The organism is Acetobacter sp. JWB, from assembly GCF_003323795.1.
In the GTDB taxonomy this organism is placed as follows: Bacteria; Pseudomonadota; Alphaproteobacteria; order Acetobacterales; family Acetobacteraceae; genus Acetobacter; species Acetobacter oryzifermentans.
Map to the genome: position 1 here is coordinate 57,672 of NZ_CP030872.1, position 57,386 is coordinate 115,057.

Below are 57,386 nucleotides of genomic sequence, written 5' to 3' on the forward strand. Positions count from 1 at the left end.
CAATTGATTTTGGCATGATTGTTGATGGCTCATTGGTAGTTATTGAGCATATTCTTTCAAGGCGGGAGGAGGAGCCGGAAGCCGCGTTTATGCCGCTGGTTGTCTCATCCGTTCAGCAGGTCATGCGGCCTGTGGGCTTCGCCATACTGGTCATTATTATGGTCTATCTGCCTATTCTGACCCTGCAGGGCATTGAAGGGCATATGTTCCGGCCTATGGCGCAAACGGTTATCATGGCGCTTCTAGCTTCGCTGGCTTACTGCTTCATCTGTATTCCCGTAATTGCGGCTCTGGCTTTGGCACGTGTGCGGCCAAAAGGAGATACATGGCTGATTGCTCGCCTGCGTGCTCCATATGTACATCTGACAGAGTGGGGAGAAGCACATCCGCAGCTTCTGTTTGGGGGCACGCTGGTTGTTCTAGTGTTATCGGCAGGTCTTGCAACACGTCTGGGTGGGGAGTTCATTCCCCAGCTTGATGAAGGGGCTTTGGCTGTTACCACCACACGTCTGCCCTCAGCATCTCTGGAGACTGTACTTGCATCGGTGACAAGACAGGAACAGATTCTGCGGGGTTTTCCTGAAGTCAAAACGGTTGTCAGCAATACAGGCACATCCGCCATTCCCACAGACCCGATGGGTGTGAATGAGACTGACAGCTTCATTCTTCTCAATCCGCCATCAACATGGAAAACCGCGCGCACGCAGGCCGGACTGGTGGCTGCAATGGATGAGACACTGCGGCGAGAATTGCCAGATGCGCTGTATTCCTGGAGCCAGCCGGTGCAGATGCGCATGGATGATCTGCTCTCTGGCGTAAGAACACAGATTGCGGTTTCGATTTTTGGTGATGATCTGGCAACACTCGCTGCTCTGGGAGACAAGGTTGTAGCTGCTATTGCAAGTGTAAAGGGTGCCGCAGATGTGGCAGCGGCGGGTGATGGCAGTGTGCCGCTGGTTGTGGTGGACATTGATCGCGCACAGGCTGCCAGCCGCAACGTGGCAGTACAGGATATTCTGGATACGGTGGAAGCCATAGGCGGACATATTGGTGCGCGGCCTGTTATTGTTGGCAATGCCATTATCAGCACGCAGGTGCGCCTGAACGGCCGCCATGTGGCTTCAGCAGCAGCTATTGCTGCTTTGCCTGTTCGGCGTATGGATGGGCAGGGGAATGTCATGCTTTCACAAGTGGCGCATGTACATGAAGTTGATGGTACACCACGTATCAGTCGTGATGGCGTACGCCGCCGCATGGTGGTGCAGGCCAATGTGCGAGGGCGGGATCTTGCCTCCTTTGTGGCTGAAGCGCAGCAGCGTGTGGCGCATGATGTGCATCTGCCATCGGGCTACACCATGCAATGGGATGGGCAGTTCCGTAACCTGCACTCAGCTGTGCAACGTCTGGAAATTGTTCTGCCTGTTGCTCTTGGTCTGATATTTGCATTGCTGGTTGTAACCTTTGGCGCAATCCGGCCCGCACTCTTGGTTTTTATCAATCTGCCTGTGGCTGCAACCGGCGGCATTATTATGCTGACATTACGTGGAATGCCCTTCAGTATTTCAGCAGGTATTGGATTTATTGCCCTGTTTGGGGTGGCTATTCTGAATGGCGTTGTGCTGGTGAGCGAAATAGCCGCATTGCGCGCGCGAGGTATGGCCGTGGCGCAGGCAGCTTTTGCGGGCGCAAAAGCCCGCTTCAGGCCGGTTATGGCAACAGCATTGGTAGCAAGCCTTGGCTTTTTTCCCATGGCGTTTTCTGAAAGTGCAGGCGCAGAGGTGGAGCGGCCTTTGGCCAGCGTGGTGATTGGTGGGTTGGTGACATCCACGCTGCTCACTTTGCTGGTGCTGCCATCCCTGTATGCCCGTGTCATGCGAGAGGAGGTTCAGGACTGATGCGTATCCTCATTGTGGAAGACGAGCATGATCTTGGGGCCGCCGTGCAGGAGCGTGTGCGGCAGGATGGACATGCCGTGGACTGGTTCATGACATTGGAAGATGCACGTGCAGCCGTAGCAACCGTGGATTACGACTTCATGCTGCTGGATCTTGGGCTGCCAGATGGCAATGGGCGCGATCTGCTGCGTGAGATCCGCCGTACGTCCTTTGATACCGCCATTCTGATCACAACGGCAGAAGACCAGATCAGTGACAGGATTGCAGGTTTGTCCGATGGAGCGGATGATTACATTGTCAAACCCTATGACCTGAATGAACTTGTTGCCCGGATTGCAGCTGTCGCGCGCCGGTACGTCACGCCACGCAGGCAGGCCTGCTACCAGATAGGCGAGATTGTTATTGACCGGGAAAATCGTTCCGTAATGCGTAATGAGATGGAACTTGAGTTAACAGCACGGGAATGGGCGATTATGGAACTGCTGTCTCGCAGGCCCGGACGCATTTATTCTCGCCATCAGATTGATACAGCCTTGTATGCGCTGGATCAGGATGTTGGCAGCAATACAGTTGAGGTTTTTATTAGCCGCCTGCGTAAAAAGGTTGGCAATACGGTTATCAAAACTGTTCGTGGCCGGGGCTATTGCCTGGCCGATAGAGCAGACGCATGAAAAACTGGAGCCTTGCGACCCGGATTGTCAGTGGTGTTCTGTGTGTGGTCACGCTGAGCCTTCTTGCCCTCAGTATCGCCGTTGCTGGTTTTACGCGTTACGAAATCACAGAACGTCTGGACAATTCCTTGCAGGAAGTATCCGAACGTTTGCAGACTATCATCACCATACAGCCGCATAGAGCCCAGTCAGACAACGTGGCATGGGTGCCTGATGTGGGGCCACGAACACTCGCGTATCAGGTTGTTGACCAATCTGGCCATGTTGTTCTGCGTTCTCAAAATGCACCGGTTGAACCTTTTGTGTCTGATATTCATACAGGTTTTGCCAATACCCCTTTGTTCAGGGTTTATATTGCGGCACCTACGGCCACGGCTTATCGCGTGCTTGTTGGTGAGCCCACGTTGCATCGGCGAGGGGCCACATGGCGTGCTACGGCCATAGCGGTCTTGCCGATACTGATTTTTCTGCCCGTAATTTGGGTGCTGGTGCGCCTGATCGTGCGTCGTGCCTTGCGACCTTTGAACCGTTTGCATGATGAAATGCAATCTCGTGGCAGTGGCAATTTAAGCCCTATTTCATCACTTGATTTGCCGGTTGAACTGGTTTCCATCCAGCATGCCGTAAACACGCTTCTATCCCGCCTGAAAACAGCACTTTCTACTGAACGCGCTTTTGCAGCAAGTGCAGCGCATGAATTGCGTAACCCACTTGGGGCCCTTCTTGCGCAGGTGCAGATGCTGGGGCGTATGCTGCCTGAAGGATCTTCGGCTAATAAGCGGGTGGAAATTATAGCAGATCGTACCCAGAGATTGGCCCGAACGGTTGAAAAACTTCTACAGTTTTCACGTGCATCTTCTGGCGTTGCTTTTCGGCGAGATCGTTTTGATCTGCTGGCCGTATTATATGTGCTGGTTGATGATCTGGGGCATCTACCACGTGATGGCCGGAGTATTGATTTAAAAGCCAAGGGTATTGGACATATTTTTGTTTATGGAGATATGGACGCAACCGGTATTCTGTTGCGCAATCTGCTTGAAAATGCCCTCTTGCATGGCACTTCCGATATGCCAGTAAAGGTTGAGGTAAAACCTGAGGGCTGTATTGACGTTATTAATGATTGTCCTGCCTTGGCCCCGGATACATTGGCCCAACTGACAAGCCCATTTGTGCGTGGCGGCAGTTCCAGCAATGGCAGCGGCCTTGGTTTAGCAATCGCCAGTAATATTGCCAGGCAGATGGATGCGCGCTTGCAATTACAATCACCTCTTACTGGTTCTGCGCGGGGATTAAGTGTTTCCCTATGTTTCCCTAACCCAGAAATCATATTGCTGTCTGAAGAAACCTGACAGTAACGCGTTCAGGTTTGCGTCATGTTGGTGGTGTATTGTGTTCTTGATGAAATATGGAAAATAATATCTTGAACAGCCAGAAAGAAACTCATGCAACATCCCGTTTGGGATGGCTTCGGGCTGCTGTGTTGGGCGCGAATGATGGTATTCTGTCAACATCCAGCCTTATTATGGGTGTTGCCAGCGCACATGCTAGTCGGGAAAATATTTTGCTGGCTGGAATATCAAGCCTGGTGGCCGGAGCCATGTCTATGGCTGCAGGAGAGTATGTTTCTGTCAGTTCGCAGGCAGATTCAGAAAAAGCTGATCTTGCTCGTGAAAAGCAGGAGCTCGGTAGCAGTTGGGATACCGAAGTTGGCGAACTGGCTGATATATATCGCCAGCGTGGGCTGGATGATGCTCTGGCCTGCACGGTTGCACAGCAGCTCATGCAACATGACGCATTGGGGGCACATGCCCGTGATGAATTGGGTATTTCCGATGCAACATCTGCACGACCAATACAAGCGGCCTGTGCATCGGCTGGGGCATTTTCGTCTGGTGCAATACTCCCGGTGTTGGCTGCATTACTCTCATCTTCATCTATTGTATCATGGGCTGTGTCTGCAGTCTCACTCATAAGCTTGGCGTTACTTGGAGTTGTGGGAGCCCGTGCAGGTGGTGCTGCACCTTTGCGGCCTACCTTGCGTGTCATATTTTGGGGTATTGTCGCTATGGTGGGAACAACTTTTGTTGGGAAAATATTTGGTGGTTCGTAAATAAATTATCATTTGCCCGTTCAGAGATGACATGATGATAAATATATCTTGTAAAGTGGACATAAATATCTCAGTTCCTTGGATTTTATTTTAGATGATAGTGAGCGCGATTGAACCGCGAACGTCTAAAGTCATCGGTATGACTGACGTTCTTTCCCGTCCATTCCTGCCGCCTAAGAGATGGCAGGAGTTCGAAAGTCTCACCTTCGATCTCTTCAGCCGCATCAAGAAGTGATTATGCCACGTTGCTTCAAAAGCAGGCTTCATAAAGAGATGGAGCATGCTGTTAAAATGTTTTGACATCGTATCGTTGTATGTGCGAATGAAAGGAAGCACATTTCTCATTACTTCGTTTGCCAATGGCGGTGAATGATAGGGAAATGACGGCATCGGTCACGACGATACCCGGACGGCCAACGACGGTCTCCGTGCCTGAAAAAGGCGTTTCCGTTCATGTTAATGACGGAGACTGGATGCGATGACGTGGACAAAGGATTTCTTAAAGCAGGTAATCCGCGCACTTTGCTTGCGGCCTTTCTTTACTTCGATGTCTCCTTCATAGTGTGGGTTCTTCTGGGACCGCTGGGTATTTCGATCGCACATGATCTGCATCTGAATGCTGGCCAAAAAGGACTGCTGGTGGCCACGCCTGTTTTGGCTGGTGCCTTATTACGTGTGGTTGCTGGTGCGCTGGTTGATCATTTTGGGCCGCGCCGTGTGGCAATTGGTGCACAGATATTTGTTATCGCGGGGCTGTTTGTTACATGGCTTGTAGCTCCACACAGCTACGCAGCGCTGTTTGGTGTAGCGCTGGTGCTAGGCGTGGCAGGTGCATCATTTGCTGTTGCTCTTCCCCTTGCTTCTGCCTGGTATCCACCACAATATCAGGGAACTGCGCTAGGGATTGCCGGAGCTGGTAATTCTGGCACTGCGCTTGCTTCCTTGTTTGCTCCCGGCCTGGCTGCACTTTACGGCTGGGTTAATGTTCTGGGGTTGGCAACTCTGCCATTGATGGCTGTGTTGATTGTCTTTTGCTTTTTAGCCAGTGAACCACCAGAACGTCGGGTTGGTGGCGGATTGACAACGTGGCTGCCTGTTTTGCGCAATGCCGATTGTTGGGCGCTTATGTTCTTCTACGGTGTTACGTTCGGTGGCTTTGTCGGGCTGGCTTCATTTCTGACAATTTATTTTAACGATCAATATGGTCTGTCTCCCGCTATTGCGGGTACTTGCACAGCTTTGGTTGTGTTTGTTGGTTCATTCGTGCGCCCCTTGGGAGGGGCCATGGCAGACCGTATTGGCGGTGAACGCGCGCTGAGCATTTTATATACGCTTGCTGCGGGCATTTTTGCCGTGATCGGGGTCGGGCTTCCTACAATCTGGCTTGCTTTTCCGGCCTTTTTTCTTGGCATGCTTGTGCTGGGTTTGGGAAACGGCGCCGTGTTCCAGCTTGTGCCTACGCGTTTTCCAACGCGTGTAGGCATTCTTACCGGTCTGGTGGGTATGAGCGGTGGTGTTGGTGGGTTCTATCTTGCGTCATCCCTTGGCGCAGCCCGGCAGATGACGGGCTCTTATGGCCCAGGGTTTTTGTGCTTTGCTGTTATTGCGCTGGCTGCACTTGCATGTGTCAGTTTTTGCCGTCGGCGCTGGATGGCCAAAAGCAACGGAATTCCGACGGGAGCAAATGCTCCTGGTGCCCTGTAATCCTTCCCTTCCTACCAGAGCCGGAATACTGCTGTGACCCGTATTTTCTTTTCGTCCCATTCGGCCTCTTTTTCTACCGCATCGGTGGCTATGCTGGCAGGATTGTGCCTGCACCAGACAGCTTGGGCAGATAATGCTCAGCCTGCAAACAAGCAGACAACGAATGCGCAGGTTCTTGCCAAAAGCACCATCATGCCTGCGCTCAAACAGAAAGCGCCTTATTCCAATTCAACACCACATAGTCCAGATTGGGGAGTATTTAATACAGGTAAAGGTGTAGCCTCCGGTTTTGGCATCATAGGGGGGCCTGGGCAGCCCCGTTGGGCGGAAGACTGGAGTGACTTGGCAACCATGTCCCCAGCAAAAAGGCGTGCAGACTGGTTTAACCGTCTGAAATACATTCCGCTGACAGATAATGGTGATATCTGGCTATCGATCAACGGAGAAGAACGCTTACGCTATATTTTTGAAAACCAGCCCATGATGGGCACTGCCGGCAAAACCAATGCAAACCGTGTTCTACTCCGTAACCAGTATGGTGCAGATCTGCATATTGGTGAACATATTCGTGCATATGCCGAATTTCTTTGGGGCGTGGCTGGTGGTTCCAATTATTACGGCTATCAAACTGGTGTTCAGCGCGAACGGTTGGATCTTCAACAAGGCATTTTGGAAGTTAAAGGCAACCTGCTGGGCGCAAAAATGGGAGCAATAGGGGGCAGGCAAGTTTTTCTTGATGCTCCTTTGTCCATGCAGTCGTCACGAGATCTGACGAATGCCCAGCAAACATGGGATGGATTTCGTGGATATGCGGTTTGGAAATCATTCCGCATGGATCTGTTTGATTTCATGCAAACAAACAAGTTGCCTCGTAACGTTTTTGCGAATGGTACAAATTATAATGCCCGCATGTATGGCATTTATACATCCACAGCACTGCCCAACTTTACCGTTATGGGGCAAAAAAGCCAGATTTTTGCAGATGTTTTTTTCATAGGGTATCTATTTAACGGTACACCTGCGGCTATTTCCACAACAACGGGCACACAAAGTGGTTCAACCCGGCGCGATAATGTTGGTTCACGTATCTGGGGCAATGTTGGGCCATTTAATGTGAGCCTGACAGGGGTGTTTCAGGGGGGAGAGTTTCGCCCGGCAGCCAGTCTCAGGGGGCAACACGTGCAGTTCGTGCCTGTGCGGTTAATGGTGTATTTGGTTGGACAGCAAAAAATCTGAAATCTGCACCGTCTTTTTCATTGCAGGCAGACATGTTTTCTGGCGGGTCCTATCATAGCAAGGATGGTGCTGTTGGAACATTTGCGACCCCATATTTTCCTTTCCCTTATTATAATGATGTCACGCTTGCCCTGACATCTCAGAACCTGATTGGTGTCGGGCCGGTCATTACGGCCACGCCTGTTCCTCATCTGCTTCTCAAATTGCATGTGCCGGTCTTCTGGCGGGAAAGTACGCAGGATGCTGTTTATGGAACTGGCAAAATATACTCATGGCGCAACAATCTTTCTGGTGGGTTTATTGGGGCCACACCACAAACACAGATTGCATGGAACTTTGCGCCACATTGGACCTGGACACATGATATCGCCGGATTTGTGGCCTCGAATGGCATGAGACAAGCCGGGGCAAAAGATGGCGCTTTTTATATGCAAACCATGGAATTCAAATTCTGATGCCAAGCCTTACAATAGGAGAGACGGTCATGATCACTACAGAAAACATTGTCATTATCGGTAACGGCATGGTGGGGCATTACTGTGCTGAACAGCTTGTTACGCATGGTTTGCATAAAACACACGCTATCCATATTTTTGGTGATGAACTTCACGATGCCTATGATCGTGTGCATCTCACTGATTATATGAGTGGGCAAGATGCATTGGCATTGCGCCTGCATAAAGACGACTTTCATACACATCATGGCCTGACACTCCATCGTGGTGTGAGGGTGGAACATATTGATCGTGATGCCAAAACGGTTGAAAGCATCGAGGGCGTTCTACCTTATGGCACGCTTATTCTTGCCACCGGCTCTACGCCATTTGTGCCGCCCATACCCGGTAACACCGGTACAGCCGGGCTGGTTTATCGGACACTTGATGATCTTGACATGATCCGGGCAGCAGCCAATGGCGCTACACATGGTGTGGTTATTGGCGGCGGCCTGCTTGGGCTGGAAGCCGCAAATGCATTGGCTGGGCTAGGTTTGTCCACCGCTGTGGTGGAGTTTGCACCACGCCTTATGCCGGTGCAACTTGATGAAGATGGCGGACAGGCATTGAAACAGCGGATTGAAGCCCTTGGGATCAATGTCCTCACCGCACATGCCACGCAGGAAATTGTTGCAGGAGAAAACTACAGGCATAGGCTTGTTTTTGCCGATGGAACGTTTCTGGAAACGGATCTGGTCGTTTTTTCTGCCGGCATTCGTCCTCAGGACCGTTTGGCACGTGAATGTGGGCTGGCTATCGGGTCACGTGGCGGGGTTGTAATTGATGATACATGCCGTACTTCTGACGCAGCCATTTTTGCTATTGGGGAATGTGCCTGCTGGAATGGGCAGGTTTTTGGGCTGGTTGCCCCAGGTTATACAATGGCCCGTACGGTGGCATCCATACTGGCAGGGGAGCAGGTGGCCTTTGCCGGAGCGGATATGTCCACAAAGCTCAAGCTTCTGGGGGTTGATGTTGGCTCTCTTGGAGATGCACACGGTCGTACACCGGGGTGCCGCAGTTACAGATTTATTGGAGAAATAGACGGTTCCTATCGCCGCCTTGTGTTGTCTGAAGATGGGCATCATGTGCTTGGTGCCGTGCTTGTGGGAGACAATGCCTATTATGATACCATTCTCCAATGTGTACAGAATGATATTAAACCCCCGGCAGATCCAGCGGCACTCATCCTGCCGCGGGGGGAAGGAGCTGATCTGCTAGGAGCAGATGCGCTGCCTGATACAGCCATGATCTGTTCGTGCCATAATGTGACGAAAGGAGCGATCTGCGCATCCATTGAGAACGGCTGTACGGACTTGGCAGGGCTGAAACAATCCACCAAAGCCAGTACGGGCTGCGGCGGATGTTCAGCTTTGCTTAAAAATGTATTTGAAACGGAGCTGGAAGCACGCGGCATTACCGTTGATCATAGCCTATGCGAACATTTTTCCTATACACGCCAAGATCTTTACGCGCTTGTCCGTGTGCATGGGATTCAGACGTTTGAGGATCTTATGGCGCAATATGGCAATGGCGGTTTGGGTTGCGATATCTGCAAACCTGCGGTTGGTTCAATCCTTGCTTCGGCCTGGAATAAACCTATTACAGACCCTCTCTATATTCCGCTGCAGGACACGAATGATACATTCATGGCCAATATGCAAAAAAACGGAACATATTCGGTGGTACCCCGTATTGCAGGTGGAGAAATAACACCGGAAAAGCTGATTGTTCTGGGGCAGGTGGCCAAAAAATACGGCCTTTATACCAAGATTACCGGTGGCCAGCGTATAGATCTGTTTGGTGCGCAACTGGACAAACTCCCCGATATCTGGAGCGAATTGATGGATGCCGGGTTTGAGACCGGGCAAGCCTATGGCAAATCCACCCGAACGGTGAAGTCCTGCGTGGGCAGCACGTGGTGCCGTTATGGTGTGCAGGATAGCGTGGGTAAGGCGCTGGACCTGGAAAATCGCTACAAAGGCTTGCGTGCGCCGCATAAACTGAAATTTGCCGTTTCTGGATGCACCCGTGAATGTGCTGAAGCTCAAAGCAAGGATGTCGGTGTTATTGCCACAGAAAATGGCTGGAACCTTTATGTTTGCGGTAATGGCGGTATGCGCCCCCGCCATGCGGAACTTTTCGCAACAGATCTGGATTCTGAAACACTTGTGAAATATATTGATCGTTTCCTGATGTTTTATATCCGTACGGCAGATAAGCTCCAGCGTACCTCTGTATGGCGGGAAAACCTGGAAGGCGGGCTGGATTATCTTCGTGAAGTTATTATCGCTGACAGTTTGGGTATTTGTACGGAACTAGAGAAACAGATGCAGATGGTAGTTGATAACTACCACTGTGAATGGCGCGATGCGCTGACAGATCGCGAAAAACTCAAGAGGTTCCGTACCTTCGTTAATGATCGGCGGCCGGATCCGAATATTCGTACCGTTGCCGAGCGTGATCAGGTTCGTCCGGCAGACAATTTGCCAGAAACCACATCATCAGCAGGCCCAACGGAATGGACAGAATTGTGCCAAAGTCATGATCTGGTCGTAAAATCTGGTGTTGTGGCATGGTATGATGGAAATCAGATAGCTCTGTTTTACTTGCCAGAAACAGAAGTTACACCTGCGCAGGTGTATGCAATTGACAACCATGATCCATTTTCGAACGCCAATGTTATTGGCCGCGGCATTATGGGGGATCTGAAAGGGCAACTGGTTGTGGCATCTCCCCTTTATAAGCAGCACTTCCGTTTGGAGGATGGGCAGTGCCTGGAAGACCCGGCTATCCGTTTACGGACATGGGATGCCCGTTTGGAAAATGGGAAAGTGATGATCCGGGCAAAAATAAACGAATATACGCCGGAAACTCTCTTGGCCTGACCTAATTATGGCGCGGGAAGAAGTCCGTACGGTTTGCCCTTATTGTGGGGTAGGATGCGGGATTATACTGGAAGTGGAGAATGACCGTATTGCAAAGGTGCGGGGAGATACAGCACATCCTGCAAATGGCGGCCGTCTTTGCACCAAAGGAAGTTCCTGTGACAAACCTCTTCTTTCCGATCAGCGCCTGCATCAGGCGCTGATCCGCCCTCAACGTGGAGAAAAAGCAGTTCCTGTAGCAATGCAACAGGCTATTAAGGACACTGCGGCAAGATTGCGGACAATCCTGAATACACACGGGCCTGATGCAATTGCTTTTTACGTGTCCGGGCAGATGTCGCTAGAGGCACAGTATCTTATTAACAAACTGGCCAAGGGATTTGTTCGTAGCCAGCATATTGAATCTAATTCCCGCCTCTGCATGGCCGCAGCCGGAACAGGATACAAACTTTCCCTTGGGGCGGATGCCCCCCCTGGCAGTTATGAAGATTTCGATTGCACAGATCTGTTTTTTGTTATCGGTGCCAATATGGCCGATTGCCATCCTATCCTGTTTTTGCGTTTGATGGATCGCAAGCGGGCCGGGGCTAGGGCCTGTTAGATCTTGAATTTCTTCCCATATTGTAGGGATGGAAGAAGGAGACAGAACAGGCACCTTTACGGACGAGACATGGGCGATCTGGGAACCTCTGATTGAGGAGGTTCGCCCGAGGGGCAAGACGCCGCCACATGATCTGCGGCGGACGATAGCAGCGATTTTCTGGCGTCATGAGAATGGCGCGAAATGGCGGAGTATCCCCGCTGAACTGGGTCCGTGGTGGCGGGCTGCGCAGCTTTTCATCCGCTGGGCGAAGCTCGGCGTATGGGAGCGGCTGCTCGCACTGGTTCAGGAACAACAGGGAGTGGCATTCGGAATGACTTTTCTGGATGGCACAAACATCAGGGCTCACCACAAAGCGGCGGGAGCCCAAAAAAAGGGGCCTCTTTCGAAGAGCGAGACCATCGTGAAGCACTTGGCCGCTCTCGCGGTGGCTATGGCACAAAAGTCTGCGTGATCGCTGATGGACATGGAAAAGCCTTCGGTTTTGCGCTGGCCCCTGGACAGGCTCATGAACTGCCTCTGGCACCAGCCATGCTCGACAGCCTTCCCGCCACTCCCCTGTGGGTAGTAGCGGACAAGGGCTACGCGTCGAACGCCATGCGTGAACGGATATGGGACATGGGAGCACGGCCAGCCATTCCTGCGAAACGACGCGATGGCCCGGTCGCCTGCCCCAAATGGGCCTATCGGTGTCGGCATCTCGTTGAGAACCTCTGGGCTCGCCTCAAGGAGTGGCGCGCTGTCGCAACCAGATATGAAAAAACAGCAACGTCGTTCCTCGCGGTCATCCACATCGCTGCCGCAGCAGACTGGATCAAGCTCTAACAGGCCCTAGAGCGGAACTGATATCACCTTACCTCTTTATAAACTTCTTATAAATAAAGAACCCCACGGCATTCCCGACGTTAGATATTTTTTGGATCAGAAAAACAAAAGCACAACCTCCAAAAGTCAATGTTTCGGTTTGGGAATGATGGTGGCACCGTAAGGTCATACCTGACGCCTGCTGTCTGGTTAGATTATGTCTCTTCAGAAAGGGGTTCTTCCATGACCTTTTCAATCGTGGCGCGCTGCCCACAAAGTGGACAATTCGCGGTGGCTGTATCTTCATCCTCTCCTTCTGTTGCTGCGCGTTGTGGGTTTGCACGAGCAGGAGTGGGAGCTGTTACAACGCAAAATGTAACGGATCCTCGCCTTGGGCCATGGGCACTGGATCTACTAGAGGCAGGAGCGTCGGCTACAGAAGCGCGCGATATCATTGTACGCAACTGCACTTTTCCTCATTACCGACAAATGAGCTTAATTGACCGTGAAGGTCGCACAGCGGTGTATACCGGAAGCAAAGCGCTGGGGCTGAGCACTGATCTGTGTGGTGTGAACATTGCATCTACCGGAAATCTTCTCGCCTCCAAATGCGTAGTGGAAGCCATTGTTCGCAGCTTTGAACAATCGGAAAAAAGCAAAGAACTGGGAGCCCGCGTTATTGTGGCCATGAAGGCCGGACTTGCCGCAGGAGGAGAGGCTGGCCCCGTTCGTTCTGCCGGGTTGCAGGTGGTGGCCCAAGAAGCTTGGCCCTTAGCCGATCTGCGTGTGGACTGGGACGAAGCTCCGATAACAAAGCTGGAAGAATTGTGGACTATTTGGCAGCCCCAAATGCATGACTATGTCACACGCTGCCTTAACCCAGAAGTTGCGCCATCTTATGGCGTTCCTGGTGATGAGTAAAAAATAAGATTCTTGATTTCTTTAAAAATTATCTATTTTTTTTGGAAGAAGACACCAATATGACCATCGAGAAAACAGAAGTTCTTGTAGTTGGGGCTGGTCAGGCTGGCATTGCCATGAGCGAACATTTGCGCGGCTATGGCATTGAACATGTAGTGCTTGAACGTAACCGCGTGGCAGAACGGTGGCGCAGTTGCCGGTGGGACTCTCTCGTGGCCAATGGTCCAGCATGGCATGATCGCTTTCCGCATTTGGAATTTCAGCATGATGGCCCGGATGATTTTGTTCCTAAAGAGCGTGTTGCTGATTATCTTGCTGCATATGCCCAAAAAATCGATGCTCCCATTCGTTGTGGGGTAGAGGTAAAAGAAGTGCGGCGTAACGCTGGGCGTCTTGGCTTTACTGTGCAAACATCGGAAGGTGTTATTGAAGCCAAGGCTGTTGTTGCTGCTACAGGGCCTTTCCAAATACCTGTTATTCCTCCTATAGTTCCAGAAGCTTCCGGTATTGCCCAAATTCATTCAGCATCTTACCGCAATCCAGAACAACTGCCTGAAGGTGCTGTTTTGGTTGTAGGGGCAGGATCTTCTGGCGCACAAATAGCTGAGGAGCTGATGCGGAGTGGACGGAAGGTTTATTTGTCTGTCGGCCCGCATGATCGTCCCCCTCGGCATTATCGTGGGCGTGATTTCGTATGGTGGCTAGGTGTTCTCAATAAATGGGATGCAGAAGCAACGCCGGGGGTAGAGCACACAACAATTGCCGTAAGTGGCGCAAATGGTGGGCATACGCTTGATTTCCGGCGTCTTGCATCTGAGGGCATGACACTTCTTGGGCGTACCGAGACATTTCATGATGGCGTGTTAACGTTTGCCCCAGATCTGGCCGAAAATATTGCCAAAGGGGATGCAAACTACCTTTCCTTGCTAGGGGAGGCAGATACATACGTTACGCGTAATGGTCTTGATCTGCCAGAAGAACCTACAGCTCGTGATATGCTGCCAGATCCAGAATGCATGAAGCATCCTGTTTTGGAGCTGGATCTGCAAAACGCTGGTATTAACACCATTATATGGGCAACTGGTTTTGGAGTAGATTATAGCTGGTTAAAGGTGGAAGCGTTGGATGAGCAGGGGCGTCCACACCACCAGCGTGGCGTTTCTGCTGAACCTGGGATCTATTTTCTTGGTCTGCCGTGGCAGACACGCCGTGGCTCGTCCTTCATATGGGGGGTGTGGCATGATGCAAAATATGTAGCAGATCACATTGCCAAACAGCGTGGTTATATGGCCTACAAGCCATCGCGCGAGGAGGGATAATGAAAAGCCTATCCTATTATACACAGCGCGCCGATGCTCTGAAATTTCGTAATAATTGCTGGATTGATGGGAAATTTGTACCCGCCAGATCTGGAAAGTGGTTTGAAGATGTAAATCCAGCAACGTCATCTATTCTGACACAGGTAGCACGAGGAGGCGCAGAGGATATTGATAGGGCTGTAAAATCAGCCCGTCGGGCGTTTGAAGATGGGCGGTGGTCTCGTCTTACTCCTGGCGCTCGTAAGGAAACACTCCTACGTCTTGCTGTGCTGATACGTGAACATCTTGATGAATTTGCGCTTCTTGATACGCTGGATATGGGGAAGCCAATTTCCGAGACCACGAATGTGGATGTGCCTGGGGCGGCGCAATGCCTACAATGGCATGCAGAGGCTATAGACAAGCTATACGATGAGGTGGCTCCAACGGGGGGGCGTGATGTTGCGATGATCCGGCGCATACCTCTGGGGGTAGTTGGGGCTGTGGTGCCTTGGAATTTTCCGCTGGACATTGCTATCTGGAAATTAGCTCCAGCCCTTGTAACGGGTAATTCCGTAGTTCTTAAACCAGCAGAACAATCTCCACTTTCTGCTTTGCGTCTGGCGGAGCTTGCAGCCGAAGCCGGTCTACCCGATGGCGTTCTGAATGTGGTGCCAGGTCTGGGGGAAGAAGCAGGGCAGGCGCTAGGCTTGCATGATGATGTAGATTGTCTGGTTTTTACGGGCTCCACCACAGTGGGTAAGTTGTTCATGCGCTATGCAGGCGAGAGCAACATGAAGCAGGTGTGGCTAGAAACAGGCGGGAAAAGCCCCAACATTATTTTCCCGGATGCAAATCTTGATGTTGCGGCAGATCAAGCTGCCTTTGGAATTTTTTTCAATCAGGGGGAAGTCTGTTCTGCAAACTCACGCCTGTTGGTGCATGAGTCTATTGTAGATGAAATGATTGAGCGTATGCGGCTGCGGGCTGAAGCAATTATCCCGGGAAATCCGCTAGACCCAGATACAAAAATGGGCGCTATGGTGGATAATCGCCATGCAGCACGTGTTGCAGAGTTTTTAAACTCTGGTCGGGAAAGTAGCCGTCTTGTTGCGGGGGGAAATCGTATTACGGTTGGTGCGTCAGACGCCTTTATTCAGCCAACAGTTTTTGCAGATGTGCCTCGGAATACTTTGATCGCACGTGAAGAAATTTTTGGGCCGGTCCTGGCTATTCAAACATTTCGCGATGAAGAAGATGCTCTTCAGCTAGCGCATGATACGCCTTACGGTTTGGCTGCTTCTGTCTGGACACGAGATATTGGACGGGCGCTTGATCTTTCGGAACGACTGCAGGTTGGCACGGTTTCTGTGAATACCGTAGATGCTCTTTCTCCCATGACACCTTTTGGTGGTGTTAAGCAATCAGGTTTTGGGCGGGATTTATCACTGCATAGCTTTGATAAATACACCGCGCTGAAAACAGTTTGGATTCAGTACTAACATCAGGAATTCAGAAGTAGAGGGTCAGAAATAATTTCTTTTTCTGATACCTCAAAACATTCCACAATCGCAATGTGATCGTTTGATACGTGCTGGGTCGCCGTATCGAAACAGTTCATACAGGAGACACATAGATTATGGCTCATACTCGTCTTCGTCCCTTCAATACGAAGGACACTTATCCCGAGCAGGAACTTGATAACGATCTTTGTCAGGCCGTTATTACGCAAAATACAATCTATCTGCGCGGGCAGGTGCCTCAGGATCTTGATACACGTGAAAATGTAGGGGTTGGAGACCCGGTGGCTCAAGCCGAAAAGGTAATAGATAATATTGAACTTTTGCTATCTGAAGCAGGCGCAAAGCTAACAGATATCTGCAAAGTTACAGTATACCTCACAGATATTCGCTACCGTGAAGCCACTTATCGTGTATTGGGGCGCCGCCTGAAGGGCGTATTCCCTGTATTTACAGGGTTGGTTGTTGTGGCTCTTGCCCGCCCAGAATGGCTGATTGAGGTAGATGTTATCGCTGAGCGTGAATGATTGCGAACACCCCGCTGCGCTTTGGCGGGGGTTTTTTATGTCTTGATAATGTTACGATTCCAATATGATATCCTGCATACAAACAGTAATTGCTGTTGAATGCCAGAGGAAGGAACCGTCCGATGACTGACACCACGACGGCACGAGGGCCAGAAGCTCATACCATTTATCAAATCCCACTTGATCAGCGGCATGGTCGTCCGCGTGATTTGTTTACGGTGTGGTTTGGCTCAAACATCATGATGCTGACCATTATCACAGGCGCGCTTGCAACAACTGTGTTTGGTCTGCCTTTCTGGCCCGCCATGCTTTCGGCTGTCTTGGGTAACATGATTGGTGGTCTGTTCATGGCGCTGCACGCAGCACAGGGGCCACAACTTGGTGTGCCGCAAATGGTGCAAACACGCGGGCAGTTTGGTTCAGTAGGGGCCATGGCTGTTATCTGCCTGGTGGTGATAATGTATGTTGGCTTCTTTGCTTCCAATCTCGTTTTGGGCGGAGAATCTCTGCACACTGTTGCAACATTTTTGCCTGAAAAAACATGCGTTATATTGCTCGGCCTCGTCAGCTTGATTGCTACTATTTATGGGCATGATCTAATCCATGCCTATACGCGGTTTATGACGGTTGTATCCGGCATTGCATTGGTTTTGTGTTTCGTATGGATACTGTGCATTAACGGTGTTTCATCTGCCACGCTGGCCCACGGCACATTTACCCTCTCTGGCTTTCTTGGCGGTTTGTCTACTGCTGCTTTGTGGCAAATTGCTTACGCGCCTTATGTTTCAGACTATTCGCGTTACCTGCCTCCGGGCACCGGTAACCGTCAGGCATTTATGGCAAGCTATTGGGGATGTGTGCTGGGCTCGCTATTCCCCATGATTCTCGGTGCACTTCTGGGTGTCATTGCGGGTGGGGGCGATGTGGTCGCTACACTTACAAAAGAAGTTGGTCCACTTGCACTTTTTATTATTCCCGTTCTGTCATTGGGTATTGCTTCTACAAACGCCATGAATCTTTATTGTGGTGCGTTGTCGGCCATTACAGTTATTCAGACCATCTTTCCTTCATGGAAAGCCACGCATGTCGGGCGCGCAGGTACGGCTGTTGTTCTGTCTGGCCTTTCTCTTCTTATCGCTCTCGGCACAGAAGCAAACTTTATGGAGGAATACACAAACTTTATTCTTCTACTGCTTTACGTCATGGTACCATGGACTGCGATCAACCTTGCTGATTTCTATCTGATCCGACATGGCGAATATGATGTTGCCTCTTTTTTTCGGGCTGATGGAGGCATTTATGGCCGTTACTGCTGGCCCGCGTTGAGTGCCTATGTGTTTGGTATCCTTATCCAGATCCCGTTTGTTTCAAACGGTCTTTATACCGGTCCGATAGCTACCATGCTTGGTGGCGCAGACATTTCGTGGATTGTAGGGTTGATCTTTGTGACTGTGTTTTACGTCTGGCTGATGCGGCATGAGCGGCATACGCAGCCTGTTGCAGGAAGTGCAGAATAATGAGTGGCCAGAACGATTTTCCGACAGAATTTGATTTCATTATCGTAGGCGCTGGTGCTGCTGGCTGTGTGCTTGCCAATCGTTTGAGTGCGCGAAGCAATTTGCGTGTAGCGCTTCTGGAAGCAGGGCAAGCAGACAATACACCGCGTATTCATGTTCCAGCCGGCACAATCTCACTTTATAAAAGCCGTAAATATACCTATCAGTATTATTCCACACCGCAGAAATATTTGGATAATAGACGCATCCATGTGCCACGGGGCCGCATGTTAGGTGGATCTTCCTCCATGAACAGCATGATCTACATTCGTGGTGCGCGTTCGGATTACGATGGTTGGGAGGCCATGGGCTGCACTGGTTGGGGGTATGACGCAGTACTAAAATACTTCATGCGGGAAGAAGATAATCATCTGCACCAAGACCCGCATTTTCATGGCACGGGTGGTGAATTGGTTGTAGATCAGCCGCGTGATCCATTGGGTGTTTCGCGCCTGTTTATTAAAGCTGCCGAAGAGGTAGGGCTGAAAGAGAATACTGATTTTAATGGCGCAAAACTTGATGGCATAGGTATTTATGATGTGACGCAAAAGGGCGGAAAACGCTTAAGTGCTTATCGTGCTTTTGTTGCGCCTGTGCGTTCCCGCCCAAATTTGCATGTTGTTACTGGTTGCAAGGTTGTTTCCCTTGTAACTGATGGCAAGGAAGTGCAGGGCGTCACCATAGAGCGGAATGGGCAGTTTCATGTTCTGCGCGCTCGGCGAGAAACTATTCTTTCCGCAGGGGCTATCGGATCACCACATCTGCTTATGTCATCAGGCATTGGTAACGCCCGCGAACTTTTGGCTGCAGGCGTGCCAGTTGTGGCTGATCTGCCAGAAGTGGGGCGCAATCTGCAAGATCATGTTGATGGGTTGGTTACCATCCGCTCTGATTCAGCTTCAACGCTTGGCTTTTCAACAGCTTCACTCTCCTCTGTTGTGCCATCACCTTTGCAATTTCTGCTTAAACGTAAGGGCTGGCTGACAACAAACTATGTAGAAGCTGGAGGTTTTGCATCCACACGTTACGCCAAGGATGTGCCAGATATTCAGTTTCATTTTGTGCCGGGTTACCGTAGCCATCGTGGACGGTTGTTTGAATGGGGCCACGGATTTGCCCTCCATACATGTGTGCTACGACCTTATAGCCGCGGGAGCATTCGCTTGGCACGTGATGGAAGCAGGAACCTGGACATTGATTTCAATTTCCTTTCTGATGAAAGAGATACGCATGTGCTGCTGGAAGGCGTAAAACTGGCGCGTTCCATTCTTCGTGCATCTCCTTTTGATGCGATACGAGGCAAGGAAATGGCGCCCACAGCCAATATTCAGACAGATGATCAATTAATAGAGTATTTGCGCGCATCGGCAAGCACAGTGTTTCATCCCTCAGGTACCTGCCGCATGGGAGCAGATGATACGAGTGTTGTAACGCCTGATTTGAAGGTGCGTGGACTAAAAGGCCTACGCGTAGCGGATACATCCATCATGCCAACGTTGGTAAGTGGCAATACCAACGCACCAACGATGATGATTGGAGATAAGGCATCCGATATGATTTTGGCGGATGCCGTATGACCTCAATGTATGATCTATCTGTGCAAGACATTCTTTCACAGTTGGTAGCTTTTCCCACTATCTGTCGCACAGAAAATCAGAACCTTATTGATTGGGTTGAAGAATTTCTGCGTGCATGTGGGGCGCGTTGCCTGCGTGTGCCAGGCGAGCAGGCTGGTCGTTTTAATCTGCTGGCCAGTATTGGGCCGGACACTCCAGATGGCATTGTGCTTTCAGCTCATAGTGATGTTGTGTCCGTAGAAGGGCAGCCATGGAAAACTGCCCCTTTTACCCTGACTGCATATGATGGAAACCTATATGGACGCGGAACAAGTGACATGAAGGGTTTTCTCGCTTGTATGTTGGTGGCCGCGCGGTATGCTGCCCAAAAAACAACCCTGCGAGCGCCGTTGCATTTGGCTATTTCGTATGATGAGGAGATAGGTTGTGTAGGAGTGCACTCACTTTTACGCTCTCTAGCTGTTCATAAATTTCAGGCGCGTGGATGTGTTATTGGGGAACCCACCAATTTACATGTGGTATCTGGCCACAAAGGCAAACTGGCCGCACGCATTGTCTGCCACGGTCTGGCTGCGCATTCGGCCAATCCCGCACGTGGTTCTAACGCCATTCTGCTTGCATCAGATATGGTACAGGCCATTAAGTTCCTGCAAGATGAATTGCAAAACAATGGCGCGCAAGATGAGAATTTTGAAGTACCATATAATACCTTACAGGTTGGGCTCATCCAAGGCGGTGTTGCGCTGAATATTGTGCCAGATTTGTGTGAAGTGCACTTCGAGATGCGTTTATTGCCCGGAGTAGATCCTGCGCTCTATATTGAACGACTAAAGCAGGAAGGAGCTCGTCTCTGCACAACGTACCCCTCTGCACGTATAGAGATTGAAACACTTAATACATATCCAGGATTAAACACACGGGATGGTACGCCATTTTTGCAGGAGATAATGGCTATTACAGGAGATAATGCGCCTTCATATATTGGATTTGGCACGGAAGGTGGGTTATTCAAAGAATATCTTGATATACCGGTAGTGGTTTGTGGACCAGGATCTATTGATCGTGCGCATAAGGCAGATGAGTTTATTCGTTTGGATGAATTATCTGCGGGCGTTCAGTTTGTAGAAAAAATAGTAGAGAAACTTCTATAAAATAAAACCGACATGGAAAGATTTTTACATTAGCAGGTTTAAACAGCATGATGAGAAAATAGGTGGCTATTCAAGTACTACCTAGAAGGAGACGTTGAAGGTGAAGTTTTCTTTGCGGCAGATTGAATATTTTGTCGCCACTGCAGAGCTGGGTTCCATTGTGCAGGCTTCTCGCCAAATTCCGATCTCTCAGCCTGCAATTTCTGCCGCTATCGCGCATCTTGAAAGCGTGTTTGGGGTATCACTTTTTATACGTCATCATGCACAAGGTCTGTCTCTTACTGCAGAGGGATGTCTGGTTTTACAGGAAGCGCGCACACTTTTATTGCACGCTCAGGAATTGGGAACCTCTCTGAACGGTATGCTCAAGCGTGTGCAAGGGGAAGTGAGGGTGGGTTGCATGACAACGCTATTTCCTCTACTAGCGCCAGATCTTATTCAGAATTTTTCGGCTGCTTACCCGGAAGCACGCTTGCGCGTCATTGCCGGACATCATGAAGAACTGATAGATAAACTCCGAAATGGTGAAATATCAGTCATGATTGGCTATAATATGACATTGCCCCCTATGATAGGTTTTCAGCCGCTTTCTGCACTGCCGCCATATGTATTTACTTCAAGTGACCATCCATTAGCTGCAAAAGAATGTGTACGATTGCAAGATCTGGCAGATGAGCCTTTTCTTTTGCTTGATCTGCCTTTTTCGAAGGAATATTTTCTACAGTTGTTTGCTTCAGCGGGAATCACACCATGTATTGCAGGTCATTATCCAAGTATGGATGTGATCCGTAGTTTGGCTGCAAGAGGTGTGGGCTTTGGGTTAGGAAATGCGCGCCCACGAAATCAGCAGGCACTGGATGGCAAATCTTTAGCTTATCTAACATTAGAAGATGAATGCGCACCACTTTTATATGGACTTTTTACAATTGTAGATCAAAAATTTCCTTTTCGTGTTTCAGCTTTTTTGGACATGTGTGAACAAGATCTTTCTGGAAAGCCATTGCCGGGAACTCTGAATTAGCAGATTTTCTTCCTATAAGTTTTGGTGCAGAAGGAAGCGTAAATTGAGGGCTATCCAATTAAAGATATGCCTCAGTTTTCCAGAAATGGAGAATAGGAAAAAATTACGCTATATGATTTTAATTTATATTGACCAAAAATATATTTATAAATTACTATTTTAGAAATATGGACGGTAATAATATATGGATTTTGTATTTATATTATTACCTAATCGTGAAATATTCCTGATATGAAGAGCATACAAAGTATTCTTCAAGGATGGATTTTTTTGCTCCAAATGTTTCGGGATCGTTATGTTTCTTTTGTGCAAAGTAGGTGATACATGCGACAGACCCTGATCGATCGAAGTGCCTTCAAATTTGTATTGCTATCATGTTGCGCTGCATTTTTGTGTGAAACAGGTATGCCAACAGCCCACGCACAAGTTTCTGCGCCGGCACAGGTGCAGGTAGGAGACATTGCCAAAACCCTTAAGCCAGAAGAGGCAGAAAAGGGCGCAGGCACCCCAACAGATGGGGAAGAACCACCTGTGACTTCTCTTTCTGAAGAGGAAGAGGCCATGAAGCCTAAGGCGGGTAATCTGTTCCATGTCAAACCCGGTCATACCCCCACATATTGGGAAGGGCTGGAAGGGCACGTCTCTATTGAAGCGGGGATTTCAGGCAACCCCTGGACACGCTCAGGACGCAACTTTGCGCAGTACTATTCAGATCGGGCGAATACGGTCACACTGAACCAGATTATTGGGTCATTGTCTCACCCTGTTACGTCTGTAGGTAGTGGGTATGGCATCGGCTTTGTGCTGGAAGCCATGTATGGTTCCGATGCGCGGTTTGACCCCACAATCGGGATGGGTTCTGGCTCCCTGCATGGGCTGTATCAGTGGGCCCCTACACAGGCGCATCTGGATGTGCACCTGCCGTGGATCTTCAAGCGTGGCATTGATGTGCAGATCGGCCAGATGTATGGCATTATGGGCGCAGAAGGCACGCCAGCTCTGGCGCGCCCCTTCTACACCTACAACTACGCATCCGATTATATCGTGCCGTTCCAGACGGTGGGTATTCTGGCCACCATGCATCTGACACGCCACATGGACTGGATTTTGGGGGTGGATGCAGGCAACTCCACAACCTTTGGCGCATCGGGCAACAACAACAAGCCCAAGGGCTATTTTGGTCTGGCGTGGAACAAGCTGATGGATGGCAAGCTGGATGTGCATGCCATCGGGCACTTTGGGCCGCAGGGCAACAATGGCCGCACCATTGTCTCCCCCACAGGGTGGGTGAGTGCGGGCATTGGCAAGCAGGCCAACAGCCTCATGCAGTATAATGCGGATGTCATGGCCACGTATCATATCAATGACAAGATGACCGTTTCCGTGGATGGCACCTATCTGCACGATGATTCCCTGCGCGATGATGCCTATGGTGTCACAACCTACTTTTCCTACGACATCCACCCCTGGCTGACATTCAATGCACGAGGTGAAATCTTCCGTGACAACACGGGTGGGGTGATTACGGAATATTCCAGCTTCAACTCCCTCACGCAAGCACTCAGCAACCAGCCATTCCCCTATTACAACGCTCTGCCCACAACCTATGGCGAACTGACGCTGGGTGTCTCCTACCGACCAGAGTTCGTGAACAAGAAGCTGGCTCTGGGGGGCTTTACCATCCGGCCTGAAATCCGGCTGGATAAATCCCTTAACGGCACGCACCCATTCAACCAGGCCGGAACCGTGCAGAACCCAACCGTCAATAACGGCACAAATAACATGCTCTGGTTCAGCTGTGATGCAACCTGGTCTTTCTAGGTGTTTAGCACTACAGTTGCATTTTGTGTCGTGAGTGAGCGCGGATAGCACTGGCCTGATGCGTTCGTCGAAAGACGGACCATCTGAGGATGTGAATTGCCCCGGGTTTTGTGGAGACAGAAAGACCCGTGAGGTAAGAAGAATTCATGAGCAATAAATCGAAGCGTTTTCCGCCTGAGTTTCGTGACCGTGCAGCCCGCATGGTTCTGGAGGAAGAGAAGAACCATCCTTCGCGGTGGTCTGCAGTGATGATGATAGCGCCAAAGCTGGATATTCATCCTGACACGCTGTCAAAATGGACCCGTCTGCATGAACGTGCCAATGCGCCTGCGGTGAGTGACCTGCCTGATCGAGAGAAGATCAGGCAACTGGAGCGAGAGAACCGCGAATTGCGGCAGGCCAATGAAATCCTGCGTAAGGCGTCGGCATATTTTGCCCAGGCGGAGCTCGACCGCATCTTCAAGCCATGACACGCTTCATTGAGGAGCACCGGCAGACATATGGTGTCGGGTCAATCTGCAGGGTTCTGTCGATTGCACCATCTGCCTATTATGCAACTGTTGCCAGACAGAAAAATCCGTGTGTGCGCAGCCAGAAAGACAAAGAACTGTGCGATGACATCCGTAGAGTGTGGAATAATAATTTCTGCGTCTATGGAGCGCGCAAGGTCTGGCATCAGCTCAGACGTGAAGGCGTGGATGTCGCCCGCTGCACGGTAGAGCGGCTGATGCGCCGGATGGGGCTGAAAGGCGTCATTCGTGGCAAGGGGGTCAGAACCACACGGCCTGATCCGCAACGTCCGTGTCCGCAGGATCTGGTGCAGCGCCAGTTTCATGCTCCTGCCCCCAACAGACTGTGGGTTTCGGATTTCACGTATGTTTCCACTTGGCAGGGCTTTGTTTATGTGGCCTTCATCATTGACGTCTTTGCACGGGTTATTGTGGGTTGGCGTGTCTCCTCAACGGCTCATACCGACTTCGTACTGGATGCCCTTGAGCAGGCTCTGTGCCAGAGGCAGCCTGAGGGAAAAGTGACCCACCATTCCGACCGCGGCTGTCAATATGTGTCCATTCGCTACACGCAAAGACTGGCTGAAGCGGGGCTCGTTGCTTCTGTCGGCAGTGTTGGGGATTCCTATGATAACGCCTTGGCAGAGACCATTAACGGACTTTACAAAACCGAACTCATCTATCGGCAGGGGCCATGGAAAAACAGGGAAGCTGTTGAACTGGCAACACTTAAATGGGTCGACTGGTTCAATAATCGGCGGCTCCTGTCCTCCATTGGAAACATCCCGCCAGCAGAAGCTGAGGCACGCTTTTATGCACAACAGAAATCACATGCATTAGCCGCTTAAATCAGATAAAAAACGTCTCCACAAAACCCGGGGCAATTCAGTCCATGGTCCGGCTATAGGGCAGTCAAATTCTTCAGCATCCAGATCAGCAAGCGGAAGATACGCCCAGTCATAAAGTCGCTCACCTTTTGTGCCGTGCCCCGCTGACAGACGACGCCAGGCCTGGTCTGGCAGTCCTGCTGCAATATCTTTCGCCTCTCCGGCAATCAGCGGTTCCGTTGCCCATGATCCGAACCAGTGATTGCCCTTGACCCCAAGCACATATCCAATTCCTGCCCGGCGAAGCGTGCGTTCTACGTCGCCCACGCCATACACGCTGTCTGCTGCAACCCAGCGGAACGGCACACCGGCCTCAATACTTCGCTCAATCATCATCGAGGCTAACGCCGGTTTGGTTGCAAACACCACGTCATCGGGAACGTGGGCCCGCTTCAGACGCTCAGGCTTTGATGTCCAGTCTTTCGGGAGATACAGGGCGCGGTCAATAAAGGCATGCCCCCGTTCCGAAACATAAGCGCCAAACACACCAATCTGGCAGTTCGTGATCTTGCCGGCAGATCCCGTATACTGCCGCCCCACACCGCAGGACGCCTGACCCTTCTTCAGAAAACCGGTCTCATCAATGACCAGCACGCCCTCTTCAGTGCCCAGATGCTCAATCACATAATCCCTGACGACGTCACGAAGGGCATCGGCATCCCAGTGCCCGCGTCCCAGAAGCGCCTGCTGCCGCCATGGACCAGGATCTCCTGCGGCTTCCGCTCGCATCCATCCCGTCTTGCGTGGTTCATTGCCAATCAAAACATCAAGAAAAGCACAGGCCGAATCTACGACACGTTTTTGCGTGAACAGCGGCGCCATCCGATCCTTGGCGGACCGAAGCGAGCGCGCCCATAATTCCAGCGTCTCTTCAACAGACGTACCGCCACTCATCATATCCTGAATCATGGTTACCCATAGATTCAGAACTCAACACAAAATGCAACTGTAGTGCTAGTTGTCAGGTAGGAGATGATCGTATTCAGCCAGATTACATTGATATCGCTATTTCCTCCATCGTAGAGGGGGGCTATGCTGATGCCTTCAGAATATTCGGTTTTTTTAATTAGAGATATTTGAGTCCGAGTTGGTTTTTCACCATGCAATTCACATTTGATACAATCCTGTTTCTCATATCGAGCGCATTTGTGGCTGGTGGGATAGATGCTCTTGCGGGTGGGGGCGGTCTTGTGACAATTCCCGCTTTGATGGCGGCTGGTATTCCACCTGTTTCGGCTCTTGCCACCAATAAACTGCAAAGCACGATTGGGACCTCTTCGGCTTTTCTGACCTTTTTGAGGGCAGGGCATGTCGATATCAGACAATTTGTTTTGCCAGCCATAGGAGCTTTCCTGGGAGCGCTTGCAGGCGCAACGGTCGTACAATTTGTAAATCCTATCTTTTTATCAGCAATTGTACCGCTTTTGTTAATCGGAATGGCTGCTTATTTTCTATTGGCCCCTCCCTTGAGTGGGGAAGATCGCCACGCTCGCCTTGGACGTATGGGGATTACACTATGTATGACCAGCATAGGATTTTATGATGGTTTTTTTGGTCCTGGTACGGGATCATTTCTAACAACTGTCTTGGTTGCTTTTGCTGGCCTTGGATTAGTTCGTGCAATTGCAAATACCAAATTTATCAATCTTTTAACCAATGTCGCGGGTCTTACGGCCATGATTGTTGGCGGAAAGGTATTATGGATGCTCGGATTTGGAATGGCAGGAGCAAATATTCTTGGAAACCAGGTCGGAGCATGGTTGGCAATCAGATATGGCGGCAAAGGTATCCGACCTCTGCTGGTTATTATGTCCTTGGCCCTTACGGTCAAGCTTCTTGCCAATCCCGATAATCCATTGTGGAAAATGTTTTAACCTTAATGGTGAATGAATATTGAGAATATCCCCTCTCGTATCCCGTTCGCCCTTCAGCATCGGTAAGATGCGATATGAAGATGTTTGCGAGTTCAGAGTTCACAGCGAAGATAGAATAGATATCAGACCAAGAGCCGCCATAGGTAGCGGACAGGCTCTTGGCTTATGATATTATAACAAATTCTCGAATAAACTTAAATCCCAAGTTGTGCTGAAATCGGGCATTAAAGGGAATGATCAAAAGCAAGGTATTTATGATCCAATATCAATCAAAAAAATGGCGATATTGGAAGAAATCAGGTCCTTAATTTCTTTATGAGTTATGTTTTAAGGCCTGTGAGGCAATCCGATAGACCGTTCCCGAACTTATGCCGAAAGCTTTTGCAATTTGTTCCAATTTTTCGCCATTTTTTCTTTTTTTGATAATTTCAAGTCGTTGTGACGGGGTGACAAGACTTGGTCGCCCCATCTTTTTCCCTTGCGCGATGGCTCTGGCGCGTCCTTCGGAAGTGCGCGTTCGTATTAAATCTCTTTCGACATCAGCTAAACCTCCAAGGACAGCAAGCATAAGCCGACCCGTGCTGGTAGTTGTATCGGTCCATGGTTCTGCCAAAGAGTAAAACTGAGCTTTTTTTCGGTAATACTTTTAACTATAGCGAATAAATCAAACGTACTGCGTGCCAGCCGATCAAGGCGAGTGACCACAATTGATTGTCCCTCTTTCAGATTACCGATGAGTTTCTGAAGTTCTGCACGGTTTGCATCTGCCCCACTAGCTTTTTCACGATAGATTCGACGGCATCCGTAATCTTTGAGTGTTTTAACCTGATGTTAAGGGTGCCGTTCGGTAATCCCCCCATAAAAAGAGTGACTTTTGAATGAGAATTTTCTCAGCGTAAGAATTGAGGAGATTCTGATGAAGAGTGATCGCTTTACTGACGCCCAGATCATGGGTGTGATCCGCCAGGCTGAGGGCGGTGTCCCGGTTCCTGACCTGTGCCGGGAGCATGGGATTAGGGCCTGTTAGGGCTTGATCCAGTCTGCTGCGGCAGCGATGTGGATGACCGCGAGGAACGACGTTGCTGTTTTTTCATATCTGGTTGCGACAGCGCGCCACTCCTTGAGGCGAGCCCAGAGGTTCTCAACGAGATGCCGACACCGATAGGCCCATTTGGGGCAGGCGACCGGGCCATCGCGTCGTTTCGCAGGAATGGCTGGCCGTGCTCCCATGTCCCATATCCGTTCACGCATGGCGTTCGACGCGTAGCCCTTGTCCGCTACTACCCACAGGGGAGTGGCGGGAAGGCTGTCGAGCATGGCTGGTGCCAGAGGCAGTTCATGAGCCTGTCCAGGGGCCAGCGCAAAACCGAAGGCTTTTCCATGTCCATCAGCGATCACGCAGACTTTTGTGCCATAGCCACCGCGAGAGCGGCCAAGTGCTTCACGATGGTCTCGCTCTTCGAAAGAGGCCCCTTTTTTTGGGCTCCCGCCGCTTTGTGGTGAGCCCTGATGTTTGTGCCATCCAGAAAAGTCATTCCGAATGCCACTCCCTGTTGTTCCTGAACCAGTGCGAGCAGCCGCTCCCATACGCCGAGCTTCGCCCAGCGGATGAAAAGCTGCGCAGCCCGCCACCACGGACCCAGTTCAGCGGGGATACTCCGCCATTTCGCGCCATTCTCATGACGCCAGAAAATCGCTGCTATCGTCCGCCGCAGATCATGTGGCGGCGTCTTGCCCCTCGGGCGAACCTCCTCAATCAGAGGTTCCCAGATCGCCCATGTCTCGTCCGTAAAGGTGCCTGTTCTGTCTCCTTCTTCCATCCCTACAATATGGGAAGAAATTCAAGATCTAACAGGCCCTAGCAACGCCACGTTTTACCGGTGGCGCGCGAAATATGGCGGCATGGATGCTTTGATGATCAGTCAGATGAAGGCTTTGGAAGAGGAGAACCGTCGGCTGAAGCGCATGTATGCGGATTTGAGCATGCAGACGGATATCCTGAAGGAAGCCCTGGGAAAAAAATGAAGCGGCCAGCCCAGCGCCGGGAACTGGCCGCACAGGCTGTGGCGCATCATGGGGTCAGCATTGCGCTGGCCTGTCGGATTTTTGGGATATCCGAGACCTGCTTTCGCTATCGTCCGCGACTGGCAGCGGAGAACGACAGGATTGCCGCTCTTCTGGTGGGACTGACCCAGGCTCACAGGAGATGGGGATTTGGTCTGTGTTTCCTGTATCTGCGCAATGTGCAGGGACAGCTCTGGAATCATAAGCGGGTTTATCGGATCTATCGGGAACTGGAACTCAACCTGCGGATTAAACCCCGCAGGCGTCTGGTTCGCGAAAAGCCTGAAAAGCTGTCGGTTCCGGCCCTTCCCAACAGGGTCTGGTCCATGGATTTTATGGCGGACAGGCTGATGGATGGACGTGCTTTTCAGCTCCTGAACATTCTGGATGACTTCAATCGTGAAGGACTGGCGATCGAGGTTGATTTTTCCCTGCCGGCCTGTCGGGTTGTCCGCTGTCTGGAACAGGTTATGGAGTGGCGTGGCAGGCCAGAAGCCATCCGAATGGATAATGGCCCTGAATATGTCAGTCATACGTTGGTTCCATGGGCCGAAAAACAGGGGATTACCCTGATCTATACGCAACCGGGTAATCCGCAGCAGAACGCCTATATTGAACGCTACAACAGAACTGTCCGGCAGGAATGGCTGGAGCAGTATTTGTTTGAAAGCATTCAGGACGTACAGGAGGTCGCAACACAATGGCTCTGGACATATAACCATGACAGACCCAACATGGGGAACAGCGGGCTAACCCCCGCCCAGAAACTAAAAACAGCTGCCTGAATTCTCATTCAATGCCCCACTAAAAATGGGGGGATTACCCCGGCACGCTTAAGGGATTGGTCGATGAGACATTCTCCGGCGTGTATGGCAATGCCGATGACAAGAAATCCTGGCTCAGTAATCCCGCTTTCTCAGATCTCGTGTCAGGAGATAGTTTCCGGTCGTCTGACCTGGTAGACGGCAAGACGGATATTTTCGTGCAGTTGCCCTTGCGAGCCTTGGAAAATACACCAGAAATCGGCCGCACGATCATTGGAGCCTTGTTGAACGCTGTTTATGAGGCAGATGGCAACATCCAGAATCGGGTTCTTTTCCTGTTGGATGAGGTTGCTCGTCTTGGGCGGATGCGAATCATGGCAACGGCGCGGGATGCAGGCCGGAAATATGGCATCACTCTGAGGCTACTTTACCAGTCGGTCGGCCAGCTTGAAGAACAATGGGGGCGCGAGGGAAAGCGGGCATGGTACGAGGCGGCCGCGCATCGGACATATGTTGCGATCTCTGACCTCGATACGGCAAAGGAACTAGAAGAAACCTTTGGTCAGTATGGCGTCATGGCGACATCCGAAGGTAGTAATTCCGGCACGTCGGGAAAGGGGTGGGAAGCCGGCAACCGCTCACGCGGTACGAACACCAGCTACCACGAAATTAGTCGTCCCCTGATCCGCCGTGAAGAGTTGCTCAATGATGCGCGGGTGGATGAAGCGTTTGTTGTGGTTCGGGGCGGTCGCCCATTGCGTTGTGGAATGCCGATCTATTTCCGGCGGCCTGAAATCAGGGAAAAGATTGCAGCTAATCGGTTTAATAAGCACTTGGGGTGAGGTTCGAGAGGGTATAATCAATGTTGAAAAATGAACCTGTGGTTGTCAAAACAACCACAGGTTTAGTCATTTTGGTACGATCAGGTGAACAAGCGAGGCACTTACGAATAACGCTACTGTGCTAAGCGCCCAGATGCCGATGAACCAGCCGATACGCTGGCTAAGTCGCCGGGGCGCGTTGTCCCCATTGCCTTGTACGATTTCAATGATAGCCATCTGCTTCCGTTACCTTTCCGCGGAACACGCGATAGGAGTAAACCGTGTAGGTCAGGATGATCGGCAACAAGATGACGGTGCCGACCAGTTGGAAAAACTGACTGGAAGGGGGAGATGATACATCCCACAGCGTCAACTCGGGTGGAACAGCATATGGCCACACCGTAATCCCGAGGCCGGACAGGCAGAGAAAGAACCATCCGAGAGCACACAGGAAAGGTCCTTTGGAATGTCCACGGCGCAGACCGATGGTCAGCAGAAAACCCAGTGCGATTACCAGAAGAGGAACAGGTGCGACAAATGCGATATTTGGCCACTCGGTCCAGCGCCGCAGGTAGGGTGCGTGCAACATGGGCGTCCACAGGCTGACAGCTACGATACATACAAACAGCCCGATCGCCAGCAGCTTCGCCCATTTCCGGCAGGAGGCTTCCAGCACATCGGTCGTACGCCAGATAAGCCAGGTTGCACCCAGTAGGGCATAACCGCACATGACGGCCACTCCGCACAGCACGCTGAATGGGGTTAGCCAATCCAGTGAACCGCCAACAAAAGCCCCGTCCACGACCTTGATTCCCTGGACGACCCCTCCAAGGATTGCGCCCTGACAGAAGGCCGCGATGCCCGATCCTGCCATGAAGCCAGCGTCCCACAGTTTTTCGCGTCCAGTGCCGCGTGTCATGATACGAAATTCAAAGGCCACACCACGGAAGATCAGGGCAACCAGCATGAGCACGATCGGCAGGTAGAACGCAGGGAGTAGTGTTGAATAGGCCCCAGGAAAGACCCCATAGAGCGTAGCACCGCCAAGGACCATCCACGTTTCGTTCCCATCCCATACAGGGGCGATGGTGTTGACCATCACATCCCTGCGGGCTTCATGCCGCTCTACGGCGAACAGCATTCCAATGCCAAGGTCAAAGCCATCAAGGATGACATAGATGGTGATCGCAGCGACCAGAATAACGGCCCATATGATCGGAAGCCAGTATGCGACGTCCATCATGTTCAGGCTCCTTCGCCAGAAGAGGGATTGATGACTTTGGGATGAGTGCTTGTGGCCAGAATATTCGGGGCGTGAGAGGGGCTGGTTTCATGTTCACCTTCTTGTGGCGCGCGTGCCAGCAGGCGGCCCAGAATGCCGATCCCTGATCCGAATACGATTACGTAGACCACAACAAAGACGGTCATCGTCAGCGCCATATTGGACAGGGCGATTGGGGAAACACTGTCGGATGTCCTGAGCAGACCGTAGACGGTCCAGGGCTGACGGCCGACCTCGGTCGTAACCCAGCCGCACAACAATGCGATGAAACCGGTGGGCGCCATGCATACGGCGACCCGATGAAATCCTGGACTGCTAAACAGGGTTCCTCTGCGCCTTAACCAGAGCGACCAGAACCCGACAAGAACCATCAGCATCGCCAGCGCGATCATGATGCGGAAGGAAAAGAAGATCACGGGAGAAGGCGGCCGCTGGTCACGCGGGAAATCCTTCATGCCCGGTACTTTACCATTCAGGCTATGTGTCAGGATGAGTGACCCGGCCAGCGGCAGCCTGATAGCATAATCCGTATGTTCGGTTTTCATGTTGGGAATACCGAACAGCAGTTCCGGGGCACGCGCTTCTGATTCCCAATCCCCTTCCATCGCGGCAATCTTGACCGGCTGGTATTTGAGCGTGTTCAGCCCATGGGCGTCACCGGCGAGGACCTGTAGCGGGGCAACGAAGGCAGCCATCCACATTGCCATGGAAAACATCAGGCGCACCGGTTCGCTCGCCTGTGTGCCCGCACGGCGTGCCTTGAGCAGATGCCACGCCCCTGTCGCTCCTACTATAAAGGCAACCGAAAGAAAGGCCGCCAGACCCATATGCACAAGCCGGAAAGGAAAAGAGGGATTAAAAATAATGGCAAGCCAGTCTGCGGGTATGAAGCGACCGGTAGCAGCATCAATTGTGTATCCTTGTGGCGTCTGCATCCATGAGTTTGACGCTAGGATCCATGTCATCGAGATGAGTGTACCGACCGAGACACAGCATGTTGCTGCATAATGCAGGCCGCGTCCTACTTTGTTCATGCCAAAGAGCATGACCCCGAGGAAGCCCGCCTCGAGAAAGAAGGCTGTCATGACTTCATACGATAGGAGAACACCTGTAATAGGGCCGGCTTTCCGGGAGAAGACCGACCAGTTCGTGCCGAATTCATACGACATGACCAGCCCGGAGACGACGCCCATGCCAAAGACGATCGAGAATATCTTGATCCAGTATCGGTAGAGGTCGAGATAAGCTGACCGCCTGGTTTTAAGCCATAATCCTTCCAGCACGGCCAGATAGGCAGCCAGTCCGATTGAGAAGGCGGGAAAAACAATATGAACGCCTACGGTAAAGGCGAACTGGAAGCGTGCCAGAAGCAGCGCGATATCGTGAGATGGTTGCATGGGTAATTCCCCAAATCGTGATCCAGCCGCATTTATAAGAAACGTAAAATTTCCATAAATGACAGACTGTCAGACGGTTTTATTGTTATAATATTCGCACTGCCTGATAGGCGTGTATATCTGTTCCGTTTTGGTTTTGGAAACGTCTTTGGTTATCATACAGTCATCTTTCTAATAATCCTTCAACCATGACATATTGATAAGTGCAGAGTCTTCGGATTGTCTGGTATGAGTTCGCCATTTTTTCATAAAAATGATCTTATACGAGACTGATAACGTTAAGATACCAACAGGAGTTTCCGCGTGATCTTTCCTGAGACAGTCGTGGGCAGATGTCTGACGAAGTGGACTTCCTTAAGACCAATCCAGCGACCGAGTGCCTGATTGACCCGTCCGATCATTTCCTCGGAAGAAGGTATGACTTTTACACCGGAGTTAGGTGTTTGGTCCCGGGGTTTGATGGGTTGGATTGATGATGAATCTTTCTGGCTCTGAAGTCCATATTTTGCAGACGTATTCGTAAGGCGTGAGGCCACTGAGGGTCTTGAGCCTTCGCCCAAAATTATAGGCTGCCATGAAGTCGTTGAGGTGTGTTCTCAACTGCTCATGACTGTCGTAATGGAAGCGTTTGACGGTTGCTTCCTTGATTGTCCGGTTCATCCGCTCAACCTGACCGTTCGTCCAGGGATGATTGGGTTTCGTCAGACGATGTTCGATCCCGTGGGCTTCGCAGATCATGTCGAAGCGCATGGGACGCGACCAGGCCGTATTGCGATTACGGGGTTGGTCAGCGAACTGGATCCCATTGTCGGTCAGGATGGTGTGGATCCGGTAAGGGATGATGCTCAGGAGATGTTCGAGGAATTCCCAGGCCGTCTTCCGATCAGCTTTCTCGACCAGTTGTGTGACAGCGAATTTGCTTGTCCGGTCAATGGCAACGAAGAGGTACAGCTTGCCTTCAGCGGTCTGGACTTCCGCTATGTCGAGATGAAAGAACCCGATCGGGTAGCGTTTGAAGCGCTGGCGTTTGGCTTTGTCCCCCTCCATGTCCGGCAGTCGTGAAATCCCGTGACGCTGAAGGCAGCGATGCAGGGCCGAGCGTGTCAGATAGGGAATGCTGGCCTGCAGGGCATAAAGGCAGTCATCCAGCGGCAGCAACGTATGCCGGCGAAAGGCCACGATCATCGCTTCGTCCGTCTCGGACAGGACCGTTGAGCGCGGCTCTTTAGGACCTGTCTTCTGATCTTCGACACTCTGTCGCTTCCGCCATTTAGCCACTGTCTTCGGGTTGATCCCGAACTCCTCGCTCAGCGCCGCGAGCGAAGCCTGCGATCGCTGTATTGCTGCTCGCACGGCGTGCGTGGTCGTGGCGCTCCCATGACGTATCTGTCCCATAATGCTTCCTTCCACTCTCGTGAAAATATCACACCATCAAACCCCGGGACTAAACACCTAGTGCCAGAGCATAACCCCACGCCTCATGATGTCGCCCGTGGTCTGGCTGACCTTGTCCCTTTGCGCTTCCAGTTGCGAGAGGATGATGCTTTCCGGCTTTTCTCCAGATCAGGCGCACTGGCTTGCATTGCTGCGCGTCGTGACGAAGCCCGTATCGAAGGGTTGCAGGGGCTGGCAGCGCCACTCTCCATCGCTGGTGCTGACTATATGATGCACTACATGCGTGGTCGGGACGGTAGGACAGTCGGGCATCTCTGAGAGGACAATCAAATGTCTTGAGTTTTGACAGTCGGGCATAGACATTATGGAATATACACGTAGGAGGCCCCTATGCCAGTTCCTGAAGTGACCCCCAGACCGCGCGAAGTAAAACTCTTTCGGAATAATCGCAGTCAGGCCGTGCGGATTCCGGTCGAATTTGAAATGCCGGGAGATCGTGTGCTGATCCGCCGTGACGGTGACAAACTCGTTCTGGAGCCTGTGAAGACGCCTTCCACGCTGAAGGAGCTTCTCATGGCATGGCGTGAAGAGCCGCAGCTGCCTCCCGAAGACGATTTTCCCGATATTCAGGATGTTGCCGCCAGACCAGAAGATATCCTGTGAGCATCTACCTTCTTGATACAAACATCATCAGCGATCTCGTGCGCAATCCTTCCGGCTCCTGTGCGCAACGCATTGAGCATATTGACCCAGGTGATCTTTGCACCAGCATCATCGTGGCCGCAGAATTACGCTATGGATGCGCCAAAAAAGGCTCCGAAAAGCTCTTGAACCGGGTCGAAAGCGTGTTGGCGTTTATCCCTGTGCTGCCACTCGATATTCCTGCCGACTGTGAATACGGTGGCATCCGCGCCGAACTCGAGGCGGCAGGGCAGACAATCGGCATGCTTGAGAAGCTTTTTGCGTGATTGATAGATGAGGGTAAGGGATCCAAATAAAGAATGATGTTGATACGAAGTTGACACATTAAATCGCACTCATATAGTATCGACTGAGTTAATTTGGCATGGAGGGCGCAATGAAGGCTGTGGTAAAAAAATGGGGGAATAGTGCATCCATTCGTATCCCTGCTTCAGTATTGGCAGCTGCTGGATTGACGTTGGATCAGCCAGTGGATGTGCGCGAGGAAAGCGGACGCATTGTCATTGAGCCGCTCACAGTCGTAGAATACGATCTGGCGGATTTGTTGGCTGGGATCACCCCGGAGAATATTCATCCTGAAGTGGACTTCGGAGCGCCTGTTGGCCGCGAACTCCTCTGACATGGTTGCCTACGTACCCGATGCTGGCGAAATCGTGTGGCTCGATTTTTCACCACAAATCGGACACGAGCAGGCGGGACATCGACCCGCAGTCGTTTTGTCATCGGCGGCTTATAATCGGATTGGTCTGATGCTGTGTTGTCCACTGACGACCAAGCTGAAGGGCTATCCTTTTGAAGTTGCAATCGACACTGATCGACCGAGTGCGGTGCTCGCGGATCAGGTAAAGTCTTTCGATTGGCGGGCGCGGGGTGCGAAGAGCAAAGGGCGCGTGTCTGAGGTAGAGCTATCGGAAATTCGGGCAAAAGCCCGTGCACTGATAGGCAGATAAGAAAATCGCCATGGATCATAACAAAAACAATGCCCCACGTTGAAAGATAACAACCCATGAATCTTGCCCGCGCGATTATGATCCGCAAAGAACGCAAGCGCCAACGTCGAGAAGGGGCAAGCCGAAGGGAGAAGCTGTCCGTTTCTCCTTTGCTGTGGGACACCCTTGCAGCCGATCGGCAGCTTCAGCGTACATGGAAGGCTGAAGGTGTGCCGTTCTGGAAGCGTCTGCTGCGGGCCTTTCTAATTCAGGGATAAAATCCATTTGAATGTGCGCTCGTCGCATCATGGACAGGCAGCATCCATGTATGACAACGAGCAAAAATGCCTTATCTTCCGATCGCCCGGAAATACGCCTTTCCGGGCGCCGTCTGTTCCAGTGCCTTATGGTGTTGGGTTGGTCAGAACGTCTCGCAGCCGAGAGATGTGACACACATCACACTCAGTTACGCCGTGCCCTCGCCGGGACATCCGCATTGCCTCCAGACATTTCCGCGTGGCTGCTTGATCTGGAAGCGGCTTTTCTGGCACGGCCTTCACCACGTAGGCGGATCAATGATCCGATATTTCGGGAGTTCGTGAAAGAGAAGTCAGAATTTCAAGCATAAAGAAAGCCGCCAGTTGGCGGCTTCCCTGTATCTATCAGAATGATGAAACGTTGTCCTTAATGTCCAAATTTGAAACCGAGCTTTCCATCATTCATGATATATGGTGCGCAAGTGTTTCCAGGATGGACCTCTGAATATTCTTTAAGCCATTTCGTTGGTACCCAGCCTGGTTTGAATGCGAAATTCATGCTTTTCACATAACCATTATCTAATTGTTCCGGGTCATTAACAGCAAGAATTGCTGACGCTGGAGCAATAACTGGAGCATGATCATTGGGCGCTGAGCGAAGAGGAATTGGATTATTGAAATCCATCATCACGCTATCAGGCGCATCAATTGCTAAGCATTTGTAGCCTTGCAAAGGTTTTACCGGTTTAGGGCCGGCAGCGAGAGCGTGTGAAGATACACAGGCCAGACTCATTCCAGCGAATGCAGCAAATGACAATTTACGAAAAAACATCTGTTTTCCTTTTTATGAGCTTAATATTGGAGATGAAGCTGCCGAACCCATTTTCGAAGCCACATTAGCCCGCCATTGGCCGACGGTCTCGTTTGATGAAATGCCGTTGCTGGCCATGTGTGAAGCGGAGACAAATTCTGACATCGGCGTATCGTCAGTTGCACGTGCGATTGCTTGTCCAGCAGTAGGACCAAAATTGTAATACGCACGTGCGTCAAGAGCTGTCGGGTTGCTAATTCCCGCGTTTTGTAGCGTGGTTGCCGCATCCTTGAGATACTGTGCTGCTGCAACTGCCTGCGTGGCAGGATCCTGCTGGCCAGATATTCCCGTGTTGGTGATGGTGGAGGCTAGACTAGGGTTGGAAGCCAACGCTTTCTGAAGAGCTTCATTGTATGTGCCGTTCGACATTTGAAACGCACCAGTAATGGATGAATTACTGTTTGCTGTATAAACGTTGCGGCATCCTGACTCCACGACGCAGGTTGCCGCCAGAGCGTCAGGATTAACACCAAGGGCGCTGGCATTCTGGGCGGCAGCATATCCCCATGACTGGGAATACATTGATTGGAGCGCGTCTGTGCCGCTATCAGACGATGTTGTGGTTGTTGAGACCACGGAGCCGCTTCCACTGATCTGCTGGGTGGTAGAAGAGGTTGGCGGTGTCCAGCCACCCATACCAACTTCCTGATAGGTTGCATTGACCGTGGGCGGGAGGCCAGCCGGGACATTGACGGTTTGCGCCAATGCAGGATAAATAAGAAAGGAACAGCCAAGCGCTGGCAGGACCTTCCATCTGTGACGAGTGGATCGTCTCTTTTTCACGAGCATCTCCCTTGATTGCGATGCAGTGATTTTCCCAGACCATCATGCGACGGAATTGAAAAAAGAGCGGGCAGGGCAGGTGTGTCCATTATGGTCACACTTTCATGGAAGCCGACCAAGCACGAAACCGATGACGACCAGCAACATGGCCCAGAAGATGATGAGGCCAGTGGAACGCCATTGATACCGGTCACCGATCAGTTTTGCCCGCCGCCCGATCTCGGGTTCCAGAGACTGAAAAACCCTGCTGACCACGTCCAGAATGCGCTGTTCAACCATTCGTTCGTTGATCTGGCTCAGTGCCTTCGCGGCATCAACGCCATCCTGCAACGTCAGTTCGATGGAACGACGCTCCGCCTGAAGCAGTACAAGAGCCTCATTCAGGCTCCGGGGCATCGCATCGAGCGTCCGGTTTTGTGCTTCCAGAACAGCAAGAATTGCCAGAAAGAAACGCCCGTTGGGTGTCTCCGGTCTGACAGTGAAGTGCTGAAGCGCGTGCTTCAGCTCCTCAATAGCCTGTGCCGGAGTTGGCGCATTCTCGGTCTGCTTGTCGTTTGGCAGGCTCATGGTCACTCGAAGTCTCTCGGAACGGGTAGACCTTTGGGCATGTCGGGAAGAAGACTGGGATCAATTTGCGCCAGAAACTCCGGGAAAGAGCGATAGAACCAGACTTCGGCCCGCATCCGATCGAAAAGACCGCTGGGAGGATGTCCCGCGACATTCTTGTCATCAATGAAATCCGCATAGGACAGCCGACGATCCGTGATTTCGTCCATCCCATCCAGTTCAGGAAGGAAGTAGATCCCGCCATCCTCATCGGATTTATCAACCGTGGCGTTCATGACAGCCTGTGTCTGACGGATTTTGTCGAAGTGGCTGTTGTTTGTGTAACCCAGCGGCAGCAAGCCACGGTTCATCACTATGATGCTGTGGCCGGGCAGGAAGCGCCGTTTCTCCTGAAGATCCTGCAGGTAGTCAGCATCGGCTAGTTCAGTGCCGAGCATGTATACCACGACAACCTTGATCCCCAGCTTGGTCAGTTGTGGTACAAGAGGGGTGCTATTGATGATTTCGTGGAAGGCCGTCCAGCCGCCGCCGATATCCAGTATCACGTCCTTCTGGCGCTTCACCATGCCTTCGATCTGCTGTTCCAGCCATGATTTCTGTTCCTTGAGATTGCCAGTAGCGGGTTTCTTTGCATTGGGATGGAAGTGCGAGATGGAGTGGGAGACATTCAGGTGGTCCGTGTTCCAGACCTCCACATCGCCGCCCTGGCGCATGACGGTTTCTGTCAGGGCGTTGAGAAAAACGGTTTTGCCAGTGCGTTGCCGACCAACTGCGGTCAGGAGCACAGGGGGTTTGGTGCGGGCCGACTTGGCAGGTTGGGTCTGGGCTGGATCCGTTTTGGTTGCAGTCATTGAAGCATCCTTTTCTGCTGTGGCACCGCGCAATCATGAGGGTGCCGTTCAGAAGGATTTCATCGTGTCATCATGCGACCAGATAGGATTTCTGGAAAAAAAATGAAAAATCCTGCTCAGTCAGAATATTGTTCTTCTTCTCTCTCGCGAGGCGACTTGAATTCCAGTTCTTCCTCAGGAACATCCTCACCCGCGAGCAGACGATCATAAATGGCCCGTCTTTGTTTTATGATCTCCCGCAGCCCAGGGAGTTTTGCTTCCCCTTCCTTTGCAAGCATGGGAGCACCCTGACTGTCGTTCAGCCTGACCTGTTCTTTGGCCATCGTGAGATCGAACTTGGCCTGACCGAGGGTGAAACGGGCTTTGTCTATTTTTTGCTCCATCGTCATGGAAGTTCCTGCAGGCATCGTCTCGGTTTTGACCGTTAGAGAGGAGCTTTGCGGCCTTCCCTGAGCAGGTTGGGAGACAGGTTGCGGTATTTCAACGAATTCCGGTTTCCAGTCAGCAGGCAGTCTGCTGGGCATGATGGGTCTGTCAGCAACTCGGTCGCTGACGTCATTATTGCTCCTTGGTTGAGTGAGCTTGCCAAGCGCCAAACAGACACGTTTCCATTTCCATTGAATGAGTTTGCGCCCAGGACGATCCGATACGATTGAGATCCCGTCAGCTCGGGCTGCGTCAGCTATTTCCTCCCAACCAATGTTGTCATCTCTCGCCTGGCGGATCGTTTCGTGGTGCTCGAATAACCATCGATAGAGTTTACCAGCCCGGCAGGATGCATGTTGTTTCATCGTTCGGGCTCTGAGTTTTTCTATACCTTTTGACACGTTGTTCTGCTCCTTGTCGGGGAGAATTGCCTGCGATGATGCGACGAGAAAGCTTTTTACAAGGAAGAGTCCCCACATGGATCTTATCTAGACCTAGCACTGACTATCGATCTGCCCCTGCATTGACCTCACTTTCGACCTCACTCTGACCTATGATCTGTCCACACTTTGACCACACATATTTCAGGGTCTTCATACACCATTGCACCCTCAGTGCGGCGGCTACGCCGCCAGGATTGGGCAAGCTGGAAAAAGAGGCATTAGTGAGGGCTCCCTTTGTGAGACGGGACTTCGCATCTGGATGAGGGATAGGAGTGATTTTTTCGTGGTTCGTCGCATGATGGAGGGGGATGTTGACTGCGTAATCAGATTTCGCGAGGATTAAAAGATGACCCCGATATCAAATACAGCAATGACGTTCGAAGGACATGAACTCGAATGGGTCGAGTGTGATGGCCGGCCATGGCTGCTTGGACGTGCAGTCTGTGACGTGCTGGAAATTCAGCGCCATCGGAGTGCGTTGGAAAAACTCGACGAGAATGAAAAACGACTTGTTACGATTCCGACTGCTGGCGGGCCGCAGAAAGTCGTGGCTGTGAGCGAAAGTGGACTCTATTATCTCACGTTTGCTTCCAGAAAACCCGTAGCTAAGAGGTTCCGCCGCTGGGTCACGGAAGAAGTTCTGCCCCAGATACGCCGCACTGGAGAATATCGGCCTGATAAAGGTCAAGATGACGTTGACCTTCGATCGGCTGGTCTCACGCAGGAAGATCTACGTCTTCTGGCGGAGCTGAAAGAGGGTGATATCTATCAAGCAACACGCCACCTGGTGACACGCATGAACGGCAAATTTTCTGTCGAAAGAGCGTTAAGTGAAGCAAAACGCCCGTGGTCCTATGATCTGGATATTCTGGAACTCATTCATCTGGTGAAGCTCGTGCAAATTAGTTGGTTTGCTCTTGGGCAGAATAGTGAACGGTCTGATCAAATGCGCCAGTATATGTGTCGTTTGTCCGCAGTTATGAGACTACTCGATGATAAGTTTGGGACTGGCCCCTATTTTGAGCCGGTAACGTCTGCATCACCAGAAAGATCATAAGTTTCATCATTGAGGGATTGGAAGGGAAGCTCTTGTAGTTGGGATGTTAAATCTACTACCTTCCAATCCATAATTTCTTATGTTGGGATATTAAGATGAACAGCCAGGACTTGATTGAACGTATTGTTGCTGCAACGGACATTCAGAAGAAGGATGCCAAAACGGCTTTGGAAACAGTTTTTGCTGCGATTACTGAAGCTGCGGTCAAAGGCGATGACACAACTATTGCAGGATTTGGCAAATTTGTGGTGCGTCAGACGGCGGAGCGTAAAGGTCGCAACCCGCAAACGGGTGCTGAGCTGGTGATCCCTGCATCTCGTAAACTCGCCTATACACCCGCAAAGGCCGTCAAGGATGCTCTGAGGGTGGAATAGACTATTTGTGGTAACTGTGAGCCGGCGCTGGGGGACGGAGCATTTCAGCAGCTTTCTCTTTTTCCGGACGCGGTCTCTCTGGTGCGCATATTTCCCCCTCGCAACACGTGGCGCTATTATGACCTCTCTGTTCAACCGGATCTGTTTGGGGGAGCAGCGCTTATCCGGCGATGGGGCAGAATAGGGACCCCCGGAAGGGTTAGGCTTGATCTGTTCCCAGATGCGGGAGCTGCGGCCAATCAACTGGCTGTTTTGTTTCGTAAGAAGCTCAAACGCGGTTATATCGTGCGGTCTTGAGTGTTCTTCTCATCTGGTTAAGTCTCTTCCAATTAGAGTTTGGCTCATAAGTTGCAGGTTATAACCAGATGCGTCGAAGTGTTGTGGCTGCATACATGGAGGGATCGAAGAATCGTTGGTTGATGCGCTTGGCTCGTGATTTCAGGCTTTTGGCGATTTGATTGACGGTTTTTGGGGTAGCTTTTGATCTGCGTTTTGAGCAGATCGGGGACTGCCGTCCCGCTGGATGACTACGCGCTCGCGTTCAACCTTTCGAGGAAGAGGAAGCGGCGCATGTTGTAGACGATATTGGCCAGCCCGATCCTCATGGTGGCCCGGGTGATACCGACAGTTCGGATGAACAACCCCGTCTGTGATTTCTGGTCGGCAAAGACGTGCTCGACGCGTGATCGGATCACGGACTTTCCAGCATTCGATTTCTGGATATGTCGGGGCATAGGCTTGAGATGCGGCTTTTTTCTGTGAACCTTTGAGACAAAACCCTCTTTGTCCATGAAGTCCTCATTCGCTTTCGAGCGATAAGCTGTATCAGCCCAAACGCTTGAGGCCGTATTGGTTTTATCTAACAGCCCCTCTCTCAATCGCGCACCATCACTGGCGGCGGCATCCGTCGTCTTCCATTTTCGGATGAACCGAAACTTCCGGTCGATGGAGACGTGGGATTTGTAGCCAAAGAACGGGATGGCGAGATCGCTCGACGGTATGGTTCCATCGTCCTGCCGCTTCGCCTTCGTGAACTTAAGTGTCCATCGTGCATGACGATCCTTATGCGACATCTTTGCGGGCTTGTCCTGCCAGTCTTCTGGAATACGTCCTGCCCGGAGATCCGCTTTCTCAGCGTTCGTATTGCGCTGCTTTGGAGCAGCCACCAGTGTTGCATCCAGGATCTGGCCGGACATCGGGAGATAACCGGCGTTCCGCAGGGTCGCGTCAAATCGGTCAAACAGCCTTTCAATGGCACCCGCCTGTGTCAAACGCTCACGAAACAGCCAGACCGTTTTGGCATCCGGCACGCGGTCCGACAGCCCCAATCCCAGAAAGCGCATGAACGACAGGCGGTTGTTGATCAGATACTCTGTCCGTTCATCAGACAAATTGTTCAACGTCTGGATGACCAGAATTTTGAACATCAGCACCGGATCAAACGGCGGACGTCCGCCTTTACTTCCGTCCGAATAGGCTAGAGCCAGCTCCAGATCAGGGCGGAACACCTCAAAATCCACAGTCCGGGAAAAGGCCTCCAGCTGATCGCCAAGCCCGCTCAGCCGAGCAAGGCGCTCTTCAACATCAAAGAAACCAGGCTGCTTCATCTTCCACCATCCCCAATCAACGCCGAAGAAATGGAATCACACAGAACAGCTCAGAGACAAAGGGTTTTTCGAACCCTCCAGGTTATCGTGGTGCACCGCGCATTTTGCTGGCAATCCTTGAGCACCTTGGCGAGATTTCCAAACAAAAACAGACAGATTAATACCGCATCATCAATGCACGCATATCCCGTTATTCCTGTTTGTTTAGCGCATCTTCATAATGGTTTAGCGGGATATTGATATTATCGCAGGTAGATTAAGACGTAGGAAAAGGATTTGTAGGACAAGACACGGTTTGAATGTAAAAACAATTTAGATTACTTTAAATAGAATAAAATGAAATTGCTCTCCATTTTAGAATTGAGAGACCTGACGTCTTTCTGCAATATGTGGTAAAGAACCTAAAGCACACTAGAACACTGAGCGGATATTCAAGATGCAAACCATGATTATCGGCGAGAAACGAGAACGTGCCCTTTCTGGAGAAATTCAAGCAAACGCCGTAGAGCGCAGAAGGCATAACAATCAGCGTGCGCATGACCTGCTTGCTGGCGAACCAAAGCTGAAGACCCTTGTCGCACTCGCGAAAAAACAACTCAAGGCCAAACAGGTCTGGATTTTCGGTAGCCGCGCCAATGGGACAAACCGGCCAGATAGCGACTGGGACATTTTCCTCGTCCTCCCCAATACGGCCACTGATAATGATCTTAATCCCGTTACGACCTGGTCTATTGGGCGAAGCGCCGGGTTGATTGCTGATGTTGTCGCTGAACGCGATATTGAAGTCCGTTCAGCAATCAACGTGCCGAATACTTTGTCGTATGTCTTACATCGTGAAGGTGTTCGCGTTGCCTGAAAAGTCTGATCCCATTGCGAAAAAAATCGGCGCGCAGATATGGTTGGCAAGCTGTTACCTTCATGATGCAAAAACACTTCTTGAGGCACGCAGCCGAAATGCAGTCAATCAACTCTTTTATGCGGTTGAGGCGCTCTTGATCGCAACGATGACAGCCGAAGGACTACATATTAACCGGCATCAACAACATCAATTAGGCGCGATACTTGATACCATGCCTGATGAAAATCCATGGAAGCCGGAATTTCGTCCACTAGAAGTATTAACAGGATATGCCACCACTTACCGGTATGCGACACCTGGCGGCAGGATTCCCAAAGCCCCACCCCAGGCAGATGTTGAGGGCTGGTTAACAGCGACATCCCGTCTCCTTGAAACTGCTAAAATGCATTTCGATGTTACAGTTGATACTGGAGAATATAACTCCATGGCTGGAGTGATTGATCCGCCTCGTTGATGATTGCTCTTACCCAGACGGCAATTGCATTCGGTCGCATTGATCAGCATCTCCGTCATCACCCTCTTCTCCCAGCCATCCTCTTTCGGGAACGGCTTGAAGCCTCACGTGCCTGTGCAGCTGTCGATGGCCACCTCATAGATCCCTGGCGACTTGCCGCCGAACTTGAGGGCTTGAGAGTGGTACCTCTCGGCTCTGATGTCTTTGAGCGGGGGTCCTCTGTTGATGCGGCACATGCTGCTTTTGCACAATACCAATGGCTCGTTAAGCCAGATGAAGCACAACGCAACGCGATAGAGAGCGCCCTGGGGTGGCTTTCTGAACACAGCAAGGCATCAGGCCCTCTTCTTGGCGCTGCTACTGCATTTCATGCCTGGGTAGAAACTGGTCATGCCCGTGCCCCGATGCGCGCAGCCTTGATCCGACATTGGCGACGTACGGATATCCTTCATTTTCCGCTTCCCCTTGTTGGCGCCAGAGCTTTTATAGCGGATGCACCTTGGGAACCATCAGAATGGATCCCGTGCTTCCTCAACTGTCTGTATGATGAAATGACGGCCGTAGAAAACCGTACGCGTAAACTCGAACGAAGCTGGCGTCACGCACGCATGCAATCAGGTGCCCAGAGAAGCACATCGCGTGCCGATAAGGTCATAGATATCCTTGCCGCATACCCACTGATATCTGCAACGCGCCTCTCGGACGAACTGGGGTTATCTCTAAAAGCGGCTTACATCTATCTGGAACGATTTCTGTCAGATGGTCTGATTGTTGAAGTCACGCATCGCACCGCAAGGCGATTATTCGCCCTGAAAGAACTTGAACCACTCCGCGAGATCGTGCGCCCTCCCAAAAGACCCCTACCTGGCAGGAAACGCGGGCGGCCGAAAAAAAGCGAAAGTCAGGAGACCACTCCTCCAGAGGAGGACGTGGACATCCGGCCCCCAGGACCAGTGCCCACGTTTGCACCCATAAATTATGAGGAGCTGGAGCGTGCGATAGAGAACGCAGAACGCATCATACGCCGCTATCGTGCTGATTAGGCACAGAGTGTTCTATCCAATCTGTGGGCCTCGCGATTTTGGCCCATTTGATTGCGGGGCCGTTCCTTCTGACGCAGACAGTTTCTGACTGGCCCGATCGAACCACGATTCAGGAGATTGTGTCTGTTCGGCACTCATTCCATGCCCTGCTCGCTGATCCTCACGCAAATCTAGGTGTTTAGTCCCGGGGTTTGATGGTGTGATATTTTCACGAGAGTGGAAGGAAGCATTATGGGACAGATACGTCATGGGAGCGCCACGACCACGCACGCCGTGCGAGCAGCAATACAGCGATCGCAGGCTTCGCTCGCGGCGCTGAGCGAGGAGTTCGGGATCAACCCGAAGACAGTGGCTAAATGGCGGAAGCGACAGAGTGTCGAAGATCAGAAGACAGGTCCTAAAGAGCCGCGCTCAACGGTCCTGTCCGAGACGGACGAAGCGATGATCGTGGCCTTTCGCCGGCATACGTTGCTGCCGCTGGATGACTGCCTTTATGCCCTGCAGGCCAGCATTCCCTATCTGACACGCTCGGCCCTGCATCGCTGCCTTCAGCGTCACGGGATTTCACGACTGCCGGACATGGAGGGGGACAAAGCCAAACGCCAGCGCTTCAAACGCTACCCGATCGGGTTCTTTCATCTCGACATAGCGGAAGTCCAGACCGCTGAAGGCAAGCTGTACCTCTTCGTTGCCATTGACCGGACAAGCAAATTCGCTGTCACACAACTGGTCGAGAAAGCTGATCGGAAGACGGCCTGGGAATTCCTCGAACATCTCCTGAGCATCATCCCTTACCGGATCCACACCATCCTGACCGACAATGGGATCCAGTTCGCTGACCAACCCCGTAATCGCAATACGGCCTGGTCGCGTCCCATGCGCTTCGACATGATCTGCGAAGCCCACGGGATCGAACATCGTCTGACGAAACCCAATCATCCCTGGACCAATGGTCAGGTTGAACGGATGAACCGGACAATCAAAGAGGCAACCGTCAAACGCTTCCATTACGACAGTCATGAGCAGTTGAGGACACACCTCAACGACTTCATGGCAGCTTATAATTTCGGGCGAAGGCTCAAGACGCTGAGTGGCCTCACGCCTTACGAATACGTCTGCAAAATATGGACTTCAGAGCCAGAAAGATTCATCATCAATCCAACCCATCAAACCCCGGGACCAAACACCTAGCAGAATGACACCGTCATCCGAACTCATGCGACCTCCATCAAAATGGGCTACTACACGCCGTCCACAGGAGGCTGGAAATTCATACGCGTTCACGCTACACTCTGTCTGCATCGGGTTCGTTTATTGCTTATGAAAATATCTTTTCTACAAAACAGACTTTTTCATAATCTGACCCGATGTACAACCCTTCCGTGAGATTTCCGCGTCGATCATATGAATCGATGAAATCCCGCAATCAAAAGATGTATTGTATTTACTTTTTTGAACACCAGAGTATTCTGCATGTTATCTTGATTTAAACAAAGTAGTGGACACAATATGAGTCGTTTTATTTCATTACGTGCTTCTATTGGCGGGTTTGTCGGTATAATAGCATCTTATTCTGCTGGGTTTATCTTAATGCCAATTGAAAGTGCCGCCATTGTTGCACCTATGGGTGCATCGGCCGTCCTTGCATTCGGTGTTCCAGCCAGTCCTTTAGCAACACCTCGAGCTGTGATTTTAGGAAATGTTCTTTCAGCAACGATTGGCGTCATAGTTTCACTTATTCCCGATGTACCACTTCTCATCGCCTGTGCTCTTTCAGTAGGGCTCGCAATCGCTGCAATGAACGCCTCAAAATCACTTCATCCTCCGGGTGGCGCATCGGCACTCACAGCAACGCTCCTCCATCCTGGCAATCATGATCTCACGACTGGTTTCTTATTTCCTTTTGTGCCAGTCGGCCTGAATGCTGTCGCTTTGACCATCGCCGCTATTGCTTATCATCGGATTACCGGTCATACGTATCCACATCGTCCTCAGGACGTCGAAGCTTCCACAGTAATTCAAAATTACTTTACACGGGAAGATATTTACAATGCGTTGCAATCAATGCCCGATACGCTTGATGTCGAGCCCGGTGACATTGAACAATTATTAGCTATCATTGATAAAAATAAATGCGACTTAAAATAATATATTTTTATTCTATATTTTTTCTTTCCATCATTAAGCCCTAATGTGCCCGCAAAGACTAATTAACTGAGCATAATTTAAAATCACTATTTCCGAACCGTTTACTTCTAAAATTTCACCACGAAACCGTGTTATAATACGGGATAAATTTTCAGGTGTCATGCGAAGCTCGGCTGCCACCAAAGATTTGCTATGCGGAAGTACGACTTTTTTTCGATTGTCCTGTATAATGGAAAGTTTCACGAGATAACAGAACAAACGCTGTGAACCACTACAATGATAATAACAACTCGTCTGATTGATGTTATTCCTAAATTGTTTTGCAACATATTCCAGCATAATACGCGCGAACGATGAATGAAAAGAACACAATACGTCTATAATATTTGCATCAATCTGAAGCATCGTCGCTGCTGAGGCACAATAAGCTTCCAGAAGATAAGGTTGTCGTGTTACGACCGCTGCAGGAAGAAGAAAGTCACCGGTTATCATACTCATAACAGTGATATTTTCTTTCTTTTCTGGATGCGGACTCCTTAAGTGTATGATGCCATCAAACACAATCCACAAATTTTTTGGTTTATCGTTTTTTTCACAGATGACAAAAGAACGCGTTTTTCACGCTTTGAAACACCATCAAAGAGTCTCAGAGCGCTGAACATTTCTTCAGGTTCCGATGGAATATTCTGATTTTTATTATGACTTCTCATCATTTTGGACACATACGGACTCTGGAAGAGGATACGTTAAACAACCTGTTGGTTCGACAACAGCACCAGGCGTAAGAACGCCTTCCTGCGTGTTCGTCAACGACAGGATATGGATCACCGTCAAACCTTTAGAAAGAAGATAATCTGAAATAATGCGCCGATGACACCGCCACCAAAGAACCTCTGCGCACATTAAAACAACCGTTTCATATCGGCTCGCTTCGATTAAAGTTGCTAGACCTTTCTGAAATTCATCGCTTAAAGCATAGTCGGCATAATTATGAAAACTTTGCACACGCCAGAATGCATTAATCGTAGGTGCAACGGTTCTAGACCGCGGACGTCTCCCGCCTAACTCCGGAAAATGACGATAAATAACGTTTACTTTCCCAAGCGCTTCAGACAGGACATTACCATTGTAATCCCGATTACGCCTGGAATACGGAAACGCACGAACATCCGCCACGAATGTAATATGATAATGACAAATAAGTGTTATAAACTCGTCAAGGGAATGCGTAGAGTGACCAATCGTATAAATCGTCTTACATTTAACCTTGGTCATTTTACAGTGTCTTCGGTTGCATAAGGAAAATTACCATGTCTTCACAAACCTTCAGAATTGGCGACATTGTTTCATGGAACTCTGAAGCCGGTTATGTCACAGGTAAAATTACGAAAATTCACACATCACCATTTCTCGTCAATGGGTATCATCATCATGCGTCAGGCCAGGAACCTCAATACGAGATTGTCAGCCAGAAAACTGGGCATATAGCATTTCACAAAGGGTCGGCCCTACAGCTACAGATGTAAGTGTTCATATACTTCACAAAGAATGAACTGGATCAGAATCGTAAAACTCCAGTTTTAGCCGGACCAAACCAGATAATTTTAGGTAATGCGTCTGCTCCGGTTTGATAAGGCCTGGTTCACAAGGTGTCAGATGCCTGACTTCTCCAGTGTCAACGTACACGAGCGTCGCAGTTCCTTCCAGAATACGGATAACTGCCCATACGCCAGCCTTCGTGGCATGACGCTGACGCAGACCTGCGGGAAGAGTTATCTCATTGAACTCCGACGTAATACGATACGGTTTCATGGCTGCTTCCTGATATCACGAAAAACAACCTTTATCGCATCGATATTTCCACTATGGTTTCTTATGATATCCATATTGAATATAACAACAATCTGCGAACCATTCCGTCTTAAAGCCGGCACGGTGAGTGTACGATCTGAATTAAAACCTGTTACTCCCTGCTCCACGACATAAGACCAACCTTTCCAGTGCCGTTCACGTAATTTTTCCGGTATAATCAGATCAAGTGACTTCCCAATAGCTTCCTCCGCCGCAAAACCAAACATCTGAACTGCGTTGTCATCCCACAACTCGATGATGCCTGAGCGATGGACCCGGACAATCGCATCGTCACAAATAATGGGAGAATTCTTTTGATCTGTTTCAGCAAAACTTAAATTCGGCATGGAACATAATTCCTAAAAACGTGATAACGGATGAATACTTTTTATACGTTAGCGTCAATACCTATATGTCCTGCTCATCCAGAAATTTCTGGAGAACAAGAGCGTGATTATGAAGCGGATCATGCGCAGCATAAAGAAGAGTGATCCTCCCTTTTTTCATAAGGTTCTCAAGTTTTTTGATGTCGGAATTTCCTTCAGAAAGCTCATGACGATACCTGAGTTTGAATTCATCCCAGTGAGCCGGGTCATGATCAAACCAGTGTCGAAGATCGGAGCTTGGAGCAGCATTCTTTAACCAATAATCCATTTTAACATCTGATTTGTGCAACCCTCGAGGCCACAATCGATCCACAAGAACACGAACGCCATCTATTTCCGAAGGCAGATCGTAAACTCGTTTTATCCGAACGTCGTGTCGAGATTTCATGAGAGACTAATCCTTTTTGGTGTCCAGAGACACACTCCTAAAAAGTCTTTGTGTCCATAGCGGGTAAAGCGGATACAATTTGATGATAAAATCACCACTCATGACCAAAGCACCACCTGCAAAGACAACATCACCAGGCAGGCGCATCCATTGCCAGAACAATGTCGTATCATAGAATGCAGCACTCCGTGCATAAGCGTAACCATGCTCGTAAACAGCCAGGAGCTGCGACCAGCCAACGGGGAAGAAATTCAGAACAGTCCAGAGAATGAGACCTGCATTGTATAGCCAGAATGCCAAGATCCCTGGTCGCTCAGAAAACGTTTTCTCACCGGCATGGATATAGCGCAGACAGAAGTAAATCAGACCAATTGCCAGTTCACCAAAGGCGCCAAACAAAGATGCATGTGCATGATTTAACGTTAAAAATGTACCATGTTCATAATAGTTGACCAATGGCGCATTCAGGATACCTCCTCCATAAACGCCCGCACCAACAAAATTCCAGAAAGCAGCGCCAATAATGTACATATAGCCAACGCGATACTGGAAATCTCCGTGAGCATTGATCAGGCGATAATGATGAATACCCTCCATGATGAGCAGAACCAGTGGAAGTACCTCAATAAACGAAAACATTGTTCCAAATGGGATCCAGATACTGGGCTCTCCTGCCCAATATAAATGGTGTCCAGTACCAATCACCCCACCAAGAAAGACGAGAATGACTTCAAAATACATTCCGCGCTCGGCCAGCTTTCGTGACACCAGCCCCGTTGCCATAAGAGTCCATGCCGTCATGGTTGCAGCAAAAAACTCAAACGATTGCTCAACCCACAGATGAACGACCCACCACCTCCAGAAATCAGCCAGTGTAAAAGATTTCTCGATTCCTGTCAGAGGCACCATTCCACAGACGTACAACAGGGCAATATTTACTGTTGAGGCCCAGATCAGGTGTTCAAGCCGGATACGACCTGTCCAGAAATCACGAGCAGCATCTATCCAGCCAGGCACTGTTGGCCAGAGAGCGCGCATGACAAGCGCACTCCACACGATTAAACCTGCAAAGAAACCAATCTGCCAGAACCGACCAAGTTGGATGTAAGAGAGCCCCTGATTGCCGAACCAAAACCAGTTTGTATCTATCGCTCCCATAATACCGAGATAGTCTCCGACGAGACCGCCAACCACAACAAATGCCGTAACCCAGAATAGAGCATCGACAAGCCATCCCTGACCTCGTGCTTCTTCGCCTCCGGCGATGACCGGGGAAAGGAACAGGGCAGCTCCAATCCACGACAGGCCAATCCAGACTATAGGTGCCTGAATATGTACATCACGCATAAAACTGAACGGGATGTAACGATTGACATCAAAACCATAAAAGCTAGACCGGTCGTAATACATGTGAGCCATGATCGAGCCAACAAGTATTTGTATAAGTATCAAGGCCGAAACCAGCAGAAAATATTTCCATATTTTTCTCTGACTCGATGTTAATGGACGTGCAGGAACCAGAATACACTCGCGTAAACTAGTATCAGCATCATCAAGCCAGTATTCATAGATAAACAGAACGACACCAAATGCGAGAAAAACAAAGCCAAAACTCGCCCACGTCCATATAAATGTGGCCCCCGTTGGTGTATTCCCAACCAACGGTTCATACGGCCAGTTCTGCGTCCATGAATAGGTCTTGCCAGGGCGATGCGCCACAGTCGTCAAAGCTGAATACATGAGAAAATCGGCTGTTTTTAACGCAAGCGCTGGCGTGAGAGCCTGTGTCGCATTCCAGCCGGAAGAGCGGTCTGTCCTAAGAAACGACGCCGCTGTTTCATCACGTATTTTTACAAAAGCGTGGGATACGGCATCGGGTAACACAACCGTGTCTTGTGTCAGATCGATGCCACGAAGATCCTCACGCATATGGGTTGTCGCAACCGTCTGCTTTTCCGGAGACAGATGGGAAAAGGTCCTCTCTCCGACATCGTGTGCATAATTTTCCCGTGTTGAAAGCGCAATATTTTTTAGTAAGGATGCTGTGTAATCTTCTCCATAATACGAGCCCATACCATACAGACTGCCATAATCCATCAGGTCTGCTTTCTGGAACCCGCCTTTACCAGCGATAATGTCATCTGCAGTCATGATGACATCCCCGGACCGGGAAACAAATCTCTGAGGCTGAGGTGGAACACCCTGATATGTCCTGAGTGTTGTCCAGAACAGCAGCATCGCGGTAGCAAACCCGACAACAAGTAAAACCCACTTCAGGACAGTGCTGACAGGATCCCTGTCAGCACGATTGACTAATGCCGTCTTGGACATCCTGAACGGACTTTCTGGCTAAAACTTTAAGAAAACAGAAAAAAAGCGACCGGACGACCTCCTCCTTTCTGAGAAGGTCGTCTGACAGGTTTCAGATCACCAGAGCCGGATCAGATGCGGAGCCAAAAATCTCATAGCGGATCTGAGAGCCTGACAACTGCTCGTTACGCAAAGTTTCAATCATGTCGCGCATGAAAGAATCCGGGCCACAGATGTAATAGGTCGCTGCGTGATCAAGGTTTTTGCGCAGCCAATCTTGTGTAATATGACCTGAATGAACCGTAATACCCGCAGAAGAGACAGCTTCTGGTATTGTTCCCTTGCTACCTGTCAAATGACTGAGTGTTCTATGCAGCCATCCTGATGAAGCAACATTGGATTGCGCAACAGGCTGTCCTGGAAGGTTTCCCGCAGGAACATTACCCTTTGCAAAAAAGAACTCAGCTGTCAGTTTTCCTGCAGTCGCCAGAGACGTCACAAAAGGCACAAACGCTGCCAGATCAACTGTGTCGGCTCCCAGAACATAATGTATTTTACGACCAGAATGTGTTGCGACAAGATCTTCAATCATAGAGATCAGCGGCGTGAGACCAACGCCTGCCGCCAGAAGAACGACCGGGGCATGACTGGCTTCATCCAGAAAAAAATCACCCGCTGGATTAGCGGCCTGAAGAATGTCACCGACCTGCACACTGTCGTGAAGCCACGTTGAGACTACCCCCTGATCATGACGCTTGACAGTAATACGGTAATGGTCGGCCCCAGGTGCTGAAGAAATACTGTAATTACGTCGTTGTGACCCGTGACCCGGAATATCAAGTTTGAAGCTCAGATATTGGCCGGCCTTATGATGAAAAAGCGGCTTTCCATCGACTGGAACCAGATCAAACGAAGTGATGAAAGGCGTTTCTTTGTGCCGTGCTCGGACCGTGAATTCACGCCACCCCTTCCAGCCTCCAGGAGCATGTTCGTGCTCGTCATAGATCTGTTTTTCTCGACCGATCAGGACATCTGCCAGAAACCAGTAAGCTTTACCCCATGCATCAATAATTTCCGGAGTCGCCGCATCGCCGAGAACGTGCTTGATAGCACCGATCAACGCGTCTGCAACGAAAGGATAATGCTCAGGCAAAATGTTCAGGCCAACATGCTTTTCGGCAATGCGCTCGACCATGCCGCCCAGCTTTCCAAGATCATTGATATGCTCGGCATACGCGAGAACAGCCAGCGCCAGTGCTTTGGGCTGCTCCAGATCCCGCTGATGGGAGAGATTAAAGAGATCTCGAATTTCGGGGTGCGACAGAAGACGCTTGTACATTTCTTCCGTAATCGCAAGACCGTGCGCTTTGAGAGCTGGAACTGTCGCAACAACGAGAGCGCGTGTTTTTTCGTCGAGTGGGGCGGACATTGTGATTCGATCCTTTAAGGTTCATAGTCCATACACCTTTTGTGTCAGACATCTTGGAAAATCTGTCAAGTAGATGCATGCTGTAGGTATGAAACTTAATTTGCAGACCGATTATGCGCTCCGTGCACTGATCTTCCTGGGTAGTCGAACTGATCGACTGTCTTCCATTCGGGAGATCGCTGAGACCTACAGGATTTCTGAAACTCACATGGTCAAAGTGATTCATCGTCTGGGTAAAGGTGGTTTTATTGAAACCCTGCGTGGTCGCAATGGTGGTATCCGTTTGGGAAGGTTGGCCGAAACGATACGTATCGGTGCAGTCGTAAGTTATATGGAAGAAGACATGAGCTTGCTTGATTGCCTCAGCCACAAAACTTGTGAAAGAGAGGGCACGTGTATTCTTATGCCCTCATGTCGACTCCGAGGGGTTCTGTCAGAAACAATGCAGGCGATGATGTCCGTTCTCGACCGCTACACTCTGGCCGATATGATTACTCCGTTTGAATGTGAACGACTCATCAGAAATGAAACAAAGGATTAATATGTCAGGATTAATGGAATACAAAAAGTGGATGGATGAAAATCTGATTACATGTCTTATGAATGCAGAAAAGTCAGGTGATCAGGAAATCGTCGAAACAATCCTGTTCTGGTTAGCACATATCAATATTGTCGACGAGATTTTCCGCGCACATCTAACGAAAACGAAACACGTTTATTCAAAAACTGTAGTTGATAAACTACCTTCAGCGACCGAACTGATCACAAGTGTTCGTAATACAGACAATTGGCTGATAAATTATGAGACAAATCTGTCTGAACATGATCGACAGGCAGTATTTGACTTCACATACTGAATTGCCCCGGGTTTTGTGGAGACAGAACGACCCGAGAGGTAAGAAGGATTCATGAGCACCAAATCGAAGCGTTTTCCGCCTGAGTTTCGTGAACGTGCAGCCCGCATGGTTCTGGAGGAAGAGAAGAACCATCCTTCGCGGTGGTCCGCGGTGATGATGATAGCGCCAAAGCTGGATATTCATCCTGACACGCTGTCAAAATGGACCCGTCTGCATGAACGTGCCAATGCGCCTGCGGTGAGTGACCTGCCTGATCGAGAGAAGATCAGGCAACTGGAGCGAGAGAACCGCGAATTGCGGCAGGCCAATGAAATCCTGCGTAAGGCGTCGGCATATTTTGCCCAGGCGGAGCTCGACCGCATCTTCAAGCCATGACACGCTTCATTGAGGAGCACCGGCAGACATATGTTGTCGGGTCAATCTGCAGGGTTCTGTCGATTGCACCATCTGCCTATTATGCAACTGTTGCCAGACAGAAAAATCCGTGTGTGCGCAGCCAGAAAGACAAAGAACTGTGCGATGACATCCGTAGAGTGTGGAATAATAATTTCTGCGTCTATGGAGCGCGCAAGGTCTGGCATCAGCTCAAACGTGAAGGCGTGGATGTCGCCCGCTGCACGGTAGAGCGGCTGATGCGCCGGATGGGGCTGAAAGGCGTCATTCGTGGCAAGGGGGTCAGAACCACACGGCCTGATCCGCAACGTCCGTGTCCGCAGGATCTGGTGCAGCGCCAGTTTCATGCTCCTGCCCCCAACAGACTGTGGGTTTCGGATTTCACGTATGTTTCCACTTGGCAGGGCTTTGTTTATGTGGCCTTCATCATTGACGTCTTTGCACGGGTTATTGTGGGTTGGCGTGTCTCCTCAACGGCTCATACCGACTTCGTACTGGATGCCCTTGAGCAGGCTCTGTGCCAGAGGCAGCCTGAGGGAAAAGTGACCCACCATTCCGACCGCGGCTGTCAATATGTGTCCATTCGCTACACGCAAAGACTGGCTGAAGCGGGGCTCGTTGCTTCTGTCGGCAGTGTTGGGGATTCCTATGATAACGCCTTGGCAGAGACCATTAACGGACTTTACAAAACCGAACTCATCTATCGGCAGGGGCCATGGAAAAACAGGGAAGCTGTTGAACTGGCAACACTTAAATGGGTCGACTGGTTCAATAATCGGCGGCTCCTGTCCTCCATTGGAAACATCCCGCCAGCAGAAGCTGAGGCACGCTTTTATGCACAACAGAAATCACATGCATTAGCCGCTTAAATCAGATAAAAAACGTCTCCACAAAACCCGGGGCAATTCAACGTGGGATTTGTAGCCAAAGAACGGGATGGCGAGATCGCTCGACGGTATGGTTCCATCGTCCTGCCGCTTCGCCTTCGTGAACTTAAGTGTCCATCGTGCATGACGATCCTTATGCGACATCTTTGCGGGCTTGTCCTGCCAGTCTTCTGGAATACGTCCTGCCCGGAGATCCGCTTTCTCAGCGTTCGTATTGCGCTGCTTTGGAGCAGCCACCAGTGTTGCATCCAGGATCTGGCCGGACATCGGGAGATAACCGGCGTTCCGCAGGGTCGCGTCAAATCGGTCAAACAGCCTTTCAATGGCACCCGCCTGTGTCAAACGCTCACGAAACAGCCAGACCGTTTTGGCATCCGGCACGCGGTCCGACAGCCCCAATCCCAGAAAGCGCATGAACGACAGGCGGTTGTTGATCAGATACTCTGTCCGTTCATCAGACAAATTGTTCAACGTCTGGATGACCAGAATTTTGAACATCAGCACCGGATCAAACGGCGGACGTCCGCCTTTACTTCCGTCCGAATAGGCCAGAGCCAGCTCCAGATCAGGGCGGAACACCTCAAAATCCACAGTCCGGGAAAAGGCCTCCAGCTGATCGCCAAGCCCGCTCAGCCGAGCAAGGCGCTCTTCAACATCAAAGAAACCAGGCTGCTTCATCTTCCACCATCCCCAATCAACGCCGAAGAAATGGAATCACACAGAACA

The 57,386-nt window shown here is 50.6% G+C and carries 56 protein-coding genes, 7 pseudogenes and 2 other annotated features (1 of these 65 only partly in view); of the genes and pseudogenes, 41 read left to right on the plus strand and 22 right to left on the minus strand.

Annotated features, from left to right (window positions below; genetic code table 11):
* The 19 genes and pseudogenes from DS739_RS13520 to DS739_RS13615 form a co-directional block, all read left to right on the plus strand.
* Window positions 1-1,895, plus strand: partial view of an efflux RND transporter permease subunit gene (locus tag DS739_RS13520; RefSeq protein ID WP_006115454.1) — the 3' portion only. Its footprint begins 1,180 nt before the window's first position; 1,895 of the gene's 3,075 nt are visible here — the last part of the coding sequence; its start codon lies off the left edge, out of view; it ends in the stop codon at window positions 1,893-1,895.
* Entirely contained in the window at window positions 1,895-2,566 is a 672-nt protein-coding gene (locus tag DS739_RS13525) for a response regulator transcription factor (protein ID WP_006115455.1), read from the plus strand. Before DS739_RS13520 ends, DS739_RS13525 begins: the two co-directional genes overlap by 1 nt.
* Window positions 2,563-3,915, plus strand: a complete 1,353-nt coding sequence (locus DS739_RS13530) for a HAMP domain-containing sensor histidine kinase (RefSeq protein WP_006115456.1) — start codon at window positions 2,563-2,565, stop codon at window positions 3,913-3,915. Before DS739_RS13525 ends, DS739_RS13530 begins: the two co-directional genes overlap by 4 nt.
* 56 nt (window positions 3,916-3,971) lie before the next feature.
* Window positions 3,972-4,676, plus strand: a complete 705-nt coding sequence (locus DS739_RS13535) for a VIT family protein (RefSeq protein WP_006115457.1) — start codon at window positions 3,972-3,974, stop codon at window positions 4,674-4,676.
* 483 nt (window positions 4,677-5,159) lie between these two features.
* A complete protein-coding gene (locus DS739_RS13540; protein WP_039891527.1) occupies window positions 5,160-6,380 on the plus strand; it encodes a NarK/NasA family nitrate transporter in 1,221 nt (406 codons plus the stop codon).
* 33 nt (window positions 6,381-6,413) lie between these two features.
* Window positions 6,414-8,071, plus strand: a pseudogene (locus tag DS739_RS13545) (alginate export family protein).
* Between the two features lie 29 nt (window positions 8,072-8,100).
* Window positions 8,101-10,998, plus strand: coding sequence for a nitrite reductase large subunit NirB (nirB, locus tag DS739_RS13550; RefSeq protein ID WP_039891524.1), 2,898 nt, complete (start codon window positions 8,101-8,103; stop codon window positions 10,996-10,998).
* Window positions 10,999-11,005: 7 nt separating this feature from the next.
* Window positions 11,006-11,590: pseudogene (locus DS739_RS13555) on the plus strand (molybdopterin-dependent oxidoreductase); the annotation flags it as partial.
* Between the two features lie 37 nt (window positions 11,591-11,627).
* Window positions 11,628-12,424, plus strand: a protein-coding gene (locus DS739_RS13560) for an IS5 family transposase (RefSeq protein ID WP_197051022.1) whose coding sequence is annotated in 2 segments (ribosomal slippage) — window positions 11,628-11,967 and window positions 11,967-12,424 — 798 coding nt in all. Because the reading frame shifts where the segments join, the coding sequence is not laid out codon by codon here.
* Window positions 12,425-12,553: 129 nt separating this feature from the next.
* A complete protein-coding gene (locus tag DS739_RS13565) occupies window positions 12,554-13,324 on the plus strand; it encodes a DUF1028 domain-containing protein (protein WP_006115463.1) in 771 nt (256 codons plus the stop codon).
* A 59-nt stretch (window positions 13,325-13,383) separates the two neighbouring features.
* Window positions 13,384-14,643 (plus strand): NAD(P)/FAD-dependent oxidoreductase, encoded by a 1,260-nt coding sequence (locus tag DS739_RS13570; protein ID WP_012813251.1) that lies wholly within the window; start codon window positions 13,384-13,386, stop codon window positions 14,641-14,643.
* Entirely contained in the window at window positions 14,643-16,124 is a 1,482-nt protein-coding gene (locus DS739_RS13575; RefSeq protein ID WP_006115465.1) for an aldehyde dehydrogenase, read from the plus strand. The genes DS739_RS13570 and DS739_RS13575 overlap by 1 nt, the downstream gene beginning before the upstream one ends.
* A gap of 137 nt (window positions 16,125-16,261) precedes the next feature.
* Entirely contained in the window at window positions 16,262-16,669 is a 408-nt protein-coding gene (locus DS739_RS13580; RefSeq protein ID WP_003630593.1) for a RidA family protein, read from the plus strand.
* A gap of 122 nt (window positions 16,670-16,791) precedes the next feature.
* The gene (locus DS739_RS13585) at window positions 16,792-18,186 is read left to right on the plus strand and encodes a cytosine permease (protein ID WP_003630594.1); all 1,395 of its coding nucleotides are present in this window, start codon (window positions 16,792-16,794) and stop codon (window positions 18,184-18,186) included.
* Entirely contained in the window at window positions 18,186-19,802 is a 1,617-nt protein-coding gene (locus DS739_RS13590; RefSeq protein WP_006117385.1) for a GMC family oxidoreductase, read from the plus strand. Before DS739_RS13585 ends, DS739_RS13590 begins: the two co-directional genes overlap by 1 nt.
* Window positions 19,799-20,953 (plus strand): acetylornithine deacetylase, encoded by a 1,155-nt coding sequence (gene argE / locus DS739_RS13595; protein ID WP_006117386.1) that lies wholly within the window; start codon window positions 19,799-19,801, stop codon window positions 20,951-20,953. Before DS739_RS13590 ends, argE begins: the two co-directional genes overlap by 4 nt.
* Before the next feature lie 94 nt (window positions 20,954-21,047).
* Window positions 21,048-21,974, plus strand: coding sequence for a LysR family transcriptional regulator (locus DS739_RS13600; protein ID WP_006117387.1), 927 nt, complete (start codon window positions 21,048-21,050; stop codon window positions 21,972-21,974).
* A gap of 324 nt (window positions 21,975-22,298) precedes the next feature.
* Entirely contained in the window at window positions 22,299-23,795 is a 1,497-nt protein-coding gene (locus DS739_RS13605; RefSeq protein ID WP_006117388.1) for an outer membrane beta-barrel protein, read from the plus strand.
* Between the two features lie 146 nt (window positions 23,796-23,941).
* Window positions 23,942-25,152 (plus strand): IS3 family transposase gene (locus tag DS739_RS13615; protein ID WP_096884248.1). Its coding sequence is split into 2 segments (ribosomal slippage): window positions 23,942-24,227 and window positions 24,227-25,152, totalling 1,212 coding nucleotides; the frame shifts between segments, so codons are not numbered across the junction.
* Window positions 24,220-24,336 (plus strand) — a sequence feature (AL1L pseudoknot). (Overlaps the previous gene by 117 nt.)
* Here DS739_RS13615 and DS739_RS13620 read toward each other — a convergent pair.
* Window positions 25,153-26,100 (minus strand): annotated as a pseudogene (locus DS739_RS13620) (IS701 family transposase); the annotation flags it as partial.
* Window positions 26,101-26,291: 191 nt separating this feature from the next.
* Here DS739_RS13620 and DS739_RS13625 point away from each other — a divergent pair.
* A complete protein-coding gene (locus tag DS739_RS13625; RefSeq protein WP_003631418.1) occupies window positions 26,292-27,065 on the plus strand; it encodes a TSUP family transporter in 774 nt (257 codons plus the stop codon).
* A gap of 313 nt (window positions 27,066-27,378) precedes the next feature.
* Here the strand turns inward: DS739_RS13625 and DS739_RS14670 are convergent, their stop codons facing one another.
* Window positions 27,379-27,534, minus strand: coding sequence for a helix-turn-helix domain-containing protein (locus DS739_RS14670; protein ID WP_012813215.1), 156 nt, complete (start codon window positions 27,532-27,534; stop codon window positions 27,379-27,381).
* 60 nt (window positions 27,535-27,594) lie between these two features.
* Window positions 27,595-27,857 (minus strand): annotated as a pseudogene (locus tag DS739_RS14675) (recombinase family protein); the annotation flags it as partial.
* 124 nt (window positions 27,858-27,981) lie between these two features.
* Here DS739_RS14675 and DS739_RS14680 point away from each other — a divergent pair.
* Window positions 27,982-28,080: pseudogene (locus DS739_RS14680) on the plus strand (transposase); the annotation flags it as partial.
* Window positions 28,081-28,088: 8 nt separating this feature from the next.
* On the opposite strand, the gene DS739_RS13640 reads toward DS739_RS14680, so the two are convergent.
* A protein-coding gene (locus DS739_RS13640; RefSeq protein ID WP_082779839.1) for an IS5 family transposase occupies window positions 28,089-28,885 on the minus strand; the annotation gives its coding sequence in 2 pieces (ribosomal slippage) (window positions 28,089-28,546 and window positions 28,546-28,885; 798 coding nt in all).
* Between DS739_RS13640 and DS739_RS13645 the strand changes: the two genes are divergently transcribed.
* A protein-coding gene (locus tag DS739_RS13645; protein ID WP_369870815.1) for an IS3 family transposase occupies window positions 28,869-29,914 on the plus strand; the annotation gives its coding sequence in 2 pieces (ribosomal slippage) (window positions 28,869-29,079 and window positions 29,079-29,914; 1,047 coding nt in all). The genes DS739_RS13640 and DS739_RS13645 overlap by 17 nt on opposite strands.
* 56 nt (window positions 29,915-29,970) lie before the next feature.
* Entirely contained in the window at window positions 29,971-30,735 is a 765-nt protein-coding gene (locus DS739_RS13650) for a type IV secretory system conjugative DNA transfer family protein (RefSeq protein ID WP_006115549.1), read from the plus strand.
* Between the two features lie 66 nt (window positions 30,736-30,801).
* Here DS739_RS13650 and DS739_RS13655 read toward each other — a convergent pair whose 3' ends face one another.
* The 4 genes from DS739_RS13655 to DS739_RS13675 all read right to left on the minus strand — a co-directional run bounded on the left by DS739_RS13655 (window position 30,802) and on the right by DS739_RS13675 (window position 34,788).
* Complete coding sequence (locus DS739_RS13655; RefSeq protein ID WP_007397858.1) at window positions 30,802-30,951, minus strand: DUF2474 domain-containing protein; 150 nt, start codon at window positions 30,949-30,951, stop codon at window positions 30,802-30,804.
* Window positions 30,938-31,957, minus strand: coding sequence for a cytochrome d ubiquinol oxidase subunit II (gene cydB / locus DS739_RS13660; protein ID WP_006115550.1), 1,020 nt, complete (start codon window positions 31,955-31,957; stop codon window positions 30,938-30,940). Before cydB ends, DS739_RS13655 begins: the two co-directional genes overlap by 14 nt.
* A gap of 2 nt (window positions 31,958-31,959) precedes the next feature.
* Window positions 31,960-33,393 (minus strand): cytochrome ubiquinol oxidase subunit I, encoded by a 1,434-nt coding sequence (locus DS739_RS13665; RefSeq protein ID WP_006115551.1) that lies wholly within the window; start codon window positions 33,391-33,393, stop codon window positions 31,960-31,962.
* 435 nt (window positions 33,394-33,828) lie between these two features.
* On the minus strand, window positions 33,829-34,788 hold the full coding sequence (locus tag DS739_RS13675; RefSeq protein WP_035350857.1) for an IS481 family transposase: 960 nt from the start codon (window positions 34,786-34,788) through the stop codon (window positions 33,829-33,831).
* Window positions 34,789-34,848: 60 nt separating this feature from the next.
* On the opposite strand from DS739_RS13675, the gene DS739_RS13680 reads away from it, so the two are divergent.
* The 7 genes and pseudogenes from DS739_RS13680 to DS739_RS13710 all read left to right on the plus strand — a co-directional run bounded on the left by DS739_RS13680 (window position 34,849) and on the right by DS739_RS13710 (window position 37,047).
* Complete coding sequence (locus DS739_RS13680; RefSeq protein ID WP_157666436.1) at window positions 34,849-35,106, plus strand: hypothetical protein; 258 nt, start codon at window positions 34,849-34,851, stop codon at window positions 35,104-35,106.
* A 72-nt stretch (window positions 35,107-35,178) separates the two neighbouring features.
* Entirely contained in the window at window positions 35,179-35,451 is a 273-nt protein-coding gene (locus tag DS739_RS13685; protein ID WP_006115552.1) for an antitoxin, read from the plus strand.
* Window positions 35,448-35,753, plus strand: a pseudogene (locus DS739_RS13690) (PIN domain-containing protein); the annotation flags it as partial. The gene DS739_RS13685 and the pseudogene DS739_RS13690, both read left to right, overlap by 4 nt.
* 101 nt (window positions 35,754-35,854) lie before the next feature.
* Window positions 35,855-36,109: an AbrB/MazE/SpoVT family DNA-binding domain-containing protein gene (locus DS739_RS13695; protein ID WP_006115554.1), complete on the plus strand. Its 255-nt coding sequence runs from the start codon at window positions 35,855-35,857 to the stop codon at window positions 36,107-36,109.
* 1 nt (window position 36,110) lies between these two features.
* A complete protein-coding gene (gene mazF, locus DS739_RS13700; RefSeq protein ID WP_012813213.1) occupies window positions 36,111-36,440 on the plus strand; it encodes an endoribonuclease MazF in 330 nt (109 codons plus the stop codon).
* Window positions 36,441-36,496: 56 nt separating this feature from the next.
* Complete coding sequence (locus DS739_RS13705) at window positions 36,497-36,697, plus strand: hypothetical protein (protein ID WP_012813212.1); 201 nt, start codon at window positions 36,497-36,499, stop codon at window positions 36,695-36,697.
* A gap of 50 nt (window positions 36,698-36,747) precedes the next feature.
* Window positions 36,748-37,047 (plus strand): hypothetical protein, encoded by a 300-nt coding sequence (locus DS739_RS13710; protein ID WP_232517490.1) that lies wholly within the window; start codon window positions 36,748-36,750, stop codon window positions 37,045-37,047.
* Window positions 37,048-37,103: 56 nt separating this feature from the next.
* Here the strand turns inward: DS739_RS13710 and DS739_RS13715 are convergent, their stop codons facing one another.
* The 5 genes from DS739_RS13715 to DS739_RS13735 form a co-directional block, all read right to left on the minus strand.
* Window positions 37,104-37,508 carry a hypothetical protein gene (locus DS739_RS13715; protein WP_006115557.1) on the minus strand — a complete coding sequence of 135 codons (405 nt, stop codon included), beginning with the start codon at window positions 37,506-37,508 and terminating at the stop codon, window positions 37,104-37,106.
* A 12-nt stretch (window positions 37,509-37,520) separates the two neighbouring features.
* On the minus strand, window positions 37,521-38,336 hold the full coding sequence (locus DS739_RS13720) for a hypothetical protein (RefSeq protein WP_006115558.1): 816 nt from the start codon (window positions 38,334-38,336) through the stop codon (window positions 37,521-37,523).
* A gap of 96 nt (window positions 38,337-38,432) precedes the next feature.
* Complete coding sequence (locus tag DS739_RS13725; RefSeq protein ID WP_039891560.1) at window positions 38,433-38,897, minus strand: hypothetical protein; 465 nt, start codon at window positions 38,895-38,897, stop codon at window positions 38,433-38,435.
* A 2-nt stretch (window positions 38,898-38,899) separates the two neighbouring features.
* A complete protein-coding gene (locus tag DS739_RS13730) occupies window positions 38,900-39,748 on the minus strand; it encodes a hypothetical protein (RefSeq protein WP_039891563.1) in 849 nt (282 codons plus the stop codon).
* Window positions 39,749-39,864: 116 nt separating this feature from the next.
* Complete coding sequence (locus DS739_RS13735) at window positions 39,865-40,653, minus strand: hypothetical protein (protein ID WP_006115561.1); 789 nt, start codon at window positions 40,651-40,653, stop codon at window positions 39,865-39,867.
* Window positions 40,654-40,963: 310 nt separating this feature from the next.
* On the opposite strand from DS739_RS13735, the gene DS739_RS13740 reads away from it, so the two are divergent.
* The 3 genes from DS739_RS13740 (at window position 40,964) to DS739_RS13750 (ending at window position 42,345) form a co-directional block, all read left to right on the plus strand.
* Entirely contained in the window at window positions 40,964-41,674 is a 711-nt protein-coding gene (locus tag DS739_RS13740) for a BRO family protein (protein ID WP_006115562.1), read from the plus strand.
* Window positions 41,675-41,769: 95 nt separating this feature from the next.
* Window positions 41,770-42,048, plus strand: a complete 279-nt coding sequence (locus DS739_RS13745; RefSeq protein WP_006115563.1) for an HU family DNA-binding protein — start codon at window positions 41,770-41,772, stop codon at window positions 42,046-42,048.
* 81 nt (window positions 42,049-42,129) lie between these two features.
* On the plus strand, window positions 42,130-42,345 hold the full coding sequence (locus tag DS739_RS13750; protein ID WP_309298869.1) for a WGR domain-containing protein: 216 nt from the start codon (window positions 42,130-42,132) through the stop codon (window positions 42,343-42,345).
* A 230-nt stretch (window positions 42,346-42,575) separates the two neighbouring features.
* Here the strand turns inward: DS739_RS13750 and DS739_RS13755 are convergent, their stop codons facing one another.
* On the minus strand, window positions 42,576-43,655 hold the full coding sequence (locus DS739_RS13755) for an IS5 family transposase (RefSeq protein ID WP_006115564.1): 1,080 nt from the start codon (window positions 43,653-43,655) through the stop codon (window positions 42,576-42,578).
* 436 nt (window positions 43,656-44,091) lie between these two features.
* On the opposite strand from DS739_RS13755, the gene DS739_RS13760 reads away from it, so the two are divergent.
* The 5 genes from DS739_RS13760 to DS739_RS13785 all read left to right on the plus strand — a co-directional run bounded on the left by DS739_RS13760 (window position 44,092) and on the right by DS739_RS13785 (window position 48,159).
* Window positions 44,092-44,511, plus strand: coding sequence for a nucleotidyltransferase domain-containing protein (locus DS739_RS13760; RefSeq protein ID WP_006115565.1), 420 nt, complete (start codon window positions 44,092-44,094; stop codon window positions 44,509-44,511).
* Window positions 44,477-44,968 carry a hypothetical protein gene (locus tag DS739_RS13765; protein ID WP_006115566.1) on the plus strand — a complete coding sequence of 164 codons (492 nt, stop codon included), beginning with the start codon at window positions 44,477-44,479 and terminating at the stop codon, window positions 44,966-44,968. Before DS739_RS13760 ends, DS739_RS13765 begins: the two co-directional genes overlap by 35 nt.
* Window positions 44,968-46,011 (plus strand): winged helix-turn-helix domain-containing protein, encoded by a 1,044-nt coding sequence (locus DS739_RS13770; protein ID WP_039891567.1) that lies wholly within the window; start codon window positions 44,968-44,970, stop codon window positions 46,009-46,011. Before DS739_RS13765 ends, DS739_RS13770 begins: the two co-directional genes overlap by 1 nt.
* A 231-nt stretch (window positions 46,012-46,242) precedes the next feature.
* Window positions 46,243-47,202, plus strand: coding sequence for an IS481 family transposase (locus DS739_RS13780; RefSeq protein WP_035350857.1), 960 nt, complete (start codon window positions 46,243-46,245; stop codon window positions 47,200-47,202).
* A 318-nt stretch (window positions 47,203-47,520) separates the two neighbouring features.
* Window positions 47,521-48,159: an HPP family protein gene (locus DS739_RS13785; protein WP_006115571.1), complete on the plus strand. Its 639-nt coding sequence runs from the start codon at window positions 47,521-47,523 to the stop codon at window positions 48,157-48,159.
* A 33-nt stretch (window positions 48,160-48,192) separates the two neighbouring features.
* Here DS739_RS13785 and DS739_RS13790 read toward each other — a convergent pair whose 3' ends face one another.
* Both DS739_RS13790 and DS739_RS13795 read right to left on the minus strand, forming a co-directional pair.
* Window positions 48,193-48,657: a helix-turn-helix domain-containing protein gene (locus DS739_RS13790; RefSeq protein ID WP_082823244.1), complete on the minus strand. Its 465-nt coding sequence runs from the start codon at window positions 48,655-48,657 to the stop codon at window positions 48,193-48,195.
* Window positions 48,658-48,855: 198 nt separating this feature from the next.
* The gene (locus DS739_RS13795; RefSeq protein WP_006115867.1) at window positions 48,856-49,434 is read right to left on the minus strand and encodes a DUF488 family protein; all 579 of its coding nucleotides are present in this window, start codon (window positions 49,432-49,434) and stop codon (window positions 48,856-48,858) included.
* A gap of 35 nt (window positions 49,435-49,469) precedes the next feature.
* On the opposite strand from DS739_RS13795, the gene DS739_RS13800 reads away from it, so the two are divergent.
* Window positions 49,470-49,685 carry a DUF2945 domain-containing protein gene (locus DS739_RS13800; RefSeq protein WP_010512346.1) on the plus strand — a complete coding sequence of 72 codons (216 nt, stop codon included), beginning with the start codon at window positions 49,470-49,472 and terminating at the stop codon, window positions 49,683-49,685.
* Window positions 49,686-49,698: 13 nt separating this feature from the next.
* Here DS739_RS13800 and DS739_RS13805 read toward each other — a convergent pair whose 3' ends face one another.
* The 5 genes from DS739_RS13805 to DS739_RS13825 form a co-directional block, all read right to left on the minus strand.
* Window positions 49,699-49,971 carry a DUF1971 domain-containing protein gene (locus tag DS739_RS13805; protein WP_006115868.1) on the minus strand — a complete coding sequence of 91 codons (273 nt, stop codon included), beginning with the start codon at window positions 49,969-49,971 and terminating at the stop codon, window positions 49,699-49,701.
* Window positions 49,968-50,357, minus strand: coding sequence for a PAS domain-containing protein (locus DS739_RS13810; protein WP_006115869.1), 390 nt, complete (start codon window positions 50,355-50,357; stop codon window positions 49,968-49,970). The genes DS739_RS13805 and DS739_RS13810 overlap by 4 nt, the downstream gene beginning before the upstream one ends.
* 61 nt (window positions 50,358-50,418) lie before the next feature.
* Window positions 50,419-50,784, minus strand: coding sequence for a DUF488 domain-containing protein (locus tag DS739_RS13815; protein ID WP_010512344.1), 366 nt, complete (start codon window positions 50,782-50,784; stop codon window positions 50,419-50,421).
* 6 nt (window positions 50,785-50,790) lie between these two features.
* Window positions 50,791-53,115 carry a nitric-oxide reductase large subunit gene (locus DS739_RS14230; protein WP_006117536.1) on the minus strand — a complete coding sequence of 775 codons (2,325 nt, stop codon included), beginning with the start codon at window positions 53,113-53,115 and terminating at the stop codon, window positions 50,791-50,793.
* Window positions 53,116-53,206: 91 nt separating this feature from the next.
* Window positions 53,207-54,523: a globin domain-containing protein gene (locus tag DS739_RS13825; protein WP_006117537.1), complete on the minus strand. Its 1,317-nt coding sequence runs from the start codon at window positions 54,521-54,523 to the stop codon at window positions 53,207-53,209.
* A gap of 88 nt (window positions 54,524-54,611) precedes the next feature.
* Between DS739_RS13825 and DS739_RS13830 the strand changes: the two genes are divergently transcribed.
* Both DS739_RS13830 and DS739_RS13835 read left to right on the plus strand, forming a co-directional pair.
* Window positions 54,612-55,064, plus strand: coding sequence for an Rrf2 family transcriptional regulator (locus tag DS739_RS13830; protein ID WP_026019419.1), 453 nt, complete (start codon window positions 54,612-54,614; stop codon window positions 55,062-55,064).
* A gap of 367 nt (window positions 55,065-55,431) precedes the next feature.
* A protein-coding gene (locus DS739_RS13835) for an IS3 family transposase (protein WP_088364821.1) occupies window positions 55,432-56,642 on the plus strand; the annotation gives its coding sequence in 2 pieces (ribosomal slippage) (window positions 55,432-55,717 and window positions 55,717-56,642; 1,212 coding nt in all).
* Window positions 55,710-55,826: a sequence feature (AL1L pseudoknot), on the plus strand. Its footprint overlaps the gene before it by 117 nt.
* 27 nt (window positions 56,643-56,669) lie before the next feature.
* Here the strand turns inward: DS739_RS13835 and DS739_RS13840 are convergent.
* Window positions 56,670-57,338, minus strand: a pseudogene (locus DS739_RS13840) (IS5/IS1182 family transposase); the annotation flags it as partial.
* Between the last annotated feature and the right edge of the window lie 48 nt (window positions 57,339-57,386).

Coding starts and splice junctions, on each gene's coding strand:
- DS739_RS13780 (WP_035350857.1), top strand. CDS start 46,243: ATGGGACAGATACGTCATGGGAGCGCCACGACCACGCACGCCGTGCGA.
- cydB (WP_006115550.1), bottom strand. CDS start 31,957: ATGATGGACGTCGCATACTGGCTTCCGATCATATGGGCCGTTATTCTG.
- DS739_RS13580 (WP_003630593.1), top strand. CDS start 16,262: ATGGCTCATACTCGTCTTCGTCCCTTCAATACGAAGGACACTTATCCC.
- DS739_RS14230 (WP_006117536.1), bottom strand. CDS start 53,115: ATGTCCAAGACGGCATTAGTCAATCGTGCTGACAGGGATCCTGTCAGC.
- DS739_RS13785 (WP_006115571.1), top strand. CDS start 47,521: ATGAGTCGTTTTATTTCATTACGTGCTTCTATTGGCGGGTTTGTCGGT.
- argE (WP_006117386.1), top strand. CDS start 19,799: ATGACCTCAATGTATGATCTATCTGTGCAAGACATTCTTTCACAGTTG.
- mazF (WP_012813213.1), top strand. CDS start 36,111: ATGGTTGCCTACGTACCCGATGCTGGCGAAATCGTGTGGCTCGATTTT.
- DS739_RS13710 (WP_232517490.1), top strand. CDS start 36,748: ATGACAACGAGCAAAAATGCCTTATCTTCCGATCGCCCGGAAATACGC.
- DS739_RS13825 (WP_006117537.1), bottom strand. CDS start 54,523: ATGTCCGCCCCACTCGACGAAAAAACACGCGCTCTCGTTGTTGCGACA.
- DS739_RS13535 (WP_006115457.1), top strand. CDS start 3,972: ATGGAAAATAATATCTTGAACAGCCAGAAAGAAACTCATGCAACATCC.
- nirB (WP_039891524.1), top strand. CDS start 8,101: ATGATCACTACAGAAAACATTGTCATTATCGGTAACGGCATGGTGGGG.
- DS739_RS13725 (WP_039891560.1), bottom strand. CDS start 38,897: ATGAGCCTGCCAAACGACAAGCAGACCGAGAATGCGCCAACTCCGGCA.
- DS739_RS13720 (WP_006115558.1), bottom strand. CDS start 38,336: ATGCTCGTGAAAAAGAGACGATCCACTCGTCACAGATGGAAGGTCCTG.
- DS739_RS13760 (WP_006115565.1), top strand. CDS start 44,092: ATGCAAACCATGATTATCGGCGAGAAACGAGAACGTGCCCTTTCTGGA.
- DS739_RS13625 (WP_003631418.1), top strand. CDS start 26,292: ATGCAATTCACATTTGATACAATCCTGTTTCTCATATCGAGCGCATTT.
- DS739_RS13575 (WP_006115465.1), top strand. CDS start 14,643: ATGAAAAGCCTATCCTATTATACACAGCGCGCCGATGCTCTGAAATTT.
- DS739_RS13605 (WP_006117388.1), top strand. CDS start 22,299: ATGCGACAGACCCTGATCGATCGAAGTGCCTTCAAATTTGTATTGCTA.
- DS739_RS13585 (WP_003630594.1), top strand. CDS start 16,792: ATGACTGACACCACGACGGCACGAGGGCCAGAAGCTCATACCATTTAT.
- DS739_RS14670 (WP_012813215.1), bottom strand. CDS start 27,534: ATGGGGCGACCAAGTCTTGTCACCCCGTCACAACGACTTGAAATTATC.
- DS739_RS13525 (WP_006115455.1), top strand. CDS start 1,895: ATGCGTATCCTCATTGTGGAAGACGAGCATGATCTTGGGGCCGCCGTG.
- DS739_RS13735 (WP_006115561.1), bottom strand. CDS start 40,653: ATGTGGGGACTCTTCCTTGTAAAAAGCTTTCTCGTCGCATCATCGCAG.
- DS739_RS13815 (WP_010512344.1), bottom strand. CDS start 50,784: ATGAAATCTCGACACGACGTTCGGATAAAACGAGTTTACGATCTGCCT.
- DS739_RS13665 (WP_006115551.1), bottom strand. CDS start 33,393: ATGCAACCATCTCACGATATCGCGCTGCTTCTGGCACGCTTCCAGTTC.
- DS739_RS13715 (WP_006115557.1), bottom strand. CDS start 37,508: ATGTTTTTTCGTAAATTGTCATTTGCTGCATTCGCTGGAATGAGTCTG.
- DS739_RS13730 (WP_039891563.1), bottom strand. CDS start 39,748: ATGACTGCAACCAAAACGGATCCAGCCCAGACCCAACCTGCCAAGTCG.
- DS739_RS13570 (WP_012813251.1), top strand. CDS start 13,384: ATGACCATCGAGAAAACAGAAGTTCTTGTAGTTGGGGCTGGTCAGGCT.
- DS739_RS13800 (WP_010512346.1), top strand. CDS start 49,470: ATGTCTTCACAAACCTTCAGAATTGGCGACATTGTTTCATGGAACTCT.
- DS739_RS13795 (WP_006115867.1), bottom strand. CDS start 49,434: ATGACCAAGGTTAAATGTAAGACGATTTATACGATTGGTCACTCTACG.
- DS739_RS13790 (WP_082823244.1), bottom strand. CDS start 48,657: ATGAGTATGATAACCGGTGACTTTCTTCTTCCTGCAGCGGTCGTAACA.
- DS739_RS13565 (WP_006115463.1), top strand. CDS start 12,554: ATGTTTCGGTTTGGGAATGATGGTGGCACCGTAAGGTCATACCTGACG.
- DS739_RS13685 (WP_006115552.1), top strand. CDS start 35,179: ATGCCAGTTCCTGAAGTGACCCCCAGACCGCGCGAAGTAAAACTCTTT.
- DS739_RS13740 (WP_006115562.1), top strand. CDS start 40,964: ATGACCCCGATATCAAATACAGCAATGACGTTCGAAGGACATGAACTC.
- DS739_RS13655 (WP_007397858.1), bottom strand. CDS start 30,951: ATGGCTATCATTGAAATCGTACAAGGCAATGGGGACAACGCGCCCCGG.
- DS739_RS13590 (WP_006117385.1), top strand. CDS start 18,186: ATGAGTGGCCAGAACGATTTTCCGACAGAATTTGATTTCATTATCGTA.
- DS739_RS13755 (WP_006115564.1), bottom strand. CDS start 43,655: ATGAAGCAGCCTGGTTTCTTTGATGTTGAAGAGCGCCTTGCTCGGCTG.
- DS739_RS13695 (WP_006115554.1), top strand. CDS start 35,855: ATGGAGGGCGCAATGAAGGCTGTGGTAAAAAAATGGGGGAATAGTGCA.
- DS739_RS13765 (WP_006115566.1), top strand. CDS start 44,477: ATGTCTTACATCGTGAAGGTGTTCGCGTTGCCTGAAAAGTCTGATCCC.
- DS739_RS13810 (WP_006115869.1), bottom strand. CDS start 50,357: ATGCCGAATTTAAGTTTTGCTGAAACAGATCAAAAGAATTCTCCCATT.
- DS739_RS13805 (WP_006115868.1), bottom strand. CDS start 49,971: ATGAAACCGTATCGTATTACGTCGGAGTTCAATGAGATAACTCTTCCC.
- DS739_RS13745 (WP_006115563.1), top strand. CDS start 41,770: ATGAACAGCCAGGACTTGATTGAACGTATTGTTGCTGCAACGGACATT.
- DS739_RS13530 (WP_006115456.1), top strand. CDS start 2,563: ATGAAAAACTGGAGCCTTGCGACCCGGATTGTCAGTGGTGTTCTGTGT.
- DS739_RS13675 (WP_035350857.1), bottom strand. CDS start 34,788: ATGGGACAGATACGTCATGGGAGCGCCACGACCACGCACGCCGTGCGA.
- DS739_RS13770 (WP_039891567.1), top strand. CDS start 44,968: ATGATTGCTCTTACCCAGACGGCAATTGCATTCGGTCGCATTGATCAG.
- DS739_RS13830 (WP_026019419.1), top strand. CDS start 54,612: ATGAAACTTAATTTGCAGACCGATTATGCGCTCCGTGCACTGATCTTC.
- DS739_RS13705 (WP_012813212.1), top strand. CDS start 36,497: ATGAATCTTGCCCGCGCGATTATGATCCGCAAAGAACGCAAGCGCCAA.